Here is a 49503-nt window from a genome sequence, read left to right as displayed (position 1 = left end):
TCCATGCGTAGGTCCTTTTTATTGGTCTTGGATAAGTCATCCGAGAACAGTATAAAGGATTTTTTTGTACATGAATAGCTTTATAGCAATGCTTTTAATGATTTGAAGTTCTTTGCAACACTAGTGGTTTTTTATATTAAAATAATTTAACCAAGAGTAGGAGTGTTAAGGCATGGCAATGGTGGAATTTAAAAATGTCGAGAAATATTACGGAAAGTTTCATGCTTTAAAAAATATCAACTTATCCTTTGATAAAGGTGAAGTCGTAGTCGTTATCGGGCCGTCTGGTTCTGGGAAAAGTACGATGTTGCGCTGCATCAATGGTTTAGAATCGATTACGTCCGGCGAGTTATTAGTCGAAGGAAAAAATCTACATAGCAAAGAGGTCAAATTAAAAGATATCCGTAAAAAAATTGGAATGGTCTTTCAACATTTTAATCTTTATCCGAATAAAACCGCGTTAGAAAATGTGACTTTGGCACCGGTCAAAGTTTTGAAACAAAGTGAAGCCGATGCAACCAAAAAAGCGGAAAAATTATTGGACCGAGTGGATATGTTGGATAAAAAAGATTCTTATCCTTCCATGATGTCAGGCGGGCAACAACAACGGATTGCTATCGCGCGTGGACTAGCGATGAATCCAGATCTTTTATTATTTGATGAGCCGACTTCTGCTCTTGATCCTGAGATGATCGGGGATGTACTGAACGTTATGAAAAAAATCGCGCGCGACGGTATGTCGATGATCGTTGTGACTCACGAAATGGGTTTTGCAAGAGAAGTCGCCGATCGGATCGTGTTCATGGCTGAAGGGCAAGTGTTAGAAGATACGCGGGATATAAAAGCCTTCTTTGAAAAGCCGCAAGATGTTCGGGCGCAACAATTCTTGAGCAAAGTAATCAATCACTAGGAGGATGACTATGTCAAAGAGAAAAAAAATCGTCTCCTTCTTATTGGCCGTATTAGTCGTACTTGCGATTTCCGGCTGTAAAGGAGGTAGCGTTGCCAATGAAGACATCGCCAAACGAATCAAAAAAGAACCAACGATCACCTGGGGCGTCAAATACGATACGCGGTTGTTTGGGATGATGGACATCAAGACGCGGAAAGTAACTGGTTTTGATATTGATATCGCAAAAGCATTGACCAAAGAAATTGCGGGCAAAAACGCGAAAGCAGATTTTGTTGAAGTCACCTCAAAAACGCGGATCCCACTTTTAAAAAACGGAAACATCGATGCGATCATCGCCACGATGACAATCACAAAAGAACGTAAAGAACAAGTTGATTTTTCTGATATTTACTTTGACGCAGGGCAGTCGCTACTAGTCAAAAAAGGCAGCCCCATCAAAAACGTCAAAGAATTGACTGGAAAAGATACTGTTTTAGCTGTCAAAGGGTCCACTTCAGCTGTCAACATCCGAAAAAATGCACCGGATGCTAAGATTTTAGAATTGGAAAATTATGCCGAAGCATTTACGGCGTTGCAATCTGGTCAAGGACAAGCGATGACGACAGATAATGCGATCTTGTTAGGGATGCAAGAAGAAAATCCCGGCTATCAATTAGTTGGCGGCACTTTTACGGAAGAACCGTACGGAATCGCAATCAACAAAGGCCAAACAGCTTTTCTAACCGAAGTCAACGCTGCACTTGGTCGGCTCCATGATAATGGCACTTATGACAAAATTTATGATAAATGGTTCCCGAACGAGCCAGGCAGTAAAGCAGAGAAGGGAGCGAAATTTTAATGTGGGCCTTATTTCAAACATATTCTGCTGATTTTTTCAGCGGCTTTAAATTTACGATCTACGCGAGTTTGTTAGCCTTAGTGTTTAGTTTGATCATTGGAACATTGATGGCGATCTTCCAACTTTCGCATAATAAACTCATCAGTCGTTTGGCGAAGATGTATGTCGCGTTTTTCCGCAACATTCCACTTTTGATCATCGTGATGTTTTTCTACGTCGTCGTACCGATGTATTGGCACGCCTTTGATGGGTTTCAAGCAGGAGCGATCGGACTAACGATCTATACGTCAGCCTTTATCGCCGAGACAGTGCGCTCTGGCATCCAAACCGTACCAAAAGGACAGATGGAAGCTGGTTTATCCTCTGGTTTTTCTTATGCAGAAACGATGCGTTACATCGTGTTGCCGCAAGCTTTTAAAATCGTGATCCCACCTTTGGGCAATCAATTTATCAACTTGATCAAAAACTCTTCGATCTTAGCAATGGTTGCCGGACTTGACCTGATGTATCAAGGGGATTTGATTGCTAGTACTACGTTTAATACGTTTGATACGTATATCATCGTGGGCTTGTTTTACTTAGTTTTGACGCTGCCGTTGTCTTATCTGATGAACTATTTGGATAAGCATTGGTCACGAGCGTAGGGAAGGTGGAAAAAAATGGATTTTGTTAATGCGTTTTCATGGATCAATATCCGCTTTTTACTGGATGGCTTGTGGGTCACAATCCAAGTTTCCGTCGTTTCGATTATTTTCAGTATGATTTTAGGCGGGATCGCGGGGACGGTTCGCTTCAGTCAGATCCCCTATCTTTCACGTTTGTTAGGACTTGTGATCGATATCATTCGGAACTTGCCATTGCTACTCATCATCTTTTTTACTTACTTTGCTTTGCCGCAAGTCGGGATCAAATTGAATATTTTTTGGGCCGCCGTTGCCGCGTTGACGATTTTTGAATCAGCGATGCTCTCTGAAATCTTTCGTGCGGGACTAAATGCCGTACCGAAAGGGCAAATGGAAGCCGGACTTTCATCGGGTCTCTCATATGTCCAAACGTTAGTGATCATTATCATGCCACAAGCGTTCAAATCGATGCTCCCGGCAATTTTAAGTCAATTGATTTCACTGATCAAAGATACGTCACTGGCAGTCATCATTTCATTACCAGAACTCATGCACAATACGCGGATCGTTTATGGGCAAAATACGCAATACGTGATCCCGATGTTTGTCGCTATGACCTTGATGTATTTCGTGGTTTGTTATGTGCTGTCAGTTTTATCAGGCTATTTAGAAAAAAGCAAATACAATTATTAAGTACTGGTGAACGTGCCAGTGCTTTTTTTACGCACAAAAATTATCCGACACATTCGATTATAATTCTATGGCAGCCAAATGACTGAGACTTGAATTATTTGCTTAAAAAGTAGAAAATGGGAAGAGAAATCATAACAGATAGGGTGAAAGATGTTGTCAAATAAACGACCAATTGGTTTCATCGACTCTGGTGTTGGCGGCTTGACGGTCGTCAAAGAAGCTATGCGCCAGCTGCCAAATGAAAATATTATTTATTTAGGAGATACCGCGCGCTGCCCTTATGGTCCACGGCCAGCTGAGCAAGTGATCGAATTTACTTGGCAAATGACTCGCTTTTTATTAGCACAAGAAATCAAGATGCTAGTGATTGCTTGTAATACGGCTACGGCGGTCGCGTTAGACGAGATCAAAAAAAATGTCGACATCCCAGTGATCGGCGTGATTGAACCAGGTGCTCGTGCAGCTTTAAAAGCGAGCAACACACATCAGATCGCAGTCATCGGGACCCAAGGAACAGTGAAGAGCGGTGTTTATCAAAGTGAGCTCCAAAAAAAAGCGCCAGATGCACAGGTGGAGAGTTTGGCTTGCCCTAAATTTGTTCCATTAGTTGAAAGCAATCAATCCCATAGTTCCATCGCTAAAAAAGTGGTTGCAGAAACGCTAGCACCGTTAAAAGTGGCTAGACCTGACACGTTGATCATGGGCTGCACGCATTATCCATTATTGCGTCCAATCATTCAAAATGTGATGGGCGATGAGGTCCACTTGATTGATTCCGGTGCTGAAACAGTGAGTGATGTTAGTGCGCTTTTAGATTATTTTCAATTGAACAATTATCATCACACGGGAGAAAAAACGTGTCAATTTTATACGACGGGTTCAGAAAAAATGTTTGAGTCAATCGCCAGTGATTGGTTAGCTTTAGCAAAAATGAATGTGAAGCATATCGATTTGGAGGGAAATTAACGTGAGACATGATGGAAGAGGCGTCCAAGATTTACGCAAACTAACGATCAAAACGAATGTTTACAAAAATCCAGAAGGCTCAGTCGTCATTTCTTGCGGCGATACGCAAGTGATTTGTTCGGCAACGGTTGAAGACCAAGTTCCGCTTTTTTTACGGGATTCTGGAACTGGTTGGATCACAGCCGAATACAGTATGTTGCCACGCGCTACCAATACACGAAATCGGCGAGAAAGCGCAAAAGGAAAATTAACGGGTCGGACGATGGAGATCCAGCGGTTGATTGGCCGTGCGTTAAGAGCGGTAGTTGATTTAGAAAAATTAGGTGAACGGAGCATTATCGTGGATTGCGATGTCGTTCAAGCTGATGGCGGGACTCGAACGGCCAGTATTACAGGAGGCTTTGTGGCATTGCGCTTAGCGATTAATCATTTACTTGCAACGGGTGAACTGACTGAAGATCCAATCAAAGAACATCTAGCTGCTATCAGTGTCGGGATCTTATCAGATGACACGATCGTGACTGATTTAGATTATGTAGAAGATTCAGCCGCGAAAGTTGATTTGAATTTAGTGTTGACCGAATCTGGTAAATTTGTAGAGATCCAAGGAACTGGTGAAGAAGCGACCTTTGATGATACGCAATTAAACGCCTTGATCTTACATGGTAAAACCGCGATTGAGACGTTGATTGCCGAACAAAAGCACGCGCTATTTGCAGAAGTTCCTGAAAGTCCAGTCAAAACGATCGTGATTGCGACGCGCAATCCAGGCAAAGCGAAAGAGTTCGCGGCTTTATTTGAACAAGCAGGCTACCAAATCAAAACGTTATTAGATTTTCCTGAGCTACCAGATGTCGCTGAGACCGGCGAGACCTTTGAAGCTAATGCGCGTCTAAAAGCGGAAACGATCGCACAACTGATCAAGCAACCGGTTTTAGCCGATGATTCGGGTTTAGTCGTCGATTATTTAAATGGGATGCCGGGCGTTTATTCTGCGCGTTTTGCCGGTGAACAAAAAAGTGATGCAGCCAATAATGCCAAGTTACTGCATGAATTGACTGGCGTACCAGATGAGAAACGAACGGCTCACTTCCACTGCACACTTGTTTTTGCGGCACCTCAAAAAGAAAGTCTTGTCGTAGAAGCTGATTGGCCAGGACGCATCGGCCGGATTCCTCAAGGCGACAATGGATTTGGATATGATCCTTTGTTTTACGTTCCTGAATTTAAAAAAACGGCAGCGGAACTAACGGCGACGGAAAAAAATCAAGTCAGTCACCGTGGTCAAGCAGTCCAAAAATTAGCCAAAGTTTGGCAGCAATGGTTGGAGGAAAAGTGATGAACTATTTAGTAGTTAGTGATAATCATGGTGATCGCCAGATTTTAGTCGATCTACAAAAAAAATACGCGGGAAAAGTCGATGCGATGTTCCATTGTGGCGATTCAGAATTGCCAGCTGACGATCCATTGTGGGAACAGTTTGTCGTCGTTCAAGGCAATTGTGATTATGATCCGGCCTATCAAACCAGTCAGACGATTCAAGTCGGGACAGATCGTATTTATATCACACATGGTGACCGATCTAATGTACGTTTTGGTTTGAATGTTTTATCGTTAGAAGCACAAGAAGCGCAAGCGAACATCGCACTTTTTGGCCATATCCATCAAGCGGTGGCTGAATTTGACAAAGGAATCTTATTCGTCAATCCCGGTAGCATTTCACAACCGCGAGGCCCGATCCAGATTCCAAGTTATGCGCTGATCGAAAGCAATGATCTGCATTACGCAGTCCAATTTTACAATCGCGCCTTTCAACCGATCGAAGAATTGCAGGCGACATTTGATCGTTAGTTTCTAAATTTTATTTAATATTAAGCAAATCTCACCGCTTCAGGGAACGTTTTCAGTAAAATAAGTGGTGGTAAGTTAAGAAACGGAGGATCAATATGATCAGTCATGCGGTAGAGGAATTGATGCTTGAAAACAAAGATTCAATGCTGATCCCAGCAGAAAATGTGGCAAATGTGATGGTGGGTAATCCGCTAGAGCACGCGCTTTTAGTCTTATCGAAAGTAGGCTATTCCACAATCCCAGTTTTAGACAAAGAGGATCACTTCGTCGGGCTTTTAAGTATCAACGATGTCGTGGATAAGATGTTGGAGCTTGACGAGATCGACAGCACGAACTTAAGTGATTTTACCGTCGAGGATATCATGCGAACTGAGATCGCGATGGTCGATACGCATTGTGAGTTGGAAGATGTGCTGCATCTTTTAGTCAACGCCAACTTTTTACCGGTCGTAGATGACCAGCACATTTTTAAAGGGATCATTACTCGGCGAGAAATTTTAAAAGCAGTCAATCATACCTTCCATGAATTAGAACAAAAAAATAGTGTCGTTCCCAAATTTTTGGCGGCCCATTTGAAATCGTAACACAGGCGCTTACAGCCTGTGTTTTTTTTGCGTTAGCAGACGTAAAAGTTGACAGCGAGATTACTCGCTGGTAAGATTGACCATGCTAGCTAAAAGTAATCATTACGATTTATACTCGCTCAAATAATAAAATTAAAACAGGAGGAACACAATGGCAAAAAAATCAAAAATTGCGAAGATGAAAAAACAAGAAGCGCTGATTGAAAAATATGCGCAACAACGCCAAGCTTTAAAAGCAGCCGGTGACTATGAAGCCTTAGCAAAATTACCCAAAGATTCAAATCCGAATCGTTTGAAGTATCGCGATCAAATCGATGGTCGCCCACGCGGTTATTTACGTAAATTTGGCATGTCACGGATCAACTTTCGTAAATTAGCGCATGAAGGAAAAATCCCCGGCGTAAAAAAAGCAAGCTGGTAAAGTTTTGACTGCCAGCAAATAAAAAAACGAAGACCAACTCTCAGGTCTTCGTTTTTTTGTGCTTATTTTACTGGATAGATCGGATTATTTGGAATCGAAAAACCATGCTGACTCAAAGTGCGGACATAACCGGCTAAAAATTCTTCTTTTAATTTATACTGACGGCCGTTGACGACGTACATCGTTGTTCGCAAAGCGTAATTACCGTTGCCTAAATCAACCATCCCAAAAAAATTTGGTCCATCGAAAATCTCTTTGCTGAATTCAGAAGCGAGGTGCTGATTGACTTCTTGGATCAACGCGATGATCGCATCATAGCCTTCATCTGGTTTGATCCGGATATCGAGGATCACTTGCATATGAGCGCGTGAAAGATTGCTGATCGTCGTGATATTACGATTGGGAATGAAATGGACCGTCCCATCATTTGATTTCATTTTAATCGTTCGAATCCCTACCGAAGTCACGGTACCTTCTAATTGAAGATTAACGAGCTTGATGTAATCCCCGACATTGATCTGTTGCTCTAAAATAATGAAAAAACCAGTGATGATATCATTCATAAAACCTTGGGCACCAAGACCGATCGCGATCCCAGCGATCCCAGCTCCGGCTAACAATGATCCCACCGGCACCCCTAATGTATCTAAAATCGAATATAGGAAAAAGAAAAATAAAATATAATTAAAAACATTGCGTGTCAACGTGTGGATCGTTTCCAGTCGAGTCGAACTTCCCGCGATTTTTCGGATCTGACTTTCAAAGGAACGGGTGATCAAAAATCCGCCAACTTTGCGAATGATGGCAAATAAAATAATGATGACCAAAAGAACCATCGCTTTTTGGATGATGACTGAAAGAATATGGTCCCAGTCGATCGACTGCCAGTAGCGTTGCCAAGTATTTAATTGGTTGGATGCTTTATCCACGACATTGATTGACGTTGAATCAGTCGTTTGGGCGGTTAATAAAAACATAGTGCTCTCCTTTAGTGAACTGTGTTTATTTTAGCAAGAAACGATTCCAGTGTCGATGAAAGAAAGAGAAAAAATAAATTCAGAAAATTTCGAAAATCGTTAAATACCACATGACATTTTTTGAGGAAAGTGATAGACTAGCAATTAAATAAGAAAGGGATGATAGAATGGTAAATATAAAATGGGATGAATTAGGATTTGATTATATCAAAACTCCCTATCGCTATATTTCATATTGGAAAGATGGTAAATGGGATGAAGGTCGCTTAACGGAAGATAATACCATCACTATCAATGAAGGGTCAACTTGTCTACATTATGGTCAAGAATGTTTTGAAGGTTTGAAAGCGTATCGTCGTAAAGATGGGAAAATCAATTTATTTCGACCAGATCGTAACAGTCAACGTTTAAACAAGAGTGCGGAACGGTTACTGATGCCAGAAGTACCGGAAGAAAAATTTATTGAGGCTTTAAAACAAGTTGTTAACGCTAATGAAGAATATGTACCGCCATATGGGACGGGCGCGACTTTATACTTACGGCCTTACTTGATCGGTGTAGGACCAAATATCGGGGTGCATCCAGCACCGGAATATATTTTCAGTATTTTTTGTATGCCTGTTGGTCCGTACTTCAAAGGCGGGATGACACCAACGAACTTTATCGTTTCCGAATACGATCGAGCAGCACCCCGCGGGACTGGTGCAGCTAAAGTCGGCGGGAACTATGCTTCTAGTTTGCTGCCGGGACATGAAGCGCATGAACGAAAATTTTCTGATTGTATCTATTTAGATCCTGAGACGCATACAAAAATCGAAGAGGTCGGCTCGGCCAATTTCTTTGGGATCACCAAAGACAATCAATTCATCACACCTAAATCACCTTCTATTTTACCAAGTATCACCAAATATTCGTTGTTAGAATTAGCCAAAGAGTTTGGGATGGAAGCCATTGAAGGGGACGTGTTCATCGATCACTTAGATGATTTTGCTGAAGCCGGCGCGTGCGGGACTGCCGCAGTCATTTCACCGATCGGCGGCATTCAAAATGGCGACAAGTTCCACGTCTTTTACAGTGAGACGGAGACCGGACCTGTGACACAAAAATTATATGATCGTTTGACCGGAATCCAATTTGGTGACGAACAAGGCCCAGCTGGGTGGCAAGTAGAAGTTTAAATTAAAAACCACAAGTGACGTACAACGATGTACGAGCACTCGTGGTTTTTTAGTCGTTCAAAATCAAATCCAGCTGACTTAGCTTAAGTGGACCCCTTTGTCGACATAGATGATATCGCCAATAATTCCGCCGGCTAATGAACTTAAAAGAAAGGCACAAGAGTTACCAACTTCATCGATCGTCACGCTGACTTTATCCGGTGTCCGTTCTTCAGACAAGCTTAGTAAAGATTGATAATCTTTAACACCTGTGACAGCTAGTGTTTTGATCGCACCAGCTGAGATCGCGTTCACCCGAATTCCTTTTGGTGCTAATTCAGTTGCTAAGTAACGAACTTCTGCTTCTAATGAGGCTTTTGCGATTCCCATCATGTTGTAATTTGGGATCGAACGTTCAGAGCCCATGTACGTCATTGTCACGATACTTGAACCGGCTTTTAAAACGGGCAGTGCGTATTTTGTGATGGCTAATAACGAATAGCTGCTGATGTCTTGCGCTAAACTAAAGCCTTCCCGTGTAATGTCAGTCACGTTACCAGACAATTCTTCTTTGTTTGCATACGCGATTGAATGGACTAACCCGTCGATTTGACCATATTTTTCTTTGATCGCAGTAAAAGCGGCAGCCAAACTATCATCACTTGAAACATCAAGCTCGACTGTAAAAGCTTCTGCTGGAATCAATTTCAAAAGATTTTTTTTCATTCGTTCGTTTTGGTACGTATAAATAACTTCGCCGCCTTGGTCAGTAATGGCTTTGGCGCAACCCCAAGCAATACTTTTTTTATTAGCAACACCAGTTACGATAATTTTTTTCCCGGCTAAAATTGACATGTTCTCACACACTCCTATGATTATTAAAAAGACTATGACCATATTATGTTAGAAAAAGGTTTGATTGTCAAACTATTTTTTATTTATTCTGATACGTCTTGCTAAATTATTAAACTTATGATAGTTTGATAATCAAATAAAATAAAAACGCACGAGGTGTCACATGAAAAAAATCATGAACGTAGAAGAGATTATGGCAGCGATCCCGAATCGCTTTCCGATTTATTATTTAGATGCAGTGACTGAATTTGAAGATGAAAAACATATCACAGCAGTCAAAAACTTAACGATGAATGAAGACTTTTTCCAAGGCTATTTTCCTGAACAGCCGATCATGCCTGGAACATTGATCGTTGAAGCTTTAGCGCAAGCCGGTTCATTGTTGATTTTAGAATCAGAAAATTTTAAAGGAAAGACCGCATATATCGGCGGGATCAATCAAGCGAAATTCCATGAATTCGTTCGGCCAGGGGACACGATGTATTTGAATTTTGATATTCAAAAAATCAAAGGTCCAGTGGGGACAGCTAAAGCCTGGGCGACGGTGAATGAAAAAACAGTGGTAGATTGTGAATTTACTTTCATCGTGGGCGATAAAGAACAAAGTAAATAAAAATAAGCGACTTTCAACCGTCAGATGATCAGTCTAACTCGTTGAAAGTCGCTTGTTTTGTGAAGCGTGTTGTGGTTTTTTAAGCGGTTAATTAAGTGGGAGCGGTGTTAAGTTAGTCTTACAAAAATCAGCGAATGACTTGCTGTGTTTTAGCATCAAAGAAGTGGGCCGCGGTAGTATCGAAGGTTAAATCGATAATGGAACCTGGCTGGTGGAAGTCCTTGGCAGAGACTTTCGCAATGAATTCAGTAGCACCTGTTTTGGCATAGAGCATGGATTCCGCACCTAAAAGTTCCGAGACGACGACTTCAGCTGAAACAGTTGCTGCTTGCTCACTTGCTTGCTCGTCGACTTCATTGTAAATGTCTTCTGGTCGGATTCCAAAATAAATAGTCTGACCGTCATAACCTTTTTGATCTAAAATTGTTTGATGTTCCGGTGCGACTTTTAAAGTGAAGCCGTTTTGATTTTTGATTTGACCTGCATGATAAGTAACTTCAAAGAAATTCATTGCCGGTGAACCGATGAAACTGGCCACAAACATATTAATAGGTTGGCGGTAAACTTCTTGCGGGGTGCCGACTTGTTGGATGATCCCATCTTTCATAATGACGATTCGATCCGCCATCGTCATCGCTTCAGTCTGATCGTGGGTGACATAAATCGTTGTAGTATTCAAACGGCGATGGAGTTTAGCGATCTCAGCTCGCATCGATACTCGGAGCTTAGCATCTAAGTTTGATAAAGGTTCATCCATCAAGAAAACTTTTGCGTCGCGCACGATTGCTCGTCCGAGCGCGACCCGTTGACGCTGACCACCGGATAACGCTGCTGGTTTACGATCTAAATAATCAGTCAAGCCCAAGATCATTGCGGCATTTTCGACACGCTTTTTGATCTCATTTTTTTCGTATTTTCGTAGTTTTAAACCAAATGCCATATTGTCAAAAACAGTCATGTGAGGATAAAGTGCATAATTTTGGAAGACCATCGCGATGTCTCGATTTTTTGGCGCGACATCATTCATCACTTGCGCATCGATCTTAAATTCACCATCGCTGATATCTTCTAAGCCCGCGATCATGCGCAAAGTAGTAGATTTTCCGCAGCCAGAAGGACCGACAAAGACAATGAACTCCCGGTCATGGATCGCTAAGTTAAAGTCCTTAACAGAAAAGTCTGTTGCGTTGTCATATTTTTTATAGATGTGTTCTAGCGTTAATTCTGCCATGTTATTCTTCCTTTCTCAGTTGATCAGCTGTGGAATAAGCAAGCTGATGTATTTAATTTAGAAAACGTTAACAAAAAATAGATCACTTCAAACTAAGCTCAGCAAGGTCGCTTTTTTAGTTGTTTCCAGTATAAAAGGTAGCTAAGGTACCAGCAAGATGAAAAGTGCACGTGATTTTTGCTAATTTTTGTTCACAGTGCCATAATTTTTCTTTTTGTTAAAAGATGCTTGCTTTTTAAGAAACGTTTTTTTATGATGAATCTACTATAAAGGGGCCACTGGAAGTACTTGTTGAGAGCTCAATCAACCAGAGTACCAGTCGGATTACTACCTCATAAAAAGGAGTAACGTTCATGATAAAATTTGGGATCATTGGTCTAGGAAATCGCGGCTATAAGTATGCACTCCATACGATTGCGGTCCAGCCAGAATGTGAGATTACAGTTGTTTGTGATGCATCGGGAAATCATTTCGAACATTTTCCGCAAGTCAAACAAACAACTGACTACCGTGATGTTTTAGCTGATCCGGAAGTGGATGCTGTTTTCATCGCTACACCAGATGCTACCCATGCCGAAATCGTGATTGCTGCCATTCAAGCAAAAAAACATATTTTATGTGAGAAGCCTTTAGAAGTTACGGAAGAAAAGCTCGCGGCGATAAAAGCTGTGGCGACTGACTACGAAAAAGTTTTAGAAGTCGGGTACGTTTTGCGTTATGCTCGGTCGTTTCAAAAGTTTCAGCAGTATTTAGCTGATGGCGTGATCGGTGATCTCCATCAGATCAATGTGTTGGATCATATTCCTTACGGTGGGTATGCCTATTTCCATGATTGGCATCGTACTCGTGCTAAGGCTCAAAGTCTACTGTTACAAAAAGCGACCCATTCATTAGATATCGTCAACTGGATCGCAAATTCTACACCGCAACATATTGCAGCGTTCGGGCGCTTATCCACGATGGGACGCCCAGGTGCCTTAAAAAAATTTGGTCATGAAGTGCCAGCTGATCTCCATTGTCGCGCTTGTCCATATAGTGCAACGTGTGAGGAAAGCATCCAAAATATCGCAAAAGAAAAAAAGATCAATTGGTCAGCTGATTGGCCGGACCAATGTGTTTTCAATAGTGAGGTGGATGTCGATGACCATCAAACTGTTACCGTTGAATACGCTAATGGAATTCAATTAAGTTACCAATTGTGTCTGTTTGGAGCCTATTACCAACGTGAATTTCACGTCTTTGGTTCCAAAGGGGAATTGCATTTTGATGACGTAACAAATGAAATCAAAATTATCGATCGGTTGAAAAATGAAAGTGTGACCTATCGAAATGAGTATGTGGAAAGCCAAATGGAGCCCGGTGATGAAGAACAACTGGCAGATTTTTTAGCTTCGATCACAACCGGCAGTCGTCCGATTTCCAATCTTGACTCCAGTCTAATGGCTGCCAAATTAGCAATCAAAGCACAACAGTCAATCGATCAAAAGAAAATGATTACCTATTAGATTTTTTTAACGAGAAGATCAGCAAGTCCGTTACCGGCTTTGCTGATCTTTTATTTTGGTATTTAGTAGCGTTTCAAATTCCTCTCGATAAATCACGCGTCCTAATTGTAACGAAAGATAGGCAAGACTCGCAATTTTTACTGTGTACAATCCATCTTCGCCAGTGACAGTGGGCGCTTGATCATTTTCAATACATTGAATAAACGAATGGATCATGGAACTATCCATATCATCTTCATAAGTAACATGTTGGTGAGAATCTTCAAGAGGAAAATAATTTCCTTTCCGACCGATAGCATCGACAAATAATAATCCCCGATCACTGACAATTTCTAACGTGACATCGCCCCAGATCGGATAATTTTCTGGTCGATTCCAAGACGTATCCAGACTAAAAATCACGCCATTGGTAAAGGTGATGTTAATCAGTCCTGAATCTTCAATCTCACTTTGGGGTTTACTACTGGCATGAGCCGCGATCGAAGCTACCTCAAACTGAAATAACCAATGAGACAAATCAACTAGATGAACCATATGATCTAAAATAGCACCACCGCCAGACAATTCTTTGTCTAAAAACCAGCCGCCAGGGTTTTTTCCGCGATTTGTTCCATTGATGGCTTGGATAGTACCAAGTTTTCCTTCCTCATAGAATGTTTTTAAATCTAAAACGGTTTTTGAAAAGCGAATTGGATGAGCAACTAGTAATTTAACTTGTGCTTTTTGGCAAGCTATGATCATTTGTTGTGCTTCTTTGACTGTGAGAGCTAACGGTTTTTCAACAATAATATGTTTTTTATAAAAAGTAGCTGCTAAGATGTGATCATAGTGAAGTGAGTTTTCTGAACAGATCAAGACCGCATCAATTGGTGCAGTTAAAATTTTATCTAAACTATTATAAAAATGCAGCTTAAATTCTTTAGCAAATAGACTTCCGCGAAGTGTGTTGTGATCATAGACACCAAGAATTTCAACTTCTTCTTTTTGAAAGGCGGCAGTATAAATTTTGGCTTGCATGTGGGCGCAACCGATGATCGCAATTTTCATAGGGATTCTCCTCAAGTGATGATTGTATTTTCAATGCAACTACGCTGGATTTTATTTAGTAATTCATCTAGCCAAATAGTATCTAAAATAGATTGTTGGAAGCGTGGCTGATACGGTTCAGTTTTTAAAAAATCAGCACTAAATGAAGCGGGTTCTTGATTATTAAATTGATAAACGCCAAAATTGCCGACAATTTCAAAATGTTTGTTAAAAGATCCGTGTCGTTCAGAAAAATCAAAAAATAAATGGCACAATGCTTGATTTTGAAATTGGAGTGTCACCATCAAAACTTTTTGATTGACCGTGCGACTAGCATAAAGTGAAATGATTTGTTCTTGGTGGATGGAACGGATAAAAATTAAGGCTTCTTTGATGAAATCGCGCTGCTTGATAGGTTGAGCAGCGGGGCAGGCTAAAGTGAAACGTGTGAATTCTATCTGACCTAGTTTGCCTTCTTTGACAAGTGCGATGGCGAATTCATCTTCAGGATGCATAATAGACCTCCTAATTTGATTGGTTGATTTCAGTAACAGAACGTTGATATTTGGTAGGGCTCAATCCCGTGTATTTTTTAAAGGTGTTGGAAAAGTGATGGATACTTTCATAACCGAGTAAATTACCGATGTCGGTGAAGTTATAGTTACCTGTTTGGATGTATTCTTTTGCTTTTTCCATCTTCAGTGTGCGGTAAAAGTTAATCAAACTGTAGCCGGTGTGCTCTTTAAAGATTTTTTTGATGTAAGAGGGGCTGATGTAGAATTGGCTTGCAAAATCTTCTACGGTACAATTATCAGCCAAATGAGTTTCCATGTAGGCAATGATCTGCTCAACCGTTTCATTTTTACAAATTTTTGTTTTATTCTGGGGCAGCAGACAAGTTTCTGAATGCAGGTCTCTTTCTAGTGTCAGTAATAGTTCAGCAAAGTTTAAGTAAACGATTCGTTCATCGGATTTTCGAGCGGTGGTGATTTTTTCTTTTAGATTAAAGACATTTTTCATCATTTGCGGATAGACATGTTGGGCTTTCAAAATGATTGCCCGCAAGAAACTTTTTTGTTCATCGGATAATGAAAAAACTTGGCTAAATAAGATGGGAAGTTCAGCTTCTTCGGTAAATAGTTCAAAGGTCAGCATCAAGACTTTAGATTCAGCTTCTTGGTGTGTTTTAAAACGATGCGCACATTTTCCAGAAAGAATCGTACATTGGTTAGGTTGTAAAATAAGCTTTTTATCATTTAGTGAAATCTCTAAGTAACCGTTTTCAACAAAATAAAAAATAGTATGATGAGATTCTTTTATTTGATGTTTTGTATTAGCTGTAAACGGAAAAAAAGAGATATCAAAGATCGTTTTGACTGGTAACATGTTGATGTAACTATACTCATACCCCATCCAATAACCTCCTTTAATTTAACAACCACAGTCTAACATAGACAACACTATTTTTTAATTGTTTTTTTTTCATAAATTTTATTTGAGGAGTGTCTTTTTTTGCAAACAAAGAGTATTTTTTTCTAAATCCTATTGGTCTAACTACGAGTATTCTAGATTCAAATCAAAATATTCAATTTAGTTAAGAGGGTGAGGAGAAATGATATTTGCAAAAAAAGTCATTGATGGTTGCGAAAAAATAGATTTGACTACACCAACTTTTTTACGAATGACCTTTTTTCAAAAAACGTCGAACCAAGATTTAAAACGATTAGCCGAACAAGCTTTACGATTTGTTTTAGTAATCAAGCAAGCTTTGTCAGCAGAAATAATTACGATTCAAAAAATAAATTGTCTGAAAAATCAGCAAACAATCGTTTTCTCAGGGCGTTTTAGTGACCAAACACTTTTTAACATTGCGCTAGCTTTGTATCCAGTTCAGCAAGAACCATTGTTTAAAGTTGAAGTGGTCGCAAAAAATGGGATGGTACAATACGATACTGCAGCTGACAATGCATTCACCAGTCTTAATTATCAATTAGACTACTTAACTTTTAGTGATAAAAGAATAAATGTTGGCGTTTTCTTGAATGAGCTGGATTTAGCGGTCGAAAGTTTTGGAAAGGTGGTCAGCTAAATGAAAGTAGGACTCTTAGGCATCGCACACATGCATAGTCATAGCTACGTCAAGGAATTAATGAAAGCAGGAATTACGATTACCGGTGTTTATGATCATGTACTAGAAAGCAGTGTGCGGTTTGCCCAGCAGTATGATTTAAATCATGTTGCTACTACGGCTGAGTTGTTGGCAACAGACTGTGATACCGTGTTAATTTGTTCCGAAAATGTTTTTCATCATGAATTGACTTTACAAGCTTGTCAAGCTGGTAAACATGTCATTGTTGAAAAACCGATGGCCCTTAGTGTAGCCGATGCCGATTCAATGATCGAGAGTGCTAAACAAAATAAAGTCAAATTGATGGTAGCTCATCCCGTTCGTTTTACCGAACCGATTCAACAATTAAAAAAAGTGATCGCAGAAAAAAGGTTAGGTAAGGTGCTGGCGATCAATGCCTCTAATCATGGGAAAAATCCTGGGGGCTGGTTCATCAGACCAGAATTATCTGGCGGTGGCGCTTTGATTGATCATACGGTCCATATCAGTGATGTTATCAACTATTTATTTGATTTGATACCTAGCGAAATCACCGCTTTTATCAGTAAAAGTGAGGCTACACTTCCGGTAGAAGATATCGGACTTGTGAATGTTCGTTTCACAGATGAGACGATTTTATCACTAGATACGTCGTGGAATCGGCCAGCTGGCTATCCGATTTGGGGCGATGCGATTTTAGAAATCATTTTTGAAAATGGTTACAGTGTCGTTGATGGGTTTGGTCGTAAGATGCGTTTGTTTGGAGATCAATCAGGCCACTTGGAAGATTTCTATTTTGAAGAAGACATGGATCATTTGATGATGGAAAGCTTTATCAAAGCAGTCGATCAAGACTTACCTGCTCCTGTGACTGGTGAAGATGGTCGGTTTACCGTTTTGATCACTGAAAAAGCATTCTTAGCAGCAAAAACTGAAACTACGATTAACGTAGATTAGGAGGGCATCATGAAAAAAGGTATGAATGTCTGGTCGTTACCAGCAAATTTGACATTACGAGAACAATTCGCTGTAACTAAGCAAGCAGGATTTGACACAATTGAACTGAATCTCTCTGAAGGTGCTACAACAGCTGAAAATCTTGTCAATACGGAGTTAGCATTAGCCGAAAAAGTTGACTTGACCCTGACTACTACCGCTGAAGAGTTAGCACAAATCAAGGCACTAGCCACTGAATTTTCACTCCCCATCTCAAGCATTTCCACTTCACTTCATTGGACGTATCCGTTAAATTCCTCGAAGGAACAAACTCGTGAAAAAGGTAAAATGATTGTAAAAAAAATGATCGATGCCGCAAAAGCTTTGGGCTCAGATGCGATCTTAGTCGTTCCAGCGCTCGTCACTAAAGATCAGCCATATGACGAAGCTTATCGCTTAGCACAGACTGCGTTAAAAGAATTAGCCACTTATGCCGAAGAGAAACAGATCGTGATTGGCTTAGAAAATGTTTGGAATAAATTTTTGCTCTCACCACTGGAATTTCGACAATTTATTGATGAGATCGCTAGTCCATATGTGGGGGCCTATTTTGATATCGGAAATATTTTACAATACGGTTTTCCCGAACAATGGATTCGAATTTTGGGCAACCGGATCACCAAAATCCACGTCAAAGATTTTAAAACTTCGATTGGCAGTATTCAAGGCTTTACCAATTTACTCCAAGGTGATGTTGATTGGCAAGCTTCAGTCGATGCCTTAAAAGAAATTGGCTACGAGGGTCCCTTAACTTGCGAACTTGCGCCTTACAAAATTCATGGCTCCCAGCTAGCAGCAGATACTGCTGCCGCTTTAGCATATATCACCACATTATAAAAATTGGAGGAATCATCATGTTAAAAGTTGGTTTAGTAGGTTTAGGATTTATGGGAAGCTCACATTTAGGAATTTACAAACGACTGATGGACGAAGGCTTTCCTATCAAATTAGTTGCGATTTGTGATGTTGATGAAAGTAAAAAAACGGGGGCACTGACAAAAGGCAATATTGATGTCAGTGATAAGAGTATCGATTTTTCACAGTTTAATTTTTATACGGATATGGAAGAGATGATCGAGCAAGAAGAATTAGATTATGTCGATTTATGCTTACCAACTTTTATTCACGCACCGTATGCGGTTAAAGCAATGGAAAAAGGGTTACATGTCTTTTGTGAAAAACCGATGGCAATTTCTACTGAAGCTTGTCAAGAGATGATCGATGCGCGAAATAAATATGATCGTTTCCTAATGATTGGCCAAACGTTACGTTTCTTTCCTTCATATCAATACATTAAAGAGACTTATGATCAAAAACGCTACGGTAAGCTAAACGAAGTCGCATTGTTCCGCGGGGGGACGACTCCATTGTGGTCTTGGGATAATTGGTTGTTGGACCGTGAGCGTTCTGGCGGTTGTCTATTGGACCAACACATTCATGACGTGGATACGATTAATTGGATCTTGGGAACACCACAATCTGTTACCACCCAAGGCAAAGTTTATTATGAAGGTTCCGGCTATGATCTGGTTTCAACCAATTATTTATTTGATGATGTTGTGGTGAATGCCCAAGATAATTGGACGATCAACAATGATGATTTTGGTTTTGAAATGCGGTTCCGTTTTTCATTTGATGAAGGGACGATCATTTTAGAAAACGGGAAATTGGTTGATTATCCAAATAACGAAAAAAGTTTTACGCCAGATATTGATCCAGAAAATGGTTATTACTTAGAAATCAAACACTTCGCACAATCAATCATAGATGAGGTTGATCCACAAAGCGCAGCTCCATTAGAAAGTACTATGGAAACGATTCGAATCGCAGAAGCCGAAGTGAAATCTGCAGACGAGAAAAGACCAATCGAATTATAAAAAATAGGAGGCGATGATATGAAAAAGAAAATTTTAGTTAGTCTGGTCGGTTTAGCAGCAGTTAGTGTGTTAGGTGCGTGTGGAAGTAAAGAATCAAGTTCTGCGAGTGGTGATAAAGTAACCTTGACTTATGGACTCTGGGATAAAGCACAAGCTCCGGTCTATGAAAAGTTAGCCAAAGAGTTTGAAAAGAATAATAAAAATATTGATGTTAAAATCCAGTTGACACCTTGGGGACAATATTTCACTAAATTAGAAACGATGGTCACTGGGAAAAATGCTCCCGATGTTTTTTGGATGAATATTCCACGTTCAACAGATTATATTGATAATGGTGTCTTAGAACCGTTAGATGATGTGAAATTTGATAAGGATAAGATTCCAAGCATTTATCAAAAAGCTTATACGCAAAAAGGCAAACTCTATGGAGTACCAAAAGATTATGATACGAATGCGATTTGGTATAACAAAAAAATGTTTGAAGAAGCTGGCGTACCAAAACCAGATGAATCTTGGACATGGGATACTTGGAAAGAAGCCGCTCATAAATTAACGAACCAAGAAAAAGGAGTTTACGGAATCGGTGCGCAACCAATTTGGGAAACAGGTTACTACCAAACGATTTATCAAAATGGTGGCCGACCATTCATCAAAAACGGTAAAAAATCTGGTTTTAATGAGCAAGCGACGATTGAAGGCGTAAAATTCTGGCATGATTTTGTTAAAGAAGGTTCAAGCATCCCCGTTGATCAAATGGCTAATGAACAAATGCCTGATTTGTTATTAGCTGGAAAAGTGGCTATGATCGTCGACGGTTCGTATCAAGCGCCAGTCATTTTTGAAGATCAGTATGGGAAAGATAATATCGATGTTGCACCGCTTCCAAAAGGTAAAGAACGGGCGACGACCTCTAATTCACTAGCGAACGTCGTGTATGCAGGTTCTAAACACAAAGATGCAGCGAAAAAATTTGTTGCCTTCTTATCAAGCGAAAAGGCAATGAAAGAAGTTGCGAAATCAGGTGTCGTGATTCCGGCTTATCAAGGAACAGCTGACGCTTGGGTAAAAGCTTATCCAGATAAAAATCTGCAAGTTTTCGTGGATGCAGTAAAATATGCTGTACCATTCTCCAATTATAAAAATTCTTCTGCTGCTACCGCCGCTGAACAAGATATCATCAATGAAGTTTGGGCCGGTAAGAAAACAGTCGAAGAAGGTTGTAAAGAAATCGCGAAAGAAGCGGATGGTATTTTGAATAAATAATCGCTAGACGACGAGGGAGGAAATAGGATGGAATCAAATTTAAAACCTAAAGAGATCAGTCCCAAAACAATAACTAAGAAAAAATCTCCCAACATCGTGTTCAAAAAATACAAAAAAGATCAAGTGATAACGGCGGGGCTTTTCATAGCCCCCCTGTTTCTAGGGATTATTGTATTTTATTTGATTCCGATGTTTCAAAGTATTTTTTACTCGTTTACTAAATGGGGAATGTTCGGTGGTTATCAATTTGTTGGTTTAGAAAATTATCAACGACTCATCAAAGATCCTGAACTGCTCGGTGCACTGCGCAATACATTAGTCTACGCTTTTTTCACTGTTCCAGTTGCAATCGTGATCTCCGTTTTTATTGCAGTCTTATTAAATTCAAAAATCAAAGGGAAAAGTTTTTATCGGGTGATTTATTTTTTACCGGCAGTCACGATGATGTCAGCTGTCGCAATGATTTGGAAATGGATGTTTAATTCAAATTATGGGATTATCAACCAGCTTTTAGCAATGGTAGGAATCGAAGGTCCAAAATGGCTAGCAAGTGATTCTTGGGCAATGGTTGCACTAATCATTGTAGGAATTTGGAGTTCACTTGGAACTTCGATTGTCATCTTTTTATCGGGTTTACAAGGTATTCCGTCTACCTACTATGAAGCTGCAGATATTGATGGAGCAGGTCCAATCAAGAAGTTTTTCAATATCACCGTTCCGCTACTTAGTCCAACGGTATTTTTTCAGTCAATCACGACTTTGATCACGGCATTACAAGTTTATGATTTGATCTTTTTAATGTATTCGCAAACAAATCCTGCGTTACAAAGCGTTCAATCACTATCTTATCTCTTCTATCGAAATTCATTCATTTTTAATGAGAAGGGATATGGTGCGGCGATCGTAGTCGTATTGCTATTACTAACCTTACTTATCACGGTCATCGAATTCGCTTTCCAGAAAAAATGGGTTCACTATAACTATTAAAAATCTTAGCTGATCATTCGGAATCTTTTTAAAGACTCGTTTGATTGACCATTATCCAGTTAGCTCAATCTGATTACTAGTAAAAGTCCATTCCATTAAGTTAAAGAAGGAGTCGATGATATGACAAAAGTTCGGAATACGAATAAATTATTTGTCCACCTTATCTTGATCTTAGGTTCAGTCATGATGTTGTTTCCATTTATTTGGATGATCATTACTTCATTAAAGACAAAGCCAGAGTCAATGAAGATTCCACCGCAGATTTTACCTCATGTTCCGCAGTGGTCAAATTATCAGCAGATCTTTGATATTTTTCCGTTTGGTAATTTTTATTTCAATACCTTTGTTTCGACGATTGTAATCGTGATCGGTCAAACTTTATTTTGCGCGTTAGCGGCTTATGCATTTGCGCGTTTGGAATTTCCGTTTAAAAATGTTTTGTTTGTTATGCTGCTATCAATTTTGATGATCCCAGGTCAAATCTTTTTGATCCCGCAATATTTGATCGTTCAGAAGTTAGGCTTATTGAATACGATTCCTGCTTTGTTTTTACCAGGGCTGTTTTCAGCTTTTGGGACCTTTTTACTACGGCAATTTTTTATGACGATCCCCAAAGAAGTAGAAGAAGCCGCAATCATCGATGGCTGTTCCCGCCTGCGAATCTTTTTTACGATCATTCTACCGTTGTCTAAATCTGCGTTGATCTCTCAGGCAATCTTTGCCTTGCTCTATGGTTGGAATTCACTCTTATGGCCATTGATCATCAACACGTCAACTGAAAAAATGACTTTGACGGCAGGGCTTGCCCAATTAAATGGTCAGCATGGAACTAACTATCCGCTAGTAATGGCGGGCTCATTTTTAGCTTGTATCCCGTTGATCTTAGTTTTCCTAGTTTTTCAAAAACAATTTATCGAAGGAATTGCACTATCTGGCGGAAAATAAAAATAGTTCGGAGTCTTGCGACTCCGAACTATTTTTCGAGGTGATCAAATGAACGAACGACAATTAAAAAAAATCTATCCGCAAGGTAAAATCACTAACGAAAAAATTGTGGATGACAACTGGCTCACATTACCATTAACACGAAGTAACTACTATCAGATCGAGAAAAAAACATTGTCCGCTTCGGAAATCAAATTGCTTCAAACACTATTTTCAGTATCTTCGAATGATGCCACAAGTCACAAGTGGTATCAAATTTTATTTGATGAGCAGTCAGCTCCTAGCGGGGTATTTCGACTATTTCAGCTTAAACTTCAACCAACTAAAGATTTTGAAAGGAAAGAGTGGGAACAAACTGTCAAAACTACTTTTCCAGCAGCAGTTGATTTATTTTCAATTGCTTATGATCAATATATTTTAGTCGAGATACAAAGAGCTGAAAACTATAGCAAGCAAGTAACAGAAGGAATTTTTTTATCACTGGATAATGATTTTTCAACGACGACCAAAGTTTATTTAGGAAATTATAGTGACAAAACACGAATCAAAGCTGTTTTTGAAATTGAACGACAATTATTTCAGTGGTGCCTAGCAAAAAATTCGCAGCAACGGTTATATACATTAGCAGACGAGGCGTTGCTCTATTACACGCGCCAACTTTTTCAAACAAGTCCATTGACTGTGTGCTTGAAAGAATCGATGAGCTTTGATGATGAAATGAAAAAAATTATTTTAATGTTGTGGGAAACGCAGGGAAATGTCAGTTTGAGTGCTAAAAAATTATTTTTACATCGTAATACACTTCAATATCGACTAGATAAATTTTATGATACATATGATCTGAATTTAAAAAAGGTCTCTGATCTGTTATTAGTTTATTTATTCTTAGTCAACGAGTAAGCGAGTTGTCCAGTGGGCGGCTCGTTTATTTTTTTGATTTAGTTTATTTTTAGCATGAATTTAAATCGTTAATTCGAATGAAAATGCTCATTTTTTTGAAATGCAGTATATACAAGACGGTATATGCTATTTATAATAAGTTCATAATTCAGCGAATGAAAGCGGTAACGAACGTATCGTTGTTGAAGTAGATCGCTCAGTTTTTTTATAACTAGGTCAATGGTGATGTAATAAAATGTCTAGTTTGAGTTTAGCCTCAAAGAACAGAATCGGAAAAGCCAGTCGAGCATTAAATTATTCAGTGAGCGGTTGAAAGGTTCTAAAAAATGTATCAACCATCAATTCAATAGTTGATGGATAAAAAATAAGGAGTGTTCAAATAATGAAAAAAAAGATTTATCTATTCTGTAGTCAAGGCATGTCAACGAGTATGTTAGCTAAAAGGATGCAAGATGTAGCAGATAGTCATAGTATGCCAGTTGAAGTGGCGGCTTATTCACATGGTTTATTGAATCAAATCATTGAAGAAAAGAAGCCGGATGTGATTTTGTTAGGGCCGCAAGTTAAGTATTTATATGAAGATACCGTAGCGAATTTTGGTTTTTATGGAGCACCTATTTTAATGATCAGCCCTGAAGATTATGGCATTATGGATGGCGAAAAAGTATTGAAACAAGCTATCATCGCTCTAAAAAAGAAAAAAGCACAAGCATAGTTAGTAATGGGAGGACAGAGAATGTTTAATAAACTAGAGGCAGTTATGATGCCGCTGGCGGAGAAGCTTGGGAAAAATAAAGTACTCGTTGCGATTCGAGACGGCTTCTTGATCACGACACCATTGATCATCGTTGGATCATTATTTTTATTATTTAGTAATTTTCCAATTCCAGGTTGGGAAAATTTTTGGAATGGCATCTTAGGACCGAATTGGAGTTCGTGGTTCGGAAATGTTTCAGGCGCGATTTTTGACATGGTCGGTTTTTTATCTTGTTTAGGAACGGCTTACGCATATGGACGAGAATTGGAAGTAGATCCTATTCAAGCCGCAGCAGTTGCTATTGTGGGGTATTTGATTTTAACACCTATGCAAGTAGTCATTAAAGGTGTACCTGATCCAGTTGGCGCAATTGATTTACAGTATTTAGGAACAAATGGTATCTTCTTAGGATTAGTCATGGCGATCGTTTCAGTTTTGATCTATGCCTATGTAGCAAAAAAAGGTTGGACGATCAAGATGCCTGATGGAGTACCACCTGCAGTCAGTAAATCTTTTGAAGCACTGATCCCAAGCGGTATCGTAATGCTGATTTTCTTTTTTGTACGAATCGCTTTTGAATTCACGCCTTACGAAACGGCGCACAACTTTATTTTTGAGATTTTACAAACACCGTTAAAAGGTGCGGGAAATACATTGTTTGCACAAATTATTTATTCGTTAGCGTGCACGATCTTTTGGTTTTTTGGAATCAATGGTCCGGCGGTCGCCAATTCAGTTTTCGCGCCGATCACTAAAGTTTTAACGATGGAGAATTTAAATGCTTTTCAAGCGGGGGAACATTTGCCTAATATTTTTACGGACCCTTTTTCAAATTTCTTTACGAATTACGGTGGTGGAGGCAGCACATTATCATTAGTTATTGTCATGATTTTATTCTGTCGTTCTGAACGAATCACAAAGCTCGGCAAGTTATCGCTGATTCCAGGCATTTTTGGAATCAACGAGCCTATTATTTTTGGCTTGCCAATTGTTTTGAATCCCGTGATCATTATCCCGTTCATCTTAGTACCAACGATCAATTTATTACTTTCGACTTTGATCACGAAATTGGGAATTATTCCGTACACAAATGGGGTTTCTTTACCGTGGACCACGCCGATCGGATTTTCAGGGTATCTTTCGACTGGGAGTTTAGTAGCCGCAGTCTGGCAATTTATGTTATTAGCTCTTGGCTGTGTGGTTTATTATCCATTTATCAAAACGTTAGACCGCCAATATTTGAAAGAAGAAGCCGAAGCTGCAAATAAAAAAACAGAAGATGAGGATCTATCTTTTGATGATATTTCCTTTGAGGATCTTTAGAAAAGGGTGAGCACATGAAGATTATGATGATTTTCGATCAGATTCAAGCTGGATTTGGCGGCAAAGAAAAAGGCAATTTAGAATTGGGAGGCAAACGGTTGCCCATCGGTTCTGCAAGTATGTTTGATAATTATTTAAAAGAGATTGACGGTGAGATTATTGCAACACTTTATTGTGGCGATGATTACTATTTAGCCAATAAGGAAACAGTCACGCGCAAGCTAGTTGGAATGACGAGTAAAATGGCACCCGATGTCGTGATTTGCGGGCCGGCTTTTAATTATGAAAAATATGGTCTACTTTGTTCAGAAGTAGGGACTGCGATCGAGAGTCAAACGGGGATTCCTGTCGTGGCTGCGATGTCTGAAGAATGTGACGAAGCGATCAGGAAACATAAAACGGAGCTGACCATCATCAAGATGCCAAAAAAAGGCGGGACTGGGCTGACGAACGCGTTAAAAAATATTTTGACATTGGCTCAGTTGAAAGTGACTGACCAACCGATCGAAAAATTTATCAAAGAAAATTGCTATTAATAAAATCAATGAAATGAGGCTCAAAAATGCAAAGAGAAGCATTCGATGCAGAATTATTAGCTCGCTTAGTTTCGATCGATAGTGTTTCAGGCGCTGAGCGCGCAATGTCCAGTACGTTGCGGGCTGAATATGAAAAATATGCAGATGAGATCGTCTATGATAATTTAGGTTCTATCTATGCACTTAAGAAAAGCAAAACCCCAGCTGCTCCGCGTGTAATGATCAGTGGGCATATGGATGAATCTGGTATGATCGTAAAAAAGATTTTAGCAAATGGGACTGTAAAGGGATTGATCTTAGGCAAGTTGGAACCGAATAGTTTGTTAGGAGCTCGCGTTCAATTAGTAAGTCGCTCAACTAAAAAAATCTCTGGGACAGTCTTAGCTTTTGATGAAGAAAATCAAGCAGTGGATGCTAAAAAAGAAGTTATGATCGATTTAGGTTTCACTTCTGAGCAAGAAGCGAGGGCACACGAGATCCAGTTAGGGGATCGGATTGCTTTAGGTGGTTCCATGTGGAGTAGCAGTGCTGGTAATCGCATCTTTGCTAAAAATTTAACTGGCTGCTATGCCCCGTTGTTGGGGATCGAACTTTTACGGGAGTTAGCAGAGAGCGAATTGGATTTTGATCTTTATGTTGGTTGCTCGGTTCAAGAACAAGTGGGCTTTCGAGGAATTCAAACTGCAACAAATGCAGTGGCCCCTGATCTAGGAATCATGCTCGATACGAATCGGGCGTTTGATTATCAAGTTAAAGTTCAAGAAAAACGCGGTGAGTTAGGCAAGGGAATGCTCCTTAATTTTTATGATCCGACGGTGTTGCCGAATCGTTTGTTACTTTCGACTTTGAAAAAAATTTGCCAGGACAATCAAATTCCCTTTCAATATTATTATTCATTGGAAGGCTCAGATGCTGCTTGGGTCAATAAGTTACGAACTGGGACGCCAACGTTGTTCATGAATATCCCGGTCCGTAATTTGCAAACGCCGACTGAAGTTTTAGATCGACGAGATTATGTTGCTGCTAAGCAAGCATTGAAAATTTTTGTAAAAGAATTGACTCCGGAAAAAATCCAAGCTTTTAAAGAAGAAAATCGTTAAACAGGAGGAGAGAAAGATGAATAATTTCAATGAGATCGATCTCGATTTACTGAAACGGTTGTCAGAAGCTGATGGGATTAGTGGGAATGAACGCGAAGTCAGCCGCATTGTAAAAAATTTTGGAGCTGATTTTTCCGATGCGATTTTTTATGACAATCTTGGTTCAGTGATCTTACAAGCTAATGGAGCTCCAGCAGCCCCCAAAATCATGCTTTCCAGTCATCTGGATGAAGTTGGTTTTATGGTTCGGAGTATTACTGAAGAAGGCTATTTGAATTTACTTCCTGTTGGGGGTTGGTGGGGGCATGTCATGCCAGCCCAAGAATTGACGGTCACAACTGAAACAGGGGGGAAATTCGTAGGGGTCGTGGGATCACGAGCGCCCCATGGAATGTCGAAAACTGAAAAGACTAAGGTGATGGAGCCGCGGGAACTTTATTTAGATTTAGGGGTCCCCAGCCGTAGTTTTGTTGAAGCCTTAGGAATCCAAGTTGGGGATATGATCACACCAAACGTTCGCTTTCGCCAGCTAAATGATCCGAATTATCTCTTAGGAAAAGCATGGGATGATCGCTGTTGTGTCGGTGTCGGACTTGAAGTTTTACGTAATTTGAAACGATCAAGTCATCAAGCAACTGTTTATTTTGCGGCGACAGTTCAAGAAGAAGTCGGCATTCGCGGTGCTCGAACTGCCGTCTATACGATCAAACCAGATATTGCGATCGCCTTAGATGTTACGACTGCAACCGATACACCTCTTGATTGTGAGGGGATGAATTTAGGCGATGGCGTCACGTTGTCGGTGTTAGATTCTTTAACGATCGGTAACAGCGGGTTAGTTCAACTGATGGCAGAAATCGTAGCCGAACTCAACTTAGATGTTCGCTATGACTTCATGACTGTTGGCGGGACAGATGCGTGTAACATTCATAAGATGTTAACGGGCGTGGTTTCCATGACGATCTCGATTCCCACCCGCTATATGCATTCGCCCCGTTTACTGATCCACCGAAAAGATTATGAACAAACGATCCAGTTAGTGACCGAATTTTGTCGGCGCGTCGACTGGGAACAATTAAATCAATTGAAAAGTACGGTTGGAATCCAATCCAAACATGAAATCGAGGAAACGAAATGAACGATGAACAATTACAAGTGGTGATGGGTTTAATTTTAAATGCTGGAAATGCAAAATGTGAAGCTGTTGCGGCTTTAGCTGCAGCCAAAGCCGGTGATTTTGCAACCGCTGAAACAAAAATGGCTGACGCAAATCAAGCCTTGATCGCTGCGCATAATACGCAAACGGGTTTGTTAACAGCAGAAGCAAGTGGCGATCAAGTAACGATGACGTTATTGATGGTCCACGCCCAAGACCATTTAATGAATACCATCTCTTATCTTGATCTGACACAAGAATTAATCGCTCTTTACCAGCGAATCGCGTAACGAGTAAGCGAGTTGTCCAGTAGACGGCTCGTTTATTTTTTTGTTTTTGGCAAGTAGGTGAGTTTTTAAATCGCTAGCACAAACGTCAAACTTATGCTAAAGTGCACGGTGAAGACTTTTTTAGAAAGAAGAGATCAGATGACAAATCATTGGTTGAATCGATTAGTAAAACTTCAACAAAAATATACGCAGGTGATGCGCGGACGTTATGGACGCTTTGATGACTTGAATAAACTATTGTTACTTGTTTGGTTACTTGTCTCGATCGTTAGCCGCTTATTACCGTTTCATTTAGGAACGATCATTGAGGGGCTGCTGTTAGGATTGATGTTCTATCGAATCTTTTCGCGGCGGATCGTGGTCCGGTCGAATGAGAATCAAAAATTTTTGCAAAAATTAGCGAGCTGGAAACGCTTCTTTAATAGAAGAAAAAATTCTTATCGCTATTTTAATTGTCCAAGTTGCAGTCAAAAAATGCGTGCGCCCCGCGGTCGGGGAAAGATCAAAGTGACGTGTCACAACTGTCACGCGCAATTTGTCAAAAAAGTATAAAGGCCAGGTGAAACGATGAAGGTGATTTTGATCCGTCATGGAGAAAGCGAAGCAAATTTTGAAAATTATTGGACTGGTTGGCTCGATGTCGATCTGACGACTAAAGGACTGAAGCAAGCTCAAGTGGCAGGCGAAAAAATCGCAACTCGTGGTTTAACGATCGATGTTGCCTTTGAGTCTGTTTTAAAACGATCCATCAAAACCGCGAAAGTTATTTTAAATGAAGCACAGGCAAACTTTGTACCAGAATTTAAGACGTGGCGTTTGAATGAACGGCATTATGGCCAATTAGTCGGGAAAAACAAAGCCCAGATGACGGCCGAATTTGGAGCAAAGCAAGTTGAAAAATGGCGCCGCGGGTATACGACGGTTCCGCCGCTAGTTGAAAAAAATCATTTTGATCGTCGCTACGCTACCCTTGATCCTCGTTTGATCCCACTAGGCGAAAGTTTGCAGCAAACGCTGACCCGCGTGTTGCCGTTATGGGAAGATCAAATTGCACTACGAGTTAAGTTAGGACAAACGGTTTTAGTTTGTGGGCACGGAAATAGTTTGCGGGCGTTGATCAAATATTTAGATCAAGTGGCAGATGATGCAGTCAACACGATCGATGTACCGAATGCTACGCCTGTTGTCTACACGTTTGATGCAGCACTCCAAGTTGTAGCAAAAGAAGTCTTATAGTCGATGAAGGGAAGTAAGATGAAAAATTTTATTTGGGATTTTGATGGGACATTGTACGATACCTATCCGGTTATGTTACAAGCACTGCTAAAGACGTTACACGACTATCAGCAAGTGTTGCCGGCTGAAGAGGTCTATCGCAAAATCAAGGAGACGTCGATCCGTCAGTTGATCACAGAACTGCCAGTACCGCAAAAAGAATTTGATGAAACGTATCATCGCTATGAAGCTCTTCGTTTGACTGAATCATTTCCATTTGAAGCTACCCCAGACGTCTTAGCGGCATTAAAAGCGGTGGGCGCGCAGCATTTTATTTTGACCCATCGGACAGTGGAGTCAACATGGCAACTGTTAAAACGTGATGGACTAGCTGATTTTGTGACCGAGATTATTGGTTCAGATTCCGGCTTTCCTCGGAAACCTGATCCGACTTCATTGGAGCATTTGATCGTAAGACATCAGTTGGATAAAAAGCAAACCGTGATGGTCGGGGATCGCCCATTGGATATCAAAGCAGGAGAAAATGCTGGTATCCAAACGATTTTTTATAATCGCGACGGATTTGCTAATCCAGTCGCCCCTGATTTTGAGGTCACGAGTCTGCGGGAAATTCTTCCTTTAGCGGCGAAATAATTATGTTATACTAATATCGGAGGTGTATTATGGAAATCAAAAGAGACCAAGAATTAGTGGAAGCTTATCATTATGACTTACCACCAGAAGACCAAGAAGTAGAACAAGTGATTCGTTTGAACTTTACGCCCTTAGAATCGACGGATCCAGATTATCCGCAAGAAGATAGCATTTTGCAAATCCGTTTAGTATTTGTGTTGCCAGTAGATGATCGGTTCATCGTTCAAGGCGCCGTTTCGCAAGTCAATCACATTTTAGGCCGCAAAGTCAAAGAACAAACTGATTTGACTGAAGAAGAGGCCAATGAGTTGGTGGCACCGTTATTTAAAATCGTTGAGCGTCTAACGTATGAAGTAACGGAGATCGCGTTAGACGAGCCGGGAGTCAATTTGAATTTCGTCTCAACTAAAGGCGAAGATGGGCAACAATCAGAATAAACTACGAATCCTTTCTGCGGAGAGGATTTTTTTGTTGGAAAAATCACAAACAAAATAAAAGACAAATGATTTAAAGTGCGCTAAAATACTCCAGTCACTAGAATATAGCCACGCGCAACTATTTTTTAGGGTGTACTGCTGAAGAGTAGTCACCGGGAACCTTTACTTCCTTTGACAGACTTGTCATTACTTAATGTTTAAGGAGGATTACAATGACAACTCTGTTCACTGTTTTAGTGGTTTTGATCTTTGCTGCGTTGCTGGTGGCTTTTCGTCATCTGCAAACGATCCACGTCAAGTTTTCAACTCGAGTCTTTGCCGGGTTAGGCGCGGGGATCATTTTCGGCGGTGTTTTGCAATTATTATTTGGCAACACCAGTAAAGTCGTCAAACAAGCAATGGAATGGATCGGAATCGTCGGTAATGGTTACGTATCACTATTACAAATGTTAGTTATGCCGCTTGTATTTATCTCGATCGTTGGGGCCTTCACTAAGATGAAGTCCAGCGAAAAACTCGGGAAAATCAGTTTCAATGTTTTATTTATTTTGTTAGGGACGACAGCGATCGCCGCTTTAGTCGGTATCTTAGCTGTGATGGTCTTTGGCTTAGATGGTGCGACCTTTACCAAAGGTGCGGCGGAAACGGCTCGGATCGGAGAGCTAGCGCAAAAACAAAAACTCGTTCAAAACTTCTCCATCCCGCAACAAATTTTATCGTTTATCCCAACGAATGTCTTCGCTGATTTTGCTGGGACTCGTTCTACCAGTACGATCGGGGTCGTGATCTTCTCAGCCTTTGTCGGGATCGCGTACTTAGGTGTTAAACGCAAAGCACCGAAAGAAGCCCAGACGTTTGCTGAGATTATCGAAAGTTTGTACAAGATCATTATGCGAATCGTAACGCTTGTTTTGCGTCTGACACCTTATGGAGTCTTCGCACTGATGACCAATGTGCTAGCAACTAGTGATTTTAAAGCAATCTTGAATTTAGGAAAATTTATTTTAGCATCTTACAGTGCGTTGATCGTCGTGCTATTGATCCACGCCTTGATTTTAATGGCGGTGAAAGTCAATCCGGCGACGTATTACAAAAAAGTTTTCCCAACGTTGAGCTTTGCTTTTACTTCGCGGTCTAGTGCCGGAACATTGCCAATGAACATCGAGACTCAAACGAACGCTTTGGGAGTCGATGAAGCAACGGCTAACTTTGCCGGAAGTTTCGGGATCTCGATTGGGCAAAACGGTTGTGCCGGTGTGTATCCTGCGATGTTGGCAACGATTGTCGCGCCAACTGTCGGGATCAATGTGTTTGATTTGAAATTTATCGTGATGTTGATCGCGATCGTAACGATTAGTTCATTTGGCGTTGCCGGTGTCGGGGGTGGCGCAACCTTTGCGTCATTGATCGTGTTAGGTGCGATGAACTTACCGGTTGCGATCGTGGGATTAGTCATCTCGGTTGAACCATTGATCGATATGGCTCGGACTGCCATCAATGTTGATGGCAGTATGGTCGCCGGTGTCGTCACGAGTCATCGAATCCATGATTTTAACGATGAGATCTTACATGATCCCAACGCTTCAGTGGAAACCAATTAATTAAAGTAATTCGAGTAAAGCTTGGGTGGCGCGGCCCAAGCTTTTTTGGTACACTTTTTTTGAGGTGAAGAAATGTTTAACGAACAAGTAAAAGTCATTTTATATGCACAAGCTGTTCCAGCAGCTGCTGAATTTTGGCAAACGTTAGGTTTTAGTTTGATCAGTTTAGATGAAGTCGATGGTTCAACCGTTGCGGAATTAGCGGTGACTGAAAATAGCGGTACGCATTTAGTGATCTATGACCGCGCGTTTATTGCAGAAAATACGGCTGACGCGAGCGAACCTGCACCAGCTTTAATTTTTTCCAGTGACGATGTCTTAGGGCTTTATCAAAGCTTGCAAGCAAAAGAGATTCCGATGGGGGATCTGACAAAAGTGGGCGACGAACTCGTTTTTAATTTTGTTGATTTAGATGGGAATTATTTCGTGGTTTCTGGTAAGTAAACATTCCGTTTTTGCGGGATGTTTTTTTTAAAAGACGGAAATGACGTTAGAAACGTTGTTTAAAGGAGGGTAACAATGGCAGAATTATTTGCAGTCGGAGATGTCCACGGGGAATATGGATTATTTCAGCAAGTCTTGGAACAGTTTGAACCAGCCACGCAACAATTGCTATTGATCGGAGATTTGAATGATCGCGGCAAGCAATCCAAACAGTGCTTTTTAAAAGCTTTAGAACTGGTGGAAAAGTATGATGCCATTTATTTGCGAGGCAATCACGAAGAGTACTTTTTACAGTTTTTAAAAGATCCGGAAGAACTCTTTCAAAGTTATGTCTATAATGGTGGAAAAGAAACGATCGAAAGCTTACTTCATCCAGGGGCGACAGAAGAATATTCCCCCACGGAGATCGCGCTGTTTATCCGAAGCCGCTACAAAGAATTGCTGACCTTTTTATTGAATCAGCCGCTTTATTATGAGTGGCATGATTATTTGTTTGTCCACGCTGGGGTCGATTTGACTAAAAAAGATTGGCACGATACGGACCCAATGGATTTTTTATGGATCAGGGAGCCGTTTCATCAAGGAAAAAATCAAACGGGGAAAACGATCGTCTTTGGTCATACGATTACACCGATGTTATATGGTGACATGCAGACGACTGCTTTGTGGCAAAGTGATCATAAGATCGGGATCGATGGCGGGGCGGTTTTTGGCGGGAGTTTACATGGTGTGGTTTTTAATGAAGACGGCATTGTCCATGACTATGAAGTTAAAAATCCTCACGCTTGGCAACCGGATTTTTAGCGCGCTGTCATTTGTGGTAAAATGAATGGGATTTTGTTAGAAAGTAGGAAGTCAGATGACAGAAAATATCAATCAAACGATTTTAAGCTTAGTCGATCAAGAGTTGCCCGCATACCGTCTGCAACAGATCAAAGTCGTCTTAGAATTGTTAGCAGAAGGGAATACCGTTCCCTTTATCGCGCGTTACCGTAAAGAGCGGACCCACAGTTTAGATGAAGTTCAGATCCGCGAGATCGAAGAGCGGTATCATTATTTAGAAAATCTTGAAAAGCGTAAAGCGGAAGTCTTGCGTTTGATCGCGGAGCAAGAAAAATTGACCCCGGAGCTGGCTGAAAAAATCCAAGCAACGGTCAAGATGCAACAAGTAGAAGATTTGTATCGGCCGTATAAACAAAAACGCCGGACAAAAGCAACGATCGCAAAAGAGCACGGTTTGGAACCGTTAGCTGATTATTTGATGAGTCAACCAAAAAGCGGCGATGTGAATAGTAAAGCAGCCGAATTTGTCACAGCAGAGATCACAACACCTGCAGAAGCCTTAGCTGGCGCCCATGAGATCTTAGCTGAACAGATCAGTGATGAGCCAATGTTTCGAACATGGATTCGTGACTATACTAAAAAACATGGACGCTATCACAGCACAGTTAAAGCTGAGGAGCAAGATGAAAAAGGCGTTTATGAAATGTATTATGATTTTACCGAGCCGATCACTAAAATGGTTTCCCATCGGGTCTTAGCTTCAAATCGAGGCGAAAAAGAAGGGGTTTTGAAAGTCAGTTTAGTCGTTGATGAACAAAAAATCAGTGATTACTTCGAGCAAAAACTGATCCCGCACACTGAGTCGGTTACCGCGCCTTTTATTCGTGAAGCTTATCTGGATAGCTATAAACGGTTTATCGGTCCTGCAATCGAGCGCGAGCTGCGCAATGAATTGACTGAACAAGCTGATGAGCAAGCGATTGCGATCTTTGGTGAAAATTTACGGAATCTGTTGTTGCAGCCACCACTAAAAGGCAAAGTTGTCTTAGGTTTTGACCCAGCGTATCGGACGGGCTGTAAATTGGCAGTCGTTGATGAAACGGGCAAAGTGTTAGCGATTGAAGTCATCTACCCCCATAAGCCAGCTGCCCAAGCCAAACGTCAAGCCGCCGGTCCAGCTTTTCAAGCACTGCTGAAAAAATATCAAGTCCAAATGATCGCAATCGGTAACGGAACGGCCAGTCGAGAGTCAGAGCAATTCGTCGCGGAACAAATCAAACAAATCGACCAAACCGTTTTTTATGTGATCGTCAATGAAGCGGGAGCATCGGTTTATTCTGCTAGTGAAGTTGCCCGTACAGAATTTCCTGAGCTTCAAGTCGAAGAACGCAGTGCGGTCTCGATTGCCCGCAGATTGCAAGATCCGTTAGCGGAATTGGTGAAGATCGATCCCAAAGCAGTTGGTGTCGGTCAGTATCAGCATGATGTGGCGCAAAAACGTTTAGCTGAGCAATTGGATTTTGTCGTTGAAACGGCTGTTAACCAAGTGGGTGTTGATGTCAATACAGCTAGTCCGCAGTTGTTACAATCGGTTTCCGGACTGAATAAGACGATTGCCCAAAACATCGTTAACTATCGTGAAGAAAATGGCGTTTTTACTAGCCGACCCCAATTGAAAAAAGTTCCTCGGTTAGGTCCAAAAGCTTATGAACAAGCGATCGGTTTTTTACGGATTCCTCAAGCGAAAAATGTTTTGGATAATACTGGGATCCATCCAGAAAGTTATGCTAGTGCTAAAAAAATTTTGGCATTAGCAGATGTGAGGTTAACTGAACTTGGCAATGCAGCTGCAACTGAAAAAATCAACCAACTGTCTGCAAGTCAATTAGCGCAACGGTTTTCAATTGGCAAAGAGACGGTGCAAGACATCTTACTGGCGTTACGAAAACCTGGTCGGGATATGCGCGATGCTATGGCTGCCCCGCTATTACGTCAAGATGTGTTGAGCATGGAAGATCTGAAACCGGGAATGGAATTAAAAGGAACGGTTCGAAACGTGATCGACTTTGGCGCTTTTGTTGATATCGGCGTGAAGCAAGATGGGTTGGTCCACATTTCAAAACTTAGCCAAAAATTTGTCAAGCATCCCACCGATATCGTTTCGGTAGGAGATGTCGTAACGGTTTGGGTCGAGGCAGTGGATCTGAAAAAAGGCCGGATCAGTTTGACGATGGTACCGGAGCAATAGGAGTAAGCCATGACGGAACAAGAATTACAACAGCTAGTTGAGAAAATCTCGCTGGAAAGTTTTAAACGGCCTTTTTTACACCAGGCTGTGTTTAATCGGCGTTTGAAAACGACTGGTGGGCGCTATCATTTAAACGATCACCATCTAGATTTCAATCCATTAGTGGTAGAAAAATATGGGCAGCCAGAATTGGTCAGTGTGATCAAGCATGAGTTGTGTCACTACCATCTGCATTTGACTGGCCGAGGCTATCAGCATCGTGATGCCGATTTTAAAAAGTTATTAGCCCAAACAGGTGGCGCGCGGTATGCGCCGCCGCTAGTTGAAAAAAGTTATCATTGTTATTGTTGTGAGCACGGTCATGAGATCTTACGACAACGGAAAATAAATACAAAATGCTATGTTTGCGGAATCTGTCGCGGCGTTCTTCATTATCAAGGATTGAAAAAGCGGAAGCGTAAGTAAATATTTCGCGGTTCAGAGCGGAAAAGTTTGCTATTTTTTAGTAGATATATGATAATATAAATCGCAACGATAATTCTGTACATACAAGGAAGAGGATCAAATGAACAATAAAGATACGTTATATCATTTTGTCGGCATCAAAGGTTCAGGGATGAGTTCTTTAGCACTTGTCTTACATGAGAAAGGTTACAACGTCCAAGGTTCTGATGTTGAGACTTATTTTTTCACCCAACGAGATTTAGAAAAAGCTGGCGTAACGATTTTGCCATTTAACCAAGACAATATTAAACCGGGAATGACGGTGATCGCTGGAAATGCCTTTCCAGATACGCATGAAGAAATCGTTCGGGCCAAAGAATTAGGTCTAGAAGTGATTCGTTATCATGATTTCATCGGGCAATTCATCCAACCTTATACAAGTGTCGCGGTGACAGGTTCACACGGGAAGACGAGTACGACTGGTCTACTTTCACACGTGTTGAGCGGAATCGCACCGACGAGTTATTTGATTGGGGATGGGACCGGACATGGTGTGCCAGATGCGAAATTCTTTTCATTTGAAGCGTGTGAATACCAACGTCATTTCTTAGCTTATGCACCAGATTATGCGATCATGACCAATATTGATTTTGATCATCCCGATTATTTCAAAAGCATTGAAGACGTTTTTGAAGCGTTCCAAACGTTGGCTTCCCAAGTCAAAAAAGGAATCTTCGCGTATGGAGATGACAAATATTTACGTAAGCTAACAGCGAATGTCCCGATTTATTATTATGGATTGTCTGATACTGATGACATTCAAGCTAAAAATATCACGCGGACGACTAAAGGCTCAGCTTTTGATGTCTACCATGATAAAACGTTTATTGGTCGTTTCACCGTGCCGTCTTTTGGCAAACATAATATTTTGAACGCACTAGCAGTGATCGCAGTTGCGTACTTTGAAAAATTAGACATGGATAAAGTCAAAGAAGAGATGTTGACTTTTTCTGGGGTCAAACGACGCTTTACTGAAAAAAATGTTGCTGATATGGTCTTAGTCGATGACTATGCTCATCATCCAGCTGAGATCAAAGCTACGATCGATGCTGCTCGTCAAAAATATCCGGACAAAGAATTGATCGCAGTTTTCCAACCGCATACGTTTACGCGGACGATCGCGTTGATGGATGATTTTGCCGAAGCACTGGATCGAGCAGATCACGTTTACTTATGCGATATCTTTTCATCAGCGCGGGAAACGACTGGTGATGTGAAAATTGAAGACTTAGGCGCTAAGATCCAAAAAGGCGGGCAAGTCTTAAAAGAAGATAATATGTCGCCACTTTTGGATTATCATAATGCAGTCGTCCTATTCATGGGGGCTGGCGATGTCCAGAAATTTGAACGGGCTTATGAAAATCTATTGAGCAATGCGACCCGTAACGTTTTATAACTGAGCCAAAACAGCTGTGAACGAGGTGCTTCACTTTTGTCACACAGTTTAGCTGGAGGAAGGAGTAGAACTTTGTGTTCCACTCCTTTTCGATTTATGGTTGCGCCTTTGAGTCAGTCTGCTAAAATAAGGATAGTTAAAAAGATGATGGAGGGAATTTTGTTTGTATAATTCAAAAGCTAAAAAAGTCGGGAAGGCGATCGATGAGATTGAAGAAGGCGATTCGTTATCGCTGACAGAATCGATCGAAGACAACCAATTGCTGTTGTATCTAGGGTTGACCAATGATGCGAATCCGCTTTATATCCAACATGAATATGCCAAGACGACTGAATATCAGCAACCACTTGTGCCATCGATCATGATCATGGGAATTATTACGAGTGCGATCTCGAAACATTTGCCAGGACCTGGCAGTCACGTGGTCAATTTTTCAATCAACTTCATCGAACCAATTTTTCACTATGAGACGCTGACATTTGAATTTGTGGTGATCAAAGTCGACAAGATGAAAGATGTCGTGACGATTTCAGTGGAAGCCAACGATATGGAAGAAAAACGAATTTTAGATGCGGTAGTAATGGTGAAACCGCCAGCTGATCATTATGAGGAGGATGTACATGGACAATCAACAGACGAAAACTTCTAGTTTGAATCGTTTCTATAGTAAAATTTATGCGTATTTAGGTTTAGGAATCGCAGTTAGTGCGGGGATCTCGTATTTAGTTTTAGGACCTTACATGACGCAAGTCGCGACACTGGTCAATCATTTTCCTTTGGGTTTGTGGGGGATCTGGATCTTAGAGATCGCACTGGTGATCTTTTTAGGCGTCAAGGCAGAGAAAAATCCGACATTAGCATTGTCAGGCTTTATCGTCTACTCGATGTTAAATGGGGTCACACTAGGAATCACGTTAGCAGCTTACAATATCGGAACGGTGACCCAAGCCTTTGTTTCAGCGTCGGCTACATTTATTGTGATGTCCTTGGTAGGTAGTTTTACGAAAAAAGATTTGTCAGGGATCGGTCGAGCGGGACTCAGCTGTTTGATCGGGATCATCATTGCGATGTTACTAAACGCCTTTGTGTTGCATAGTTCGGCGGTCGAATTATTCATCTCGATTTTGATGGTCGTCATTATGTCAGGGATCACCGCGTATGACAACCAAATGATCCGCCAAATCTATTATCGCTCAAATGGCGAAGTATCTAACGGCACCGCGATCTTTATGGCACTGTCCCTTTATATTGATTTTATCAACTTGCTGATTTCCTTTTTACGGATTTTTGGCAGTAACGATTAAAACAAATTGCAGGCAACTTTTCGCCTGCAATTTTTTTGTGTTTTTTTGTTGATTGACAGCAACTAAAATTTTTTTCAATTTCTTTTGTAAAGCGTCACTCTTTGTTAGAATAAAGCGTAAAGGAGTCGAGCAGATGACGAAAAAATTATTATTAGTAGACGGCAATAGTGTGGCATTTCGAGCATTTTTTGCGTTACACAATTCACTAGAACGGTTTAAAAATCAAAGTGGGTTGCATACGAATGCGATCTATGCCTTTAACAATATGTTTGAAAATGTAATGACAAAAGAAAAACCGACCCACGTTTTAGTCGCTTTTGATGCGGGGAAGACGACGTTTCGAACGGAGTTGTATGGTGAGTATAAAGGCGGTCGGTCTAAAACACCGGGAGAATTTCGCGAGCAGCTACCTTATATCCGCGAGCTGTTGCAAGGCTTAGGCGTAAAGTATTATGAATTACCTAATTTTGAAGCGGACGATATTATCGGGACGTTGGCTCACCGAGCTAGTGAAGCGGATTATGAGGTAGTCGTTTTATCTGGTGATCGCGATCTGACTCAGCTAGCGAGTGAAAAAGTGACTGTTGATATCACTGTCAAAGGTGTTAGTGAGATCGAATCTTACACACCGGCGCATGTCGCGGAAAAATACGACGGCTTGACGCCTAATCAAATCATCGACATGAAAGGCCTGGCCGGTGATGCGTCGGATAATTATCCCGGCGTAACAAAAGTGGGCGAGAAGACAGCCATCAAATTATTAAAACAATTTGGCAGTGTCGAAGGAATCTACGACCACTTGGATGAATTGAAAAAAAGTAAAATGAAAGAAAATCTGATCAATGACAAAGAGCAAGCTTTTTTGTCTAAGCAATTAGCGACGATCGCAACCGATGCACCCGTTGAAATCGAATTGGATGAATTGGTGTACCATGGTAAAAACCTTGATCAGCTGATCGCATTTTATAAAGAGATGGACTTCAAACAATTTTTGAATAAGCTGAATGTGGTAGAAGAAGTGGCTGAATTGCCAGAAGTCAGTTACCAAGTTGTGCATGAATTTGATGCCTCGATGTTTGAACCAGACATGGCTCTTTATGTGGAGATGCTCAGTGATAATTATCATTTAGCAGATGTAGTCGGGATCAGTTGGGGCAATCAAGAAAAAATTTATGTGACACCAGATTTAGAATTGTTCGAAAGTCCCGCCTTTAAAAAGTGGCTCCAAGCTGAAGATGGAAAAAAAGTCTATGATGCCAAACGAACGTATGTGGCCATCAATCGCTATAGTGGCAAAACGCAAGGCATCAACTTTGATGTGTTGTTAGCGGCTTATTTATTAGATACGAATGATAATAGCAATGATATCGCTGGAGTTGCCAATCACTATGGTTACACGGAGATCCAAACAGACGAAGAGGTCTATGGAAAAGGTGTCAAAAAAGGATTGCCGGCAGCTGAAACTGAATTTTACGCTCACTTAGCGCGCAAGATCCAAGCGATCCAGTTTTTAAGTGAGAAGTTGAGTCAAGAATTAGAAGAAAAAGAGCAGACTGAACTGTTCTATCAAATGGAATTACCGCTTTCAAAAATTTTAGCCGAAATGGAGATCGCGGGGATCACAGTCGATGCGAGTCGCCTGCAAACGATGCGAGGCGAATTTTCGCAACGATTATTAGAGATCGAGCAAAAAATCTATCAAGAGGCAGGGACGGAATTTAACGTCAATTCACCGAAGCAATTGGGTGTGATCTTATTTGAAAAAATGAATCTACCGGTGATCAAAAAAACGAAGACGGGTTATTCAACTGCGGTCGATGTGTTGGAACAATTGCGAGATCAAGCTCCGATCGTCGAAGATATTTTAAATTACCGCCAGTTGGCCAAGATCCAATCGACCTATGTGGAAGGTTTATTAAAAGTGATCCAAGCCGATAATAAAGTCCATACGCGCTATATCCAAACGCTGACCCAAACTGGGCGTTTGAGTTCAGTCGATCCGAATTTACAAAATATCCCGATTCGTTTAGAAGAAGGCCGGAAGATTCGCGAAGCGTTTGTGCCGCGGCAAAAAGATTGGCTGATCTATTCATCTGATTATTCCCAAATCGAATTGCGGGTATTAGCGCACATTTCAGGCGATGAACATTTGAAAGAAGCTTTCCGGGAAGGCCTGGATATCCATGCCAGTACAGCGATGCGGATCTTTGGCGTTGCAAAAGATCAAGTGACACCGAATATGCGCCGCAATGCTAAAGCGGTAAATTTTGGGATCGTCTATGGTATTTCCGATTATGGGCTGTCACAAAATTTAGGGATCTCTCGCAAAGCTGCCCAAGAATATATCGATACGTATTTTGAAAATTATCCAGGAGTCAAGCAATATATGGAAGAAAGTGTGCGGGAAGCAAAAGATAAAGGGTATGCGACTACGTTATACAATCGTCGCCGCTACTTGCCAGATATCAACTCACGGAATTACAATGTGCGCTCATTTGCGGAACGGACAGCGATCAACACGCCAATCCAAGGAAGTGCCGCTGATATTTTGAAACTCGCGATGATCGAGTTAGCTAAACGTTTGAAAAAGGAAAAATTACAAGCCACGATGCTGCTGCAAGTTCACGATGAATTAGTCTTTGAAGTGCCTGAGACGGAATTAGCAACGTTGGATCAATTAGTCAAAGAAGTGATGGAACACACCGTTGACCTTGATGTGCCGCTGATCACGGACAGTAGTTGGGGTAAAACGTGGTACGAAGCGAAATAAAGGAGCAAATGTAATGCCAGAATTACCAGAAGTTGAAACAGTTCGCCGAGGCTTAGTGTCACTTGTCAGAGGTAAAAAAATCCAGCAAGTCGAAGTTCGGTGGCCTAAAATTATCGAATCACCAGATGTGGAACGTTTTAAAACTGAACTCATCGGCGAAGTGATCCAAGATGTCAAACGTCGCGGAAAATATTTGATCTTTGAATTTTCTGATTTTGAAATGGTCTCGCATTTGCGGATGGAAGGAAAATACGAATTTTTTACAACCGAAGTCCCATTAGACAAGCATAGTCATGTCATTTTTCATTTTACCGATGGCAGCGAGCTAGTCTATCGTGATGTACGTAAATTTGGCCGGATGGCGCTACTTAAAAAAGGCGAGGCGCTTCATTACAAAGGAATCCAGCAGTTAGGCCCTGAGCCGACGGAAAAAGAGTTTGACTTAACTGCTTTTGTGGTAAAACTAAGCCGAGCTAAAACGATGATCAAGCCGCTTTTATTAAATCAAAAAGTCGTTGCTGGTCTAGGAAATATTTATGCGGATGAAGTTTTATGGTTAGCTAAGATCCATCCCGAAGAGCCTGCGCAACGCTTGACGGAAGAGGAAGTCGCCACCTTACGTCAAGCGATCATTGCTGAGCTAAAAAAAGCCCAAGCTGCTGGCGGGACTACGATCCGAACGTATTTGAATGCTTTAGGTGAAGCGGGAAATTTCCAACAGCAGCTTCATGTCTATGGTCAAACAGGCAAACCGTGTGAACGGTGTGGTACGCCGATCGTAAAAATCAAAGTCGCTCAACGAGGTACGCATTTTTGTCCCCATTGTCAACAATTAAAGTAGGTGAAGAAAATGAGTTTTGTTTTAGGGATCACCGGTGGAATTGCCAGTGGAAAATCGACGGTGGTGAAATGTTTTGAACAAGCTGGTTATCCGATCGTGGATTCTGATGTGATCGCACGCCAAGTCGTCGAACCAAATACGCCGGGACTTTCAGCAATCGTGACGGTTTTCGGTTCCGAAATCTTGACTGCTGAAGGAACCTTGAACCGACAAAAACTAGGGGAATTGATTTTCAATGATCCTGAAAAACGTGATTTACTGAATGATACGTTGGACCCGTTTATTCGGCAGGCGATCAAAGCGGAGATCGCGGAAAAAAAGCAGCTGAGTGAACTCGTGATCGCAGATGTGCCTTTATTATATGAAGGAAAATATGATCGTTATACGGATGCTGTCGCCGTCGTTTTTGTTACGCCACAAGTCCAACTGCAACGCTTGATGGCACGCAATCAATTAAGTGAAGCTCAGGCACTGGCTCGGATCAACAGTCAACTGCCGCTAGTTGAAAAAAAAGCACGAGCTGATTTTATTTTTGATAACGACGGTCCACTAGTAGAAACGCAAAAACAAGTACTAGCTTTTATCCAACACAAAACATGGGAAAAGTTAGCGTAGAAGCTGGGGGAGTCACGTTACTCCTTCAGCTTTCTTTGACCTTTTAGTTGTGATACACTCGTGCTATAAAGAAAGAGGTGGAACCATGCGCTGCCCTAAATGTAACCATAATAATTCTCGTGTGATCGACAGTCGGCAAACCGATGACGGTCGCGCGATCAGAAGACGCCGCGAGTGTGAAAATTGCGGTTTTCGCTTTACGACCTTTGAACGGATCGAAGCGACTCCTTTATTAGTGATCAAACGAAACGGCGATCGCGAAGAGTTCAGCCGTGATAAAATCTTGCGGGGATTGATTCGCTCTGCTGAAAAACGGCCGGTAGCAATGGAACGGATGGAACAAATCGTAGATCACGTGGAAAATCGAGTTCGGAGTCTAGGGGAAAATGAAGTGTCAACTAGTCTGATCGGCGAATATGTGATGGAAGATCTGATCGATGTCGATGAGATCGCTTATATTCGGTTTGCCAGTGTTTATCGTCAGTTTAAAGATATGTCGGTCTTTTTGAAAGAATTGCAAGAGATCGTCGACAAAGCAAAATCAACGAAAGAATAAGGAGGCTTTTTTTGTGCCATCGATCAAGCCCACAACTATTTATACCGTCTATGGCACGCCTGTGTTGGATCATAGTCGCCAACAAGCTTTACTGTTACTTTATCAACCGATCATCGGACCACTCGCGTTGAGCTTATATTTGAGTTTGGCCGCCGACTTGACACCGGCTGGAAAAAGTCCGGAACTCATGCATGCCGATCTTTTAAGCGCGGTCGATCACGGATTGCCGGAAGTGTTAAAAGCTCGTGCTCATTTAGAAGGGATCGGTCTTTTAACTGTTTGGATCAAAGAAGATCCTGAGCTGGGTGTCCAGTTAGCTTATCGGTTGAACGAACCTTTGCTACCGGCTGATTTTTTTCAAGATGCGTTGATGAGTTATTTATTATTGGAAAAAATCGGTGAGCATCGGTACACGCGTTTAGTGGAACGTTTTGCACCAGCTCCGGTCACCCTGACTGGTTTCACTGAAATCACGCAGCGGTTCCAAACGGTCTATCGCTTTGATGAAAATCGATTTGCTGCTGAGGCGCCCCAAGTCGAACAGGTGGCGAGTCAGTTTGAAACACCGGTGAAAAAAAGTGATTTTGATTGGACTTTTTTTGAGCAACAAGTAGCCCGGTTCAAAATAAAACTTTCCACTGAAGATCGTGCTAAACTTGAAGCACTGCATGAATTGTATGGCGTCAGTGAATTAGAGCTTGCAGATCTAGCCGCCAAAGCCGCGGGTCCTGATGATGTGATCGCCTTTGATTATTTGCGGCAATTGATCCGCCAGCAGACTGCTCCGAAACGACTTGCCTCTGCAAAAAATCCAACTCCGGCTACCAGTGCTGCTGAGCTAAAAGAATTTTCGGCTCCTGAGCAGACAATCATCTCAGAAAGTGAACGCTTGGCGCCGATCGAATACTTACAAGCGATCAAAGCGCAAAAACATGGCTTTGCTACGACTGCTGAAGAACGGTTAGTCGAAGGATTGTTGAGTCGACATATTTTACCCAAAGCGGTCATTAATATTTTGATCAATTATGTTTTAGTGATCTTGAACAATGCCAACTTGAATGCGAATTTTGTCAATGCGATCGCAAATGACTGGGCGCAGCGTAAGATCACCACACCGGCAGCTGCAATCACGCATTTGCGGCAAAATTTACAAGGTTACGAGAAAAAAACGACTTCGCAAAAAAAATATCCGCAACGTGTTCAGCGGGGCCGAGTCGAAAAATTGCCTAAATATATCAAAGAACCACCTAAAGAACAGCAGCTCAGTCCTGAAAAGCAACGTGAGCTAGATCAGAAACTGCAAGCTTATTTAAATAAAGAAGGTGAGAATTAATGGAAGATGTCGGAAAAGAATTGACAAAGATCATCAACAGCCGCGGCGTCTCGGGGCGGTATCATGAGATGATGCAAACGGTCTTGGAACATCCTGAAGTTCGCCAATTTATCGAAAGCCATAAAGAAAAACTGACACAAGCTGATATCGAAAAATCATTTGCGAAACTGTACGAGTTTGTGCAAGAAAAACGCAAATATGAAACGGGAGATCCCACGATGATCGCACCAGGTTACGAACCGAAATTGACCTTGAACTTTCACTTTATCGATGTTACCTACGTTCCCACCGATGAATTGTTGCGTCAGCAAAAAGAAGAACAGATTCGTAATCGAGTCAGTGCGTTGAATATGCCTAAAGATATCAAGCGTGCTTCAATCCGCAATTTCGAAGTGACGCCGGGTCGCTCAGAAGCGTTAGAAGCCGCACTAGATTTTATCAATGGCTATGAACATGAACCGAAAGCTTTTCACAAAGCGTTGTATCTCGTTGGTTCATTTGGAGTGGGGAAAACGTATTTGTTAGCTGCGATCGCCCATGAGCTAGCGATCAAAGGTTTCGAAACAACAATGGTCCACTTTCCGACTTTTGCTGGTGAGATGAAACAAGCGATCTCTTCTGATCAAGTGGGTCCGAAGTTAGATGAAGTGAAACGCGCACCGGTATTGATGTTAGATGACATCGGGGCAGATTCCATGAGTGCTTGGATTCGCGATGATATTTTAGGAACGATCTTACAATATCGAATGCAAGAACAACTGCCGACTTTTTTCTCATCAAATTTTGATTGGGAAGGGCTGGAAGGTCATCTGACTGTCAGCCAAAAAGGCGATGAAGAACCGTTAAAAGCGAAACGGATCATGGAACGCGTTCGCTATTTGAGCCAAGAGATCTGGCTGACCGGCGATAATCGTCGCCAAAAATAAAAGAGATTTCTTAGAAAAGAGGAAACGCCCTATTAAAAAGCGCTTTCATTTGTGCTTTTATTAGGGCGCTTTTTGTGAAGAATGGTATAATCATCTTTGTTAGGAGTGAAATGATGAACGCCAATGAATTATCGCAGCGTTTGCAAACAGTAGCTGAACTAGTTGAACCGGGTGCGCGCGTCGCCGATATCGGATCAGATCACGCGTATTTACCGGTCGCACTAGTTCGAGCTGGAAAAATAAATTTTGCCGTAGCAGGTGAAGTCGTAACCGGTCCATTTGAATCAGCGCAACGTCAAGTCGCTAAATTCGGTTTGCAAGACCAGATCGCCGTGCGGTTTGGAGATGGCTTAGCAGTGATCGAGCCGGCTGACCAGATCGATACGATCACAATTTGTGGAATGGGCGGTGTATTGATCCGCGATATTTTACAACGGGGAAACTTAACGGGGCAAGAAAAATTGATCTTACAACCGAATGTCGCGGAGTATCAATTACGTCAGTGGCTCGTAACGCGTGGCTACACGTTGACTGCTGAACGAATCATTCGCGAACACCATAAGACGTATGAAGTGATCGTCGCTGAAAAAACACCGGTCCAGCCTGATTACAGTGCCAAAGAATTGTATTTTGGGCCGCACTTGCTGCAAGCTCGTGACCCGATCTTTATCAAAAAGTGGCAACATCAATTAACCAAACAAGTGGCGATCTTAGCTAGTTTAGAAAAAAGCACCCACGCTGTTGAAAGTAAAAAAGTTCAATTGCAACAAGAAATCAGTTGGATCAAGGAGGTTATCGCCCATGCAGGGAACTGAGTTTATCACGCGCTTTGAAAAATATTGTCCGCAATGGTTAGCTGAACCGGGTGATCCAGTCGGCTTACACATTGGAACATTGAATAAGCCGGTCAAAAAAGTCATGATGAGTCTTGATGTGCGTCCAGCAGTCGTTCAAGAAGCGATCGAAAAAAAGATTGATCTGCTGGTGGTGAAACATCCGCCGATCTTTCGTCCAGTAGAGCGTTTGACGACTGACGATGTGCAGACGAAAATGTATGCCGATCTTTTGCAACACGACATTGCAGTCTATGCGGCCCACACTAATATGGATATCATTGAGAACGGATTGAATGATTGGTTTTGTGAGTTGCTCGGTGTCAAAAATACGCGGTACTTAGTTGAGACGCATCAGATCCGACAAAAAAAATTAGCGGTCTTCGTTCCCAATGAAAATGCGAAGGCTCTACGCCAAGCATTAGCAGAAGCTGGAGCTGGTAAGCAAGGAAATTATGAAGCAACGTCGTATTCCATTAACGGAATGGGTCGCTTCACGCCAACCCTAGGCGCAAAACCAGCGATCGGACAAGTCGGGACACCTGAACAAGTCCAAGAAACGAAGATCGAAGTGATCTTTAACGAACAACTTGAAGAAACTGTCGTTGCCGCAATGAAAGCCGCTCATCCATATGAAGAGCCGGCCTATGATATTTATACGTTGGATAATGGCGCCAAAAAATTTGGGATCGGCCGCATCGGTGAGTTGGCACAAGCACAAGCGACCGAAGATTTTATTGCACTCGTTAAACAACAATTTCAGTTAGCAGGCTTGCGAGTCGTCTATCCAAAAATTAAAAAAGAGCAGATCAAGACGGTAGCGATCTGTGGCGGCAGCGGGGAGAAATTTTACTGGCAAGCAGTCGCGGCTCAAGCAGATGTGTATCTCACTGGTGATGTTTATTACCACACGGCTCACGATATGCAAGAAACGGGCATGCTCGTGATCGATCCTGGACATTACATCGAACAGCTGTGTAAGGAAAAAATGGTAGCACAGTTCAATCAATGGAAAAATGAAGAAAGTTGGGACGCGGAATTTATCGTATCGGAAACGTCTACGAATCCTTTCTCATTTAAATAAAAGCAACTTAAAGGAGAGAAGCAAGATGTACGAAAACTTATTACCAAGATTTTTACAATACGTCAAAACTGAAACTCGCTCAGATGCAACGAGCAAAACGACCCCTTCAACTGAAACACAGGTGGCTTTTGCTCATGAGCTGATGAAAGAATTAGAAAAAATCGGGATGCAAGACGTAACGTATAATGATAAAAATGGTTACGTGATCGCGACTCTACCAAGCAATGTAGACCATGACGTGCGCAAGATCGGTTTTATCTCTCATATGGATACTGCCGATTTCAATGCGGAAAATGTTAATCCGCAAATCATCGAAAATTACGATGGCGAATCAACAATCAAGTTAGATCAAGCTGGAAAATATACATTGAATACGAAAGATTTCCCTAACTTGAAAAACTATCAAGGTCAAACGTTGATCACGACGGATGGCTCGACTTTATTAGGCTCAGATGACAAGTCGGGGTTAGCTGAAATCATGACGGCGATGGAATATTTGATCCAACATCCAGAAGTCAAACACGGTGAGATCCGGGTGGGCTTTGGACCAGATGAAGAAATCGGGATCGGTGCCGACAAATTTGATGTAGCTCAATTCGATGTCGACTTTGCCTACACAATGGATGGTGGACCACTAGGTGAATTGCAATATGAAACCTTTAGTGCGGCGCAAGCTGAAATCACGATGCACGGGAAAAATGTCCATCCCGGAACCGCTAAAAATACGATGATCAACGCCTTGCAAATGGCGATTGATTTCCACGATCAATTACCAGCAGCTGAACGGCCAGAAAAAACAGAAGGTCGCGAAGGTTTTTATCATCTATTAGCGTTAAACGGGAATGTGGAAGAAGCTACGATGACGTATATTATCCGTGACCATGATCGCGAAAAATTTGAAGCGCGCAAAGCAAACATCTTACGCATCCAAAAAGAAATGAACAGTCAATTCGATCAAGAACGAGTTGAGATCAATATGTATGATCAATATTACAACATGGGTGAGGTCATCGAAAAAGATATGAGCGTCATCGATCTAGCTAAAGGCGCGATGGAAGAAGCCGATATCAAACCAGTGATCGCACCGATCCGTGGTGGTACGGATGGCTCTAAAATCTCATTTATGGGGATTCCAACGCCAAATATTTTTGCTGGGGCAGAAAATATGCACGGCCGATTTGAATTTGTTTCACTGCAAACGATGGAAAAAGCTGTGGATACGATCATTAACATCGTCAAAAACAATGCGGAATAACTTTTTGAACGAATGAGAATGGAGTAGTCGCAACGACTGCGATCACTTTTCAAGAGAACGTCAGGCCGATTAACTGGCTTGGCGTTCTTTTTTGTATGATTTGAAAACCACCTGCTATGCGGGTGGTTCCAAAAAGCTTTTAGCGTGGTATCAAAAAAGCCTCCCAAAATGATAAGATAATGCTGGTTGACCGACCGCATCACTATCAGATTAG

The 49503-nt window shown here is 41.3% G+C and carries 53 protein-coding genes; 47 read left to right on the top strand and 6 right to left on the bottom strand.

Going from position 1 to position 49503, the window contains the following annotated elements; translation table 11 throughout:
• Window positions 1-172: 172 nt before the first annotated feature.
• The 9 genes from GVJ38_RS09930 (at window position 173) to rpsN (ending at window position 6889) form a co-directional block, all read left to right on the top strand.
• A complete protein-coding gene (locus tag GVJ38_RS09930) occupies window positions 173-910 on the top strand; it encodes an amino acid ABC transporter ATP-binding protein (RefSeq protein WP_159723004.1) in 738 nt (245 codons plus the stop codon).
• 10 nt (window positions 911-920) lie between these two features.
• On the top strand, window positions 921-1751 hold the full coding sequence (locus GVJ38_RS09925) for a transporter substrate-binding domain-containing protein (protein WP_159723003.1): 831 nt from the start codon (window positions 921-923) through the stop codon (window positions 1749-1751).
• Complete coding sequence (locus GVJ38_RS09920; protein WP_159723002.1) at window positions 1751-2395, top strand: amino acid ABC transporter permease; 645 nt, start codon at window positions 1751-1753, stop codon at window positions 2393-2395. Before GVJ38_RS09925 ends, GVJ38_RS09920 begins: the two co-directional genes overlap by 1 nt.
• A 15-nt stretch (window positions 2396-2410) precedes the next feature.
• Window positions 2411-3067, top strand: a complete 657-nt coding sequence (locus GVJ38_RS09915) for an amino acid ABC transporter permease (RefSeq protein WP_159723001.1) — start codon at window positions 2411-2413, stop codon at window positions 3065-3067.
• Window positions 3068-3217: 150 nt separating this feature from the next.
• Window positions 3218-4033 (top strand): glutamate racemase, encoded by an 816-nt coding sequence (gene racE / locus GVJ38_RS09910; protein ID WP_327785597.1) that lies wholly within the window; start codon window positions 3218-3220, stop codon window positions 4031-4033.
• Between the two features lies 1 nt (window position 4034).
• Window positions 4035-5372: a ribonuclease PH gene (gene rph, locus GVJ38_RS09905; RefSeq protein ID WP_159723000.1), complete on the top strand. Its 1338-nt coding sequence runs from the start codon at window positions 4035-4037 to the stop codon at window positions 5370-5372.
• Window positions 5372-5884 (top strand): metallophosphoesterase, encoded by a 513-nt coding sequence (locus tag GVJ38_RS09900; RefSeq protein ID WP_159722999.1) that lies wholly within the window; start codon window positions 5372-5374, stop codon window positions 5882-5884. Before rph ends, GVJ38_RS09900 begins: the two co-directional genes overlap by 1 nt.
• A gap of 95 nt (window positions 5885-5979) precedes the next feature.
• A complete protein-coding gene (cbpB, locus tag GVJ38_RS09895) occupies window positions 5980-6468 on the top strand; it encodes a cyclic-di-AMP-binding protein CbpB (protein ID WP_159722998.1) in 489 nt (162 codons plus the stop codon).
• Between the two features lie 151 nt (window positions 6469-6619).
• Complete coding sequence (gene rpsN / locus GVJ38_RS09890; RefSeq protein WP_159722997.1) at window positions 6620-6889, top strand: 30S ribosomal protein S14; 270 nt, start codon at window positions 6620-6622, stop codon at window positions 6887-6889.
• A 62-nt stretch (window positions 6890-6951) separates the two neighbouring features.
• On the opposite strand, the gene GVJ38_RS09885 is transcribed toward rpsN, so the two are convergent.
• Window positions 6952-7866, bottom strand: coding sequence for a mechanosensitive ion channel family protein (locus GVJ38_RS09885; RefSeq protein WP_159722996.1), 915 nt, complete (start codon window positions 7864-7866; stop codon window positions 6952-6954).
• Window positions 7867-8033: 167 nt separating this feature from the next.
• Between GVJ38_RS09885 and GVJ38_RS09880 the strand changes: the two genes are divergently transcribed.
• Window positions 8034-9044 carry a branched-chain amino acid aminotransferase gene (locus tag GVJ38_RS09880; RefSeq protein ID WP_159722995.1) on the top strand — a complete coding sequence of 337 codons (1011 nt, stop codon included), beginning with the start codon at window positions 8034-8036 and terminating at the stop codon, window positions 9042-9044.
• 78 nt (window positions 9045-9122) lie between these two features.
• On the opposite strand, the gene fabI is transcribed toward GVJ38_RS09880, so the two are convergent.
• Complete coding sequence (fabI, locus tag GVJ38_RS09875; protein ID WP_159722994.1) at window positions 9123-9878, bottom strand: enoyl-ACP reductase FabI; 756 nt, start codon at window positions 9876-9878, stop codon at window positions 9123-9125.
• Window positions 9879-10041: 163 nt separating this feature from the next.
• On the opposite strand from fabI, the gene fabZ reads away from it, so the two are divergent.
• Window positions 10042-10491: a 3-hydroxyacyl-ACP dehydratase FabZ gene (gene fabZ, locus GVJ38_RS09870; RefSeq protein ID WP_159722993.1), complete on the top strand. Its 450-nt coding sequence runs from the start codon at window positions 10042-10044 to the stop codon at window positions 10489-10491.
• A 127-nt stretch (window positions 10492-10618) separates the two neighbouring features.
• On the opposite strand, the gene GVJ38_RS09865 is transcribed toward fabZ, so the two are convergent.
• Complete coding sequence (locus GVJ38_RS09865) at window positions 10619-11722, bottom strand: ABC transporter ATP-binding protein (protein ID WP_159722992.1); 1104 nt, start codon at window positions 11720-11722, stop codon at window positions 10619-10621.
• Between the two features lie 353 nt (window positions 11723-12075).
• On the opposite strand from GVJ38_RS09865, the gene GVJ38_RS09860 reads away from it, so the two are divergent.
• Entirely contained in the window at window positions 12076-13227 is a 1152-nt protein-coding gene (locus GVJ38_RS09860) for a Gfo/Idh/MocA family protein (protein WP_159722991.1), read from the top strand.
• A 30-nt stretch (window positions 13228-13257) separates the two neighbouring features.
• On the opposite strand, the gene GVJ38_RS09855 is transcribed toward GVJ38_RS09860, so the two are convergent.
• From GVJ38_RS09855 to GVJ38_RS09845, 3 genes are read right to left on the bottom strand one after another with little or no spacing between them, the layout of a single operon-like run.
• Window positions 13258-14274, bottom strand: coding sequence for a Gfo/Idh/MocA family protein (locus GVJ38_RS09855; RefSeq protein ID WP_159722990.1), 1017 nt, complete (start codon window positions 14272-14274; stop codon window positions 13258-13260).
• A gap of 11 nt (window positions 14275-14285) precedes the next feature.
• On the bottom strand, window positions 14286-14768 hold the full coding sequence (locus tag GVJ38_RS09850; RefSeq protein ID WP_159722989.1) for a hypothetical protein: 483 nt from the start codon (window positions 14766-14768) through the stop codon (window positions 14286-14288).
• Window positions 14769-14778: 10 nt separating this feature from the next.
• Window positions 14779-15666, bottom strand: coding sequence for a helix-turn-helix transcriptional regulator (locus tag GVJ38_RS09845; RefSeq protein WP_159722988.1), 888 nt, complete (start codon window positions 15664-15666; stop codon window positions 14779-14781).
• Window positions 15667-15865: 199 nt separating this feature from the next.
• Between GVJ38_RS09845 and GVJ38_RS09840 the strand changes: the two genes are divergently transcribed.
• The 35 genes from GVJ38_RS09840 to pepT all read left to right on the top strand — a co-directional run bounded on the left by GVJ38_RS09840 (window position 15866) and on the right by pepT (window position 49289).
• Window positions 15866-16342, top strand: coding sequence for a hypothetical protein (locus GVJ38_RS09840; RefSeq protein ID WP_159722987.1), 477 nt, complete (start codon window positions 15866-15868; stop codon window positions 16340-16342).
• The gene (locus tag GVJ38_RS09835; RefSeq protein WP_159722986.1) at window positions 16343-17317 is read left to right on the top strand and encodes a Gfo/Idh/MocA family protein; all 975 of its coding nucleotides are present in this window, start codon (window positions 16343-16345) and stop codon (window positions 17315-17317) included.
• A 9-nt stretch (window positions 17318-17326) separates the two neighbouring features.
• Window positions 17327-18193 (top strand): sugar phosphate isomerase/epimerase family protein, encoded by an 867-nt coding sequence (locus tag GVJ38_RS09830; protein WP_159722985.1) that lies wholly within the window; start codon window positions 17327-17329, stop codon window positions 18191-18193.
• A gap of 17 nt (window positions 18194-18210) precedes the next feature.
• Window positions 18211-19233 carry a Gfo/Idh/MocA family protein gene (locus GVJ38_RS09825; RefSeq protein ID WP_159722984.1) on the top strand — a complete coding sequence of 341 codons (1023 nt, stop codon included), beginning with the start codon at window positions 18211-18213 and terminating at the stop codon, window positions 19231-19233.
• Window positions 19234-19251: 18 nt separating this feature from the next.
• Window positions 19252-20496, top strand: a complete 1245-nt coding sequence (locus GVJ38_RS09820; RefSeq protein WP_159722983.1) for an ABC transporter substrate-binding protein — start codon at window positions 19252-19254, stop codon at window positions 20494-20496.
• Window positions 20497-20523: 27 nt separating this feature from the next.
• Entirely contained in the window at window positions 20524-21483 is a 960-nt protein-coding gene (locus GVJ38_RS09815; protein WP_159722982.1) for a carbohydrate ABC transporter permease, read from the top strand.
• A gap of 120 nt (window positions 21484-21603) precedes the next feature.
• Window positions 21604-22428, top strand: coding sequence for a carbohydrate ABC transporter permease (locus GVJ38_RS09810; RefSeq protein WP_159722981.1), 825 nt, complete (start codon window positions 21604-21606; stop codon window positions 22426-22428).
• A gap of 48 nt (window positions 22429-22476) precedes the next feature.
• Window positions 22477-23328 carry a helix-turn-helix domain-containing protein gene (locus GVJ38_RS09805; protein ID WP_159722980.1) on the top strand — a complete coding sequence of 284 codons (852 nt, stop codon included), beginning with the start codon at window positions 22477-22479 and terminating at the stop codon, window positions 23326-23328.
• Between the two features lie 382 nt (window positions 23329-23710).
• A complete protein-coding gene (locus tag GVJ38_RS09800; protein WP_159722979.1) occupies window positions 23711-24043 on the top strand; it encodes a PTS sugar transporter subunit IIB in 333 nt (110 codons plus the stop codon).
• 21 nt (window positions 24044-24064) lie between these two features.
• Complete coding sequence (locus GVJ38_RS09795) at window positions 24065-25408, top strand: PTS sugar transporter subunit IIC (RefSeq protein WP_159722978.1); 1344 nt, start codon at window positions 24065-24067, stop codon at window positions 25406-25408.
• A gap of 14 nt (window positions 25409-25422) precedes the next feature.
• The gene (locus GVJ38_RS09790; protein WP_159722977.1) at window positions 25423-25944 is read left to right on the top strand and encodes a GrdB-related putative oxidoreductase; all 522 of its coding nucleotides are present in this window, start codon (window positions 25423-25425) and stop codon (window positions 25942-25944) included.
• A 26-nt stretch (window positions 25945-25970) separates the two neighbouring features.
• Entirely contained in the window at window positions 25971-27044 is a 1074-nt protein-coding gene (locus GVJ38_RS09785) for a M42 family metallopeptidase (protein ID WP_159722976.1), read from the top strand.
• A gap of 16 nt (window positions 27045-27060) precedes the next feature.
• A complete protein-coding gene (locus tag GVJ38_RS09780) occupies window positions 27061-28182 on the top strand; it encodes a M42 family metallopeptidase (RefSeq protein WP_159722975.1) in 1122 nt (373 codons plus the stop codon).
• Window positions 28179-28490 (top strand): PTS lactose/cellobiose transporter subunit IIA, encoded by a 312-nt coding sequence (locus tag GVJ38_RS09775; RefSeq protein ID WP_159722974.1) that lies wholly within the window; start codon window positions 28179-28181, stop codon window positions 28488-28490. Before GVJ38_RS09780 ends, GVJ38_RS09775 begins: the two co-directional genes overlap by 4 nt.
• A gap of 138 nt (window positions 28491-28628) precedes the next feature.
• A complete protein-coding gene (locus GVJ38_RS09770) occupies window positions 28629-29042 on the top strand; it encodes a hypothetical protein (RefSeq protein WP_159722973.1) in 414 nt (137 codons plus the stop codon).
• Between the two features lie 15 nt (window positions 29043-29057).
• Complete coding sequence (locus tag GVJ38_RS09765) at window positions 29058-29726, top strand: 2,3-bisphosphoglycerate-dependent phosphoglycerate mutase (RefSeq protein WP_159722972.1); 669 nt, start codon at window positions 29058-29060, stop codon at window positions 29724-29726.
• Window positions 29727-29744: 18 nt separating this feature from the next.
• The gene (locus GVJ38_RS09760) at window positions 29745-30359 is read left to right on the top strand and encodes an HAD-IA family hydrolase (protein WP_159722971.1); all 615 of its coding nucleotides are present in this window, start codon (window positions 29745-29747) and stop codon (window positions 30357-30359) included.
• Window positions 30360-30388: 29 nt separating this feature from the next.
• The gene (locus GVJ38_RS09755) at window positions 30389-30796 is read left to right on the top strand and encodes a DUF1149 family protein (protein WP_159722970.1); all 408 of its coding nucleotides are present in this window, start codon (window positions 30389-30391) and stop codon (window positions 30794-30796) included.
• A 212-nt stretch (window positions 30797-31008) separates the two neighbouring features.
• A complete protein-coding gene (locus GVJ38_RS09750) occupies window positions 31009-32397 on the top strand; it encodes an L-cystine transporter (RefSeq protein ID WP_159722969.1) in 1389 nt (462 codons plus the stop codon).
• A gap of 72 nt (window positions 32398-32469) precedes the next feature.
• Window positions 32470-32841, top strand: a complete 372-nt coding sequence (locus GVJ38_RS09745) for a VOC family protein (RefSeq protein ID WP_159722968.1) — start codon at window positions 32470-32472, stop codon at window positions 32839-32841.
• A 75-nt stretch (window positions 32842-32916) separates the two neighbouring features.
• Window positions 32917-33645, top strand: coding sequence for a metallophosphoesterase family protein (locus tag GVJ38_RS09740; RefSeq protein WP_159722967.1), 729 nt, complete (start codon window positions 32917-32919; stop codon window positions 33643-33645).
• A 55-nt stretch (window positions 33646-33700) separates the two neighbouring features.
• On the top strand, window positions 33701-35872 hold the full coding sequence (locus tag GVJ38_RS09735; RefSeq protein ID WP_159722966.1) for a Tex family protein: 2172 nt from the start codon (window positions 33701-33703) through the stop codon (window positions 35870-35872).
• A 9-nt stretch (window positions 35873-35881) separates the two neighbouring features.
• Window positions 35882-36337, top strand: a complete 456-nt coding sequence (locus tag GVJ38_RS09730) for a SprT family protein (RefSeq protein WP_159722965.1) — start codon at window positions 35882-35884, stop codon at window positions 36335-36337.
• Window positions 36338-36437: 100 nt separating this feature from the next.
• Complete coding sequence (gene murC, locus GVJ38_RS09725; RefSeq protein WP_159722964.1) at window positions 36438-37772, top strand: UDP-N-acetylmuramate--L-alanine ligase; 1335 nt, start codon at window positions 36438-36440, stop codon at window positions 37770-37772.
• A gap of 163 nt (window positions 37773-37935) precedes the next feature.
• Window positions 37936-38421: a MaoC/PaaZ C-terminal domain-containing protein gene (locus GVJ38_RS09720; protein ID WP_159722963.1), complete on the top strand. Its 486-nt coding sequence runs from the start codon at window positions 37936-37938 to the stop codon at window positions 38419-38421.
• Entirely contained in the window at window positions 38393-39076 is a 684-nt protein-coding gene (locus GVJ38_RS09715; RefSeq protein WP_159722962.1) for a Bax inhibitor-1/YccA family protein, read from the top strand. Before GVJ38_RS09720 ends, GVJ38_RS09715 begins: the two co-directional genes overlap by 29 nt.
• A gap of 133 nt (window positions 39077-39209) precedes the next feature.
• Window positions 39210-41846, top strand: coding sequence for a DNA polymerase I (gene polA, locus GVJ38_RS09710; protein ID WP_159722961.1), 2637 nt, complete (start codon window positions 39210-39212; stop codon window positions 41844-41846).
• 13 nt (window positions 41847-41859) lie between these two features.
• Window positions 41860-42687 (top strand): DNA-formamidopyrimidine glycosylase, encoded by an 828-nt coding sequence (mutM, locus tag GVJ38_RS09705; protein WP_159722960.1) that lies wholly within the window; start codon window positions 41860-41862, stop codon window positions 42685-42687.
• A gap of 9 nt (window positions 42688-42696) precedes the next feature.
• Window positions 42697-43302, top strand: a complete 606-nt coding sequence (gene coaE, locus GVJ38_RS09700; protein ID WP_159722959.1) for a dephospho-CoA kinase — start codon at window positions 42697-42699, stop codon at window positions 43300-43302.
• Window positions 43303-43387: 85 nt separating this feature from the next.
• Window positions 43388-43858, top strand: a complete 471-nt coding sequence (gene nrdR, locus GVJ38_RS09695; protein ID WP_159722958.1) for a transcriptional regulator NrdR — start codon at window positions 43388-43390, stop codon at window positions 43856-43858.
• 13 nt (window positions 43859-43871) lie between these two features.
• Complete coding sequence (locus tag GVJ38_RS09690; RefSeq protein ID WP_159722957.1) at window positions 43872-45191, top strand: DnaD domain protein; 1320 nt, start codon at window positions 43872-43874, stop codon at window positions 45189-45191.
• Complete coding sequence (gene dnaI, locus GVJ38_RS09685) at window positions 45191-46117, top strand: primosomal protein DnaI (RefSeq protein ID WP_159722956.1); 927 nt, start codon at window positions 45191-45193, stop codon at window positions 46115-46117. The genes GVJ38_RS09690 and dnaI overlap by 1 nt, the downstream gene beginning before the upstream one ends.
• Window positions 46118-46230: 113 nt before the next feature.
• Window positions 46231-46932: a tRNA (adenine(22)-N(1))-methyltransferase gene (locus GVJ38_RS09680; protein WP_159722955.1), complete on the top strand. Its 702-nt coding sequence runs from the start codon at window positions 46231-46233 to the stop codon at window positions 46930-46932.
• Window positions 46919-48034 (top strand): Nif3-like dinuclear metal center hexameric protein, encoded by a 1116-nt coding sequence (locus tag GVJ38_RS09675; RefSeq protein ID WP_159722954.1) that lies wholly within the window; start codon window positions 46919-46921, stop codon window positions 48032-48034. Before GVJ38_RS09680 ends, GVJ38_RS09675 begins: the two co-directional genes overlap by 14 nt.
• A 25-nt stretch (window positions 48035-48059) precedes the next feature.
• A complete protein-coding gene (pepT, locus tag GVJ38_RS09670; RefSeq protein ID WP_159722953.1) occupies window positions 48060-49289 on the top strand; it encodes a peptidase T in 1230 nt (409 codons plus the stop codon).
• Window positions 49290-49503 lie beyond the last annotated feature (214 nt).

The sequence above is a fragment of the Enterococcus sp. CSURQ0835 genome, assembly GCF_902706605.1.
Lineage (GTDB): Bacteria > Bacillota > Bacilli > Lactobacillales > Enterococcaceae > Enterococcus_A.
The sequence above is the reverse complement of the archived record's forward strand: the minus strand, read 5'-3'. Positions and strand labels throughout refer to the sequence as shown.

Excerpts from the sequence above, each read along its gene's own strand:
- GVJ38_RS09740 (WP_159722967.1), top strand. The coding sequence starts at position 32,917 with ATGGCAGAATTATTTGCAGTCGGAGATGTCCACGGGGAATATGGATTA.
- GVJ38_RS09835 (WP_159722986.1), top strand. The coding sequence starts at position 16,343 with ATGAAAGTAGGACTCTTAGGCATCGCACACATGCATAGTCATAGCTAC.
- GVJ38_RS09855 (WP_159722990.1), bottom strand. The coding sequence starts at position 14,274 with ATGAAAATTGCGATCATCGGTTGCGCCCACATGCAAGCCAAAATTTAT.
- GVJ38_RS09715 (WP_159722962.1), top strand. The coding sequence starts at position 38,393 with ATGGACAATCAACAGACGAAAACTTCTAGTTTGAATCGTTTCTATAGT.
- GVJ38_RS09760 (WP_159722971.1), top strand. The coding sequence starts at position 29,745 with ATGAAAAATTTTATTTGGGATTTTGATGGGACATTGTACGATACCTAT.
- racE (WP_327785597.1), top strand. The coding sequence starts at position 3,218 with ATGTTGTCAAATAAACGACCAATTGGTTTCATCGACTCTGGTGTTGGC.
- GVJ38_RS09815 (WP_159722982.1), top strand. The coding sequence starts at position 20,524 with ATGGAATCAAATTTAAAACCTAAAGAGATCAGTCCCAAAACAATAACT.
- fabI (WP_159722994.1), bottom strand. The coding sequence starts at position 9,878 with ATGTCAATTTTAGCCGGGAAAAAAATTATCGTAACTGGTGTTGCTAAT.
- nrdR (WP_159722958.1), top strand. The coding sequence starts at position 43,388 with ATGCGCTGCCCTAAATGTAACCATAATAATTCTCGTGTGATCGACAGT.
- GVJ38_RS09765 (WP_159722972.1), top strand. The coding sequence starts at position 29,058 with ATGAAGGTGATTTTGATCCGTCATGGAGAAAGCGAAGCAAATTTTGAA.
- GVJ38_RS09770 (WP_159722973.1), top strand. The coding sequence starts at position 28,629 with ATGACAAATCATTGGTTGAATCGATTAGTAAAACTTCAACAAAAATAT.
- GVJ38_RS09925 (WP_159723003.1), top strand. The coding sequence starts at position 921 with ATGTCAAAGAGAAAAAAAATCGTCTCCTTCTTATTGGCCGTATTAGTC.
- dnaI (WP_159722956.1), top strand. The coding sequence starts at position 45,191 with ATGGAAGATGTCGGAAAAGAATTGACAAAGATCATCAACAGCCGCGGC.
- GVJ38_RS09810 (WP_159722981.1), top strand. The coding sequence starts at position 21,604 with ATGACAAAAGTTCGGAATACGAATAAATTATTTGTCCACCTTATCTTG.
- GVJ38_RS09825 (WP_159722984.1), top strand. The coding sequence starts at position 18,211 with ATGTTAAAAGTTGGTTTAGTAGGTTTAGGATTTATGGGAAGCTCACAT.
- GVJ38_RS09830 (WP_159722985.1), top strand. The coding sequence starts at position 17,327 with ATGAAAAAAGGTATGAATGTCTGGTCGTTACCAGCAAATTTGACATTA.
- GVJ38_RS09805 (WP_159722980.1), top strand. The coding sequence starts at position 22,477 with ATGAACGAACGACAATTAAAAAAAATCTATCCGCAAGGTAAAATCACT.
- GVJ38_RS09850 (WP_159722989.1), bottom strand. The coding sequence starts at position 14,768 with ATGCATCCTGAAGATGAATTCGCCATCGCACTTGTCAAAGAAGGCAAA.
- GVJ38_RS09675 (WP_159722954.1), top strand. The coding sequence starts at position 46,919 with ATGCAGGGAACTGAGTTTATCACGCGCTTTGAAAAATATTGTCCGCAA.
- cbpB (WP_159722998.1), top strand. The coding sequence starts at position 5,980 with ATGATCAGTCATGCGGTAGAGGAATTGATGCTTGAAAACAAAGATTCA.
- GVJ38_RS09755 (WP_159722970.1), top strand. The coding sequence starts at position 30,389 with ATGGAAATCAAAAGAGACCAAGAATTAGTGGAAGCTTATCATTATGAC.
- GVJ38_RS09845 (WP_159722988.1), bottom strand. The coding sequence starts at position 15,666 with ATGGGGTATGAGTATAGTTACATCAACATGTTACCAGTCAAAACGATC.
- GVJ38_RS09735 (WP_159722966.1), top strand. The coding sequence starts at position 33,701 with ATGACAGAAAATATCAATCAAACGATTTTAAGCTTAGTCGATCAAGAG.
- GVJ38_RS09930 (WP_159723004.1), top strand. The coding sequence starts at position 173 with ATGGCAATGGTGGAATTTAAAAATGTCGAGAAATATTACGGAAAGTTT.
- GVJ38_RS09785 (WP_159722976.1), top strand. The coding sequence starts at position 25,971 with ATGCAAAGAGAAGCATTCGATGCAGAATTATTAGCTCGCTTAGTTTCG.
- GVJ38_RS09915 (WP_159723001.1), top strand. The coding sequence starts at position 2,411 with ATGGATTTTGTTAATGCGTTTTCATGGATCAATATCCGCTTTTTACTG.
- GVJ38_RS09880 (WP_159722995.1), top strand. The coding sequence starts at position 8,034 with ATGGTAAATATAAAATGGGATGAATTAGGATTTGATTATATCAAAACT.
- GVJ38_RS09820 (WP_159722983.1), top strand. The coding sequence starts at position 19,252 with ATGAAAAAGAAAATTTTAGTTAGTCTGGTCGGTTTAGCAGCAGTTAGT.
- GVJ38_RS09780 (WP_159722975.1), top strand. The coding sequence starts at position 27,061 with ATGAATAATTTCAATGAGATCGATCTCGATTTACTGAAACGGTTGTCA.
- GVJ38_RS09775 (WP_159722974.1), top strand. The coding sequence starts at position 28,179 with ATGAACGATGAACAATTACAAGTGGTGATGGGTTTAATTTTAAATGCT.
- GVJ38_RS09745 (WP_159722968.1), top strand. The coding sequence starts at position 32,470 with ATGTTTAACGAACAAGTAAAAGTCATTTTATATGCACAAGCTGTTCCA.
- pepT (WP_159722953.1), top strand. The coding sequence starts at position 48,060 with ATGTACGAAAACTTATTACCAAGATTTTTACAATACGTCAAAACTGAA.
- GVJ38_RS09730 (WP_159722965.1), top strand. The coding sequence starts at position 35,882 with ATGACGGAACAAGAATTACAACAGCTAGTTGAGAAAATCTCGCTGGAA.
- coaE (WP_159722959.1), top strand. The coding sequence starts at position 42,697 with ATGAGTTTTGTTTTAGGGATCACCGGTGGAATTGCCAGTGGAAAATCG.
- polA (WP_159722961.1), top strand. The coding sequence starts at position 39,210 with ATGACGAAAAAATTATTATTAGTAGACGGCAATAGTGTGGCATTTCGA.
- GVJ38_RS09800 (WP_159722979.1), top strand. The coding sequence starts at position 23,711 with ATGAAAAAAAAGATTTATCTATTCTGTAGTCAAGGCATGTCAACGAGT.
- murC (WP_159722964.1), top strand. The coding sequence starts at position 36,438 with ATGAACAATAAAGATACGTTATATCATTTTGTCGGCATCAAAGGTTCA.
- GVJ38_RS09860 (WP_159722991.1), top strand. The coding sequence starts at position 12,076 with ATGATAAAATTTGGGATCATTGGTCTAGGAAATCGCGGCTATAAGTAT.
- GVJ38_RS09885 (WP_159722996.1), bottom strand. The coding sequence starts at position 7,866 with ATGTTTTTATTAACCGCCCAAACGACTGATTCAACGTCAATCAATGTC.
- GVJ38_RS09795 (WP_159722978.1), top strand. The coding sequence starts at position 24,065 with ATGTTTAATAAACTAGAGGCAGTTATGATGCCGCTGGCGGAGAAGCTT.
- GVJ38_RS09865 (WP_159722992.1), bottom strand. The coding sequence starts at position 11,722 with ATGGCAGAATTAACGCTAGAACACATCTATAAAAAATATGACAACGCA.
- GVJ38_RS09840 (WP_159722987.1), top strand. The coding sequence starts at position 15,866 with ATGATATTTGCAAAAAAAGTCATTGATGGTTGCGAAAAAATAGATTTG.
- fabZ (WP_159722993.1), top strand. The coding sequence starts at position 10,042 with ATGAAAAAAATCATGAACGTAGAAGAGATTATGGCAGCGATCCCGAAT.
- GVJ38_RS09920 (WP_159723002.1), top strand. The coding sequence starts at position 1,751 with ATGTGGGCCTTATTTCAAACATATTCTGCTGATTTTTTCAGCGGCTTT.
- mutM (WP_159722960.1), top strand. The coding sequence starts at position 41,860 with ATGCCAGAATTACCAGAAGTTGAAACAGTTCGCCGAGGCTTAGTGTCA.
- GVJ38_RS09790 (WP_159722977.1), top strand. The coding sequence starts at position 25,423 with ATGAAGATTATGATGATTTTCGATCAGATTCAAGCTGGATTTGGCGGC.
- rpsN (WP_159722997.1), top strand. The coding sequence starts at position 6,620 with ATGGCAAAAAAATCAAAAATTGCGAAGATGAAAAAACAAGAAGCGCTG.
- GVJ38_RS09900 (WP_159722999.1), top strand. The coding sequence starts at position 5,372 with ATGAACTATTTAGTAGTTAGTGATAATCATGGTGATCGCCAGATTTTA.
- GVJ38_RS09680 (WP_159722955.1), top strand. The coding sequence starts at position 46,231 with ATGAACGCCAATGAATTATCGCAGCGTTTGCAAACAGTAGCTGAACTA.
- GVJ38_RS09750 (WP_159722969.1), top strand. The coding sequence starts at position 31,009 with ATGACAACTCTGTTCACTGTTTTAGTGGTTTTGATCTTTGCTGCGTTG.